Genomic DNA, 41,663 nt, shown 5'->3' with positions numbered 1-41,663 from the left:
AAGAGGGTCATGGCATTGTCCTTTCGTAGAGTTCGGTGTGTTCCGGACCGTTTGTCCGGAGATGCCAGATACTCTGCACAGGCCGTGCCAAACTGGAAAAGCTGAGAGATTACAGCGCCATAGCCGTTTTCCGCCCTAATCCGAACATGAACGGATGCTGACTGTTGGGAAAATTTCCCATTAATCGGGATCGGCTGTCGGAAAAATTCGCAGCGATGGTCAGCCCGCCTTGGGCACCAGCCCCGTGGCTTCGGCTTCAGCCTGCATGCGGCGGGCGAAGAATGGCGAGATGGTGAAGCGCGAGAGCACTTCGGCAGCGGGCGTCCCGGGCGGCACACCCACCAGCTTTTCAAGCGCCCGCCAATCCTTCTGGCCATCGGCCACCCGGCCATTCGCCGCCAGCGCCAGCGCGCGGCCCAGCAGGAAATTGGGCTGGGTCTGCAATTCGGGTACGTCGGCGCGCAGGGCCAGGGCCAGGGCTTGCGCGCGCTTGCCGTTGATCACCTGCGTGATCACCAGCGACGAGATCTGATAGCCGCCAGGCTGCTCGTTGAGGGCGCTGGCCCGCTCCAATATGGGCTCGGCGCCCGTATAGTCGCCACAGGCCATCAGCAGGCTGCCCGCCAGCCCCAGTGTATCCGGCTCGAGGGGATTGCTTTCGACAGCTCTTCGGGCAAAGGCGATGGCGCGCGGACAGTTGCCCCGCGCCCAGGCAGAGCGCGCCACCGCGATCTGCGCGAGCGCTGAGGTACCGTCATTGCGCAGCGCTGCCTCTGCCAGATCGCGGCCGCGCGCCGTGGGAACCAGCGGCACCATGCTGTTGGGCCGGGGCCTGGACAGTTCGAGGAAGGACAAAGCCTGCAGAAGCAGCGGCTCGTCCGGATACTGGTTCAGCGAGGCTTCGAGACATTTTTCCAGGCCGGGGCGCAACGCGGGATCGCGGGTCTGGCGGAAACTGTCATAGGCGATCAGGCAGGGATAGCCAGGCGACAGATCGTTGCCGATCAGCTTGCGCTGGTGCTGTGCAATGACCCCGCCCGAACGCGCCAGCACGGAAATGCCTTCGCCAATGTCCTGTTCGACATCGGGCGCGGCGACGCTGGTGCCGTCGTGGTTCACTTCATACGACCATAATGTCGTCCCGCTGGCCTTGTGCCGCAACGTCAGGAAGATCGGCGCCTTGGACTGATCGACCCCTTCTCCGCCACCGCGTACGACCAGTTGATAGGCTCGCGCCAGATCCGTCTTGGTGACATCGCGATGCGCACCGCTGGTGACCGCGAGCGTTTCGAACCGCTGCAGGTGCATTTCGGCAATCTGGGCTGCGGTATTGAGCTTGTCATTGCCTGCGGCTGGCTCGGTCACGATGGTCACATGGGCGATCTGGGCGCGCATGTCGCGCCGGGCGGCCTCTTCACTGGCCGACTCGGGCCTGACCAGAAACCAGATGATGTACAATACGCCCAGCAGCAGCAGGATCCGCACCACCCACAAAATCCAGCCACGATCGAACCGCGAGGGTGGCACCGGCGCCTTGTCCCCGGGACTGGTCCGGCTGGTGTCCGTGGCATCCGCTGCGGAACCCGCCGCGCCCGCTGCAGAGGCGGATTGCGAGAGCGCGCCGGGGCTGGCCGCACCCTCAGGCGCAGACGTCGCCATCGGCACGTTCGGCGGAACCAGATCGACATTGTAATGACCAACAGGAATGACGATCCGCTGGCGCAAGGCCGATTCCTGTGCCGACAAGCCGGCATAATGCAGTTCCAGCATCTTGCGCAGCCGGCCCACCTGGACGCGGGGGTAGCTGTCGCTCTGCGGATCGAAACTGTCGTCGCGCCCGAGCCCTTCGACCGCGATCTGATAGGCCTTGAGCCGCTCGCCATTGCCGGCCAGCGTCTGTTCCACGAGATATTCGAGCAGGCGACGCAATACGGGTGAGCGGACGAACTCTGGTGATCGCATCACCAGGCCTAGTTCATTCAGCAATGCGCCTCTATCGGGTTGCGCACTCACCTGGGTAAAATCCCCTTCAGGGCTGGCTGTTCGTCGATAGTACGGATGAAGCGCCCGGAACCGTTATCCTGTCCGCGTTTGTTGGTTCGAAGATATAGCGGCCGATGTAACTTTGCAATCTAACGTGACACGAAAATGGCTATACCCTCTGAAAAACTTGCATTTTACCGGTAACATCGCCCGAATTTGGGGCGAGGGTTTTTCCACAGCCCTTGGATAAAAAGGGCATCGCCCCTATCGAAGGCTCAGCATGCCGCCGCAAACCCCCTCATCAGCCGCCCGGACGCCCCCACCCGCCATGCGCGAGACTCTGGGTCGGTTCCTGCCCTATCTCTGGCCCGCCGATCGGCCGGACCTGAAGCTGCGCATCTGCGGCGCGATGCTGATGGTGCTGCTTGGCAAGGCGGCAGTTCTGTCCATGCCCTTCGCCTACAAGGCCGCGGTCGACAGGATGACGATCGACGGTACCAGCATGGCCATGGCGGCGATCATTGCGGTTATTGCCTATGGCGCGGCACGGCTGGGTTCGGTGCTGTTCGACAACCTGCGCAACGTGGTGTTCGAGCGCGTCGGCCAGGAGGCGACCCGGACGCTCGCGGAAAACGTGTTCGTCCAGCTGCACCGCCTGTCGCTGCGCTTCCATCTCGCCCGCCGCACCGGCGAGGTCACCAAGGTCATCGAGCGCGGCACCAAGAGCATCGACGTGATGCTCTATTTCCTGCTGTTCAACATCGCGCCGACCGTTCTGGAGCTGATCGCAGTGCTCGTGATCTTCTGGATCAACTTCGGCTTCGGCCTGGTGCTGGCGACCGTGGCGATGGTGGTGGTCTATATCGTCTTCACCCGCAGGATCACCGACTGGCGCAATCACCTGCGCGAGGCGATGAACACGTTGGACGGAAAGCAGCTCGCGCGCGCCGTCGATTCGCTGCTGAATTACGAAACGGTCAAATATTTCACCGCCGAGGAACGCGAGGCCAAGCGCTATGGCGATGCCGCACGCACCTATGCCAATGCCGCGGTGAAGTCCGAAAACTCGCTGGCGCTGCTGAATGTCGGTCAGTCGCTGATCACCAACCTGATGATGGCGGGCGCCATGGCCTATACCATCTGGGGCTGGAGCCGGGGCCAGTTCACCGTTGGCGATCTGGTGCTGGTCAACACGCTGCTGATGCAGCTGTTCCGCCCTCTCGACCTGCTCGGCATGGTCTATCGCACGATCCGCCAGGGTCTGGTCGACATGGCCGCGATGTTCGACCTGATCGATACGCCAGCGGAGATTGTCGATGTGCCGAATGCGCCTGCGCTCGACATCCGCCAGCCCTCGGTCGAGTTCCGCGATGTCGATTTCGGCTATGATCCGGACCGGCAGATCCTGCACAAGCTCAGCTTTCGGGTCGAACCTGGACAGACGCTCGCGCTTGTCGGCCCCTCGGGCGCGGGCAAGTCGACGATCGCGCGCCTGCTGTTCCGATTCTACGATCCGCAAGGCGGGCAGATCCTGATCGGCGGGCAGGACATTGCCAAGGTCCGCCAGGCCTCGCTGCGCGCATCGCTCGGCATCGTGCCGCAGGACACGGTGCTGTTCAACGACACGATCGGCTACAATATCGGCTATGGTCGCGAGGGCGCGAGCCAGGAAGAGATTGCGCGCGCGGCACATGGCGCGGCGATCGGCACGTTCATCGAATCGTTGCCGAGGGGCTATGACACCGAGGTCGGCGAGCGCGGACTGAAACTGTCTGGCGGCGAGAAGCAGCGCGTCGCGATCGCCCGCACGCTGCTCAAGAACCCGCCGCTGACGATCTTCGACGAGGCGACCAGCGCGCTCGACAGCGCCACCGAAGCCGAGATTCTCGATACGCTGCGCTCGCTCGCCGAAGGACGCACCACGCTGATCATCGCGCACCGCCTGTCCACCGTGACCCATGCAGACAGCATCCTGGTGCTCGACAAGGGGCAGGTCGCGGAGCAGGGATCGCATCGCGACCTGCTGCAGCGGGGCGGGCTCTATGCAGCGATGTGGGAACGCCAGGCGCAGGAACGCGCCAAGCAGGAGGTGGCGGCATGATCGGCATGGCAGCTTTTGCGCTGGCTCTCGCGCTTCAGGATATGGCGAATGAATCGCCGGTACAGGCCGAGGCCGCGCAGACCCTGCAGCCGACCCGCTCTGGTGCCTGGACCGACATGCATGGCGAAGCGCAGCACGCCGGGGCGACCTATCGCGTGCGGCTGTTCGTGCATGCCGCACAGGCCTGTCTTCATTTTGCCGGCGAAGAGCCCTATGATGCAGAGCGCGCCGAATTCCTCAATGCGATGATGGATGAAAGTTGCGCCGGGCTGAAGGAGCGCTATGCAGCGATCCTGGCTGATCCGTTAACCGACGCGCCTTCGCGCGCACTGGTCGATAAAGCATGGGAGCCGTTTCGTGAGTGACATGCGCCGCAAGACTTTCCGCACCCCCGCCGTGCTGGCCCTCGCGCTGCTGGCGCTGGCGGGCTGCAAGGACCGCAGCCAGTCCGACCGTTCTCCGGTGCAGATGCCGCCGATCCTGGCGTCCGCAACTGCCGCCCCTTCAGCGATGAAAGAAACAACGATGTTCACCCCGCTCACCGACACCGTCCAGGTTTCCCCGCAGATCACGCTCGATCAGGTCGCGGCGGCCAAGGCCGAGGGCGTGACGATGATCATCAACAACCGCCCCGATGGCGAGGATCCTGGCGCGCCGCAGAGCGCGGAGATCGAAGCTGCCGCCAGGGCAGCAGGCATCGATTACGTCTCGATCCCCGTCACCCATGCCGGATTTTCCGCTCCCCAGGTCGAGGCCATGATCGCCGCTCTGGACAAGGCCGAGGCAGGCGGGGGCAAGGTGCTCGCCTATTGCCGCTCCGGCACGCGCTCGACCTTGCTCTGGTCGCTTGCCCAGGCCAAGCAGGGGCAGAACCCGGCAGAGCTGACGCGCATCGCCGCGCAGGCCGGCTATGACCTGAACCCGATCCGCCCGATGCTCGACGCACTCTCGGGTCAGGCCGACTGATCTGTAATTCCTCCCCCTTGGGGGAGGGGGACCGCCCGCGCAGCGGGTGGTGGAGGGGCAGCGATTTCGTGCCCCGCCTCAATATGGTGCAATCCCGCTTCCCCTCCACCACCGATCTTCGATCGGCGGTCCCCCTCCCCGTGCCGGGGAGGATTGGATCACCCCGCCCATGGTTAACCCGATGATAACCATCTTGTGACCATCCTTGCACGTTCCGCCACGAAGACTCCGTGGTGGCGATGCAAGGAGAATGGGGCATGGCCAGCCATCCCGGCGCGGCATCCGGCAATTCCGCAGCGGCACTGACGCTCGCCGAGCTGCGCGAGTTCGCGAGCTTCTCACCCGGCGCGCAGCGCTATATCAAGCGCGCGCTCGATATCGGCCTCGCCCGCGAGGACGCGTTCAAGCGCTGGGCGCGCAATGCCGAAGAGACCGCCTCGATCCGCATGCATTATCTGGTCTATCAGGATTTGAAGCTGCTGCGCGGCAACGTGCCCGATGCGCCGCACGAGGACGGCTTCGAGCATTTCATGGCACTGCTGGTGCGTCTGGCAGCCTTCGATCTCGCCCAGGGCCGGATCGAGAGCTTCTCCGCCTTCCGCTTTCTCTACGAACGCCTGCTTGGCGCGGATGTGCGCCCCTGGCTGCCGTCCGCCTATTGCGCCGCCGCCGCGCTGCCGCAGATCCAGCCCGAACGGCGCAAGATGCTGCTCCAGTCGATCAGCGAAGCCGCCGCGACCGCTCCCGGCTGGTCGCTGCGCGCACCGGTCTTCTTCCCCGAATGGGTCGAATGGGTGAGCGGCGACGCCGCGCATTGAGGGGTTCACCCATCGCCGATTTCACCGTCACCCCCGCGAAGGCGGGGGTCCCGCTTCTGCGCAATGGCCGCAAGGATTGCGCGATTCCCGCGTTCGCGGGAATGACGGGCCAAGATCAGCCGTTTTTTGATAACGTCCCTCGACTTCGCTCGAGGGACGCTGCAGAGCGACGCTCGCCGAATCAGCTCGTCCCCACCAAGGCCGCGAGCGTCACCCTCCGGTAAATCCGCGCAAGAACCTCAAGGTCCGCAACCGCCACCGCCTCGTCGAGCTTGTGCATCGTCGCGTTGCACAGCCCGAATTCTACCACTGGGCAGATCCGCGATAGGAAGCGTGCGTCAGACGTGCCGCCGGTGGTCGACAGCTCGGTTTCCACGCCCGTTTCCGCCCGGATCGCCTCGGCGATGATGCCTGAAAGCTCGCCGGGCGGGGTGAGGAACGCCTCGCCCGAAATCTTCGCCTCGACGCTGCCGCCCAGCGGCTCGGCAATGCCCCGAATCAGCGCGATCAGAGATTCTCCGCTGTGCCGATCGTTGAACCGGATGCTGATCCGCGCTTCGGCGGCGGCCGGGATGACATTGTGCGCCGGGTTGCCGACATGCAGGTCGGTCACCTCGATATTGCTCGGCTGGAACCAGTCGGTGCCCTCGTCCAGCACCACCGCCTCAATCGCCGAGAGGATCGCCACGAGCTTCGGGATCGGATTGTCGGCCAGATGCGGATAGGCAACATGACCCTGCTGGCCCGCGACACGAATCCACATGTTGACCGAGCCGCGCCGCCCGATCTTCACCATGTCGCCCAGCCGGCCCACCGAAGTCGGCTCGCCCACAAGGCACAGATCGGGGACCGTGCCGTCGCGCTGCATCAGGTCGATCAGCGCGCGCGTGCCATAGACCGCCGGGCCTTCCTCGTCGCCGGTGATGATGAAGCTGAGCGTGCCCGCCTCGCGCGGGATATCGGCAGCGGCGGCGACAAAGCTCGCGATCGATCCCTTCATGTCGACCGCACCGCGCCCGTGAAGCAGGTCGCCCCGCACCTCCGGCACGAACGGATCGCTCGCCCAGCCCTTGCCCGGCGGTACGACATCGAGATGCCCGGCAAAGGCGAAATGCCGCCCCGGATCGCCCAGCGGCCGCCGGATCGCGAACAGGTTTTCGACCGGGCCGTCGGGTGCTTCGCCGCAGACGAAGCGCGTGACCGCAAAGCCGAGGGGTTCGAGCATCGCCTCAAGGCAATCGAATACCGCGCCGGTCGCGGGCGTCACGCTTTCGCAGGCGATCAGGCGGCTGGCAAGGTCGAGCGGGGCGGCGGCAATCGTTGCAGTATCGGTCATGGGGGCTTTCTCGTTGATCCATCGCGCATTAGCATCGCGCCATGCCCAAAGTCGACCTGGAAGCCATTGCGCAAAGCAACGCCACCGGATACCCGCCGCACCTTGCCGATATCGTGCAGGAACGCTGGTATCGGCGCCTGTCGCCCGCGCTGGGCCTGACCGATTTCGGAGCAAGCCATGTCGTGCTGAAGCCCGGCGCATGGTCGGCGCAGCGGCACTGGCACGAAAACGAAGACGAGCTGCTCGTCATCCTGTCCGGCCAGGCGGTGCTCGTGGACGATTCGGGCCGCACCTTGCTCGAACCGGGCGATATTGCGGCCTTTCCCAAGAATGACGGCAACGCCCATTGCGTGATCAACGAAGGCGATGCCGATTGCGTCTTCCTGGTCGTCGGACAAAGCGTCAACGGACCGTGCCATTATCCCGATGTCGACATGCACGAGAACGGCGCGGGCGACAAATGCCGCAAGGACGGATCGGCGTTCTGACCGCCGGACCGGACTGAGATCCCGGCCTCTCGGCATACCTCTATCACCATCCTCAGGGCCTTGGGGCCGGGTCCGCGCGCGTCTGCGGGCGGGATCCCGCACGCGGCCGGTTGACCCGAAAGGCAAAATCCCTATTAGGCTAATGCGAATCGCTTGCATTATCACTTGGGGGATTATCCATGAACCGCTGGTTGAACTCTGCTGCCGTGATCGGCCTCGCAGCCGCACAGATACAGGGCGCCGCCGCCGACACGGTGCGTGCCGAGACCGAAGCACTGGACAGTGCCGAGGCTGGCGACGGCCGCACCATCGTGGTTTCCGCAACGCGCACACCCATCACCATCGACGAGGCTCCCGCCACCATCTCGGCCAAGACCGACGAGGAAATCGCCGACGAGCTGGCGACCGATATCAAGGACCTGGTGCGCTTCGAACCCGGGGTCAGCGTCCGCCGCCAGCCCGCCCGTTTCGGCGCGGCGCTGGGCAGCACCGGCCGCGCGGGTAACGAGGATTTCACCATCCGCGGCATCGGCGGCAACCGCGTGCTGATCCAGGTCGATGGTGTGCGCATGCCCATGGGCTTCAACTTCGGCGCCCAGAGCGTGGGCCGGGGGGATTCGGTCGACATCGGCCTCGTCAAGTCGGTCGAAATCCTGCGCGGTCCGGCTTCTGCGCTCTATGGCAGCGACGGCCTGGCTGGCGCTGTCAGCTTCACGCTCAGCGATCCCGAGGACATTCTGAAGGGCAAGTCGGTCGCGGGCATGGTGCGCGGCCAATATGCCAGCGCCGACAATGAATTTGCGGAGACCGCGATCCTCGCCGGGCGGAGCGGCGATGTTTCGGCGATGATCGCCTATACCCGGCGCGATTTCGAGGAGCTGGAAAACCGCGGCACCAATGACGTGCTCGGGCCGAACCGCACCACGCCCAATCCGCAGGACGGCCAGAGCAACGCTGCCACCGCGCGGCTGGTCTGGGACCCTGCCGGCGGGCACAAGGTCCGGCTGACCGGCGAGTATCTCGACAACCGGATGGTCACCGATCTGCTCTCGGGCCGATCAGCGAGCGTCGATAATCTGGTCGCGCGGGATAGCGGCAAGCGCTGGCGCCTAGCAGGCGACTGGAGCTGGGAAGGCACCGGTACCATCGAACTGGCGCGGGCCAGCGTCTATTGGCAATCTGCCAAGGACCGCCAGTTCACGCAGGAAGACCGCACCCCGCTGGCCGACCGTACCCGGCTCAACACCTTTGACAACCGGGTCTACGGGCTTTCGGCTGAAGCACGCGCCGGATTCTCGACTGGTCCCCTTAGCCACAAGCTGATTTTCGGCGGTGATGCCAGCTGGACCCGGCAGCAAGGGGTGCGTGACGGCACCGTTCCGCCCTTTGGCGAGACCTTCCCGCTGCCCGCCTTTCCGGTCACCGATTATGCGCTGGCGGGATTCTTCCTGGGCGACGAGATCAGCGTCGGGCCACTGACGCTGTTCCCCGCGCTGCGCTTCGACCATTACAAGCTCACGCCACAGGCCGATGCACGGCTGCCGGCAAGCTTCGTCACCACCGGCCAGTCGGGCCAGCGCCTCAGCCCCAAAATGGGCGCGGTGCTCAAGCTCAATGAAGAGGTGCGGCTCTTTGCCAATTATGCCCAGGGCTTCCGCGCCCCCGAACCCAGCCAGATCAACCAGTTCTTCGAAAATCTGGCCCAGGGCTATACGTCGCGCCCCAATGGCGATCTGGGGCCGGAGCGCAGCGAGAGCATCGAGGGCGGCATTCGCTTCACCAGCGACGCGGTGAGCCTGAGCGCCACGGCCTTCAGCGCGCGCTACAAGGATTTCATCAGTCAGGAGGTCGTGGGCGGCGGTTTCACGCCTGCCAATCCGGCGATCTTCCAGTTCATCAATCTCGATCGGGTCAAGGTCGAGGGGGCCGAAGCCCGGCTGGAGCTGCGCGACACGAGCGGACTGAACGGCCAGGTTGCGCTGTCCTATGCCAAGGGCGATGTCATCGATCCGCAGGCCGGCACCCGCCTGCCACTGGCGACCGTCGATCCGCTGAAGCTGGTCGCCGGGATCGGCTGGCGCGATCCGAAGGGACGGTTCGGCGGGCAGCTGATCGCAACCCATAGCGCCCAGAAGTCAGAGGAACGCAGCACCGGTGTTTGCACGCCCAGCTGTTTCCGCCCCGATGCTTTCACGATCCTCGATGCCACCGCTTTCGTGAATCTCGGTCCGGTGACGCTGCGCGCCGGCCTGTTCAACCTGACCAACGCCAAATACGCCTGGTGGCAGGACGTGCGCGGGCTCGCCAGCACCACGACCATCGCCGATGCCTTCACCCAGCCCGGTCGCAACGGCAGTGTCTCGTTGACTTATCGCTTCTGATTCGCAATACCTTTATCATTCAACCAGGGGTCTTGATCATGCACAGGAAGATCATCTCGTTTGCCGCTGCCAGCCTGTTTGCGCTGGCCTCCACTCCCTCTTTTGCCCATCCGCCGATCGCCGAACGGCCCGCGCAGGAAGAAGCTGCCGCCTTCGAGGCGGACCGCGCCGACATCTTGGCCATGGCAGGCAATTTCAAGGTGCGCTTCGACATGCAGGAAGCGACGCCCTGGGCGAGTGGCTATACCCCGCTGGACCGCAAGATCTCGGGCGGGCACGAGGTCGTGCGCGTGATCGAGGATACCGGCCGCCGCATCGTGCTGCAGCACCTGCTGGTCGCCGAGCATGACGGCAAGTCGCACATCATCAAGCACTGGCGGCAGGACTGGGAATATGAGCCCGCCAAGCTGCTGGTCTATTCGGACCGCAACGCCTGGACCTGGGAAGACGTGTCGGAAAAGATGCGCCGCGGTCGCTGGTCGCAGACCGTCTGGCAGGTCGACGACAGCCCGCGCTATGCCGGCTGGGGCCAGTTCGAGGAACAGGGCGGTGTTCGCCGCTGGCGCTCCAACTGGACCTGGCGTCCGCTCGCCCGGCGCGACGCGGTGCGCAATCCCGTCTACGACCGCTATTACGCGATCAACCGCCACCAGCCGACGCCCGATGGCTGGGTGCACTGGCAGGACAATATCAAGATGGGGCTGAAGGACGGCAAGCTGCAGCCGATCGTTCAGGAATATGTGCTGAACACCTACACGAAATTCGACGGCTATAACGTCAAGGCGGCCGATGATTACTGGGCCGCGACCAAGGGCTATTGGGCAGCCGTGCGCGCCGAATGGGACAAGGTCGCCAGCACCAAGGGCGGCATCGCCATTCAGGAAGAGGCCCAGACCGGGACGGTAATCAGCGGACGCCTGCTGACCATGGCTGACGAGATCATCGAGGGCAAGCTGAGCGAGGCCAAGGCCATTGCAGAGGCGCAGAAGCTGATCGGCGAGAACACCCGGGCGATCGACACGAGGCAGATCGCCAGCCTCCAGCGCTGAGGTCCGGCGCTCCGCCCCCTGTTGGAGCGCCGTCCGTCCCCTGCCCTGCCGCCTGGACACGGCGGGGCGGGGGACATTCCGTTCAATGGTCGTGCTGCGCCAGCGCCTCCAGCACATCCTCCAGCCGCGCAGGATCGCCCATTGCGACGACGCGCCCGTCGCTCCCCTTGTGCAGCGGATCGCCGTTCCAGTCGCACATATGCCCGCCAGCGCCCTCGACCACGGGGACGAGCGCGGCAAAATCGTGCAGCTTCAGCCCGCTTTCGCAGACCAGATCGACCGAGCCTTGCGCCACCAGCGCGTAATTGTAGCAATCCCCGCCCCAGATCAGCCGCCGCGTGTCGCATTGCTTGGCGAGCGCCATGAAATGCATCGCATCATGGTCGCTGAACAGATGCGGACTGGTGGTCGCGAGCACCGCATCGCCGATCTCGGGACAGAGCCGCGCCTTGACCGGCCTGCCGTTGAACGTGGTGCCACGCCCGGTCGCCCCGACCCAGCGTTCGCGCCCGATCGGCTGGTCGATCACGCCGAGCACCGGCCATTCCTCGGAAATCAGCGCGATCAGCGTGCCGAAGATCGGGCGTCCGGCGATGAAGCTGGTGGTACCGTCGATCGGATCGAGCACCCAGACCCGCCCCGTCGTGCCAGGCTTCTCGCCATATTCCTCGCCGATCACGCCGTCGCGCGGGGCTTCTGCATCCAGGATCGCGCGCATCGCCGCCTCGGCGGCGCGGTCCGCCTCGGTCACCGGCGAGGCATCGGCCTTGCGATCGGTAGCGAAATCGGCGCGATAAAAGGGCCGGATTGCTTCCCCGGCGGCGTCGGCGAGCCGCTGGGCGAGCTCGATATCCTTGCTGTGAATCATGCCAGACTAGCTAGGGCCTGTCGGCACGCTTGGCCAGAGGCGATGGCGTCAGAACAGGCCGAGCGCCTGCACCTCGTCGTCGGACAGCACGATGCCGAACTCGCGTTGCAGCAGCGCGCGCATCGCAACGCCATCCTCGATCACCGTCCGCCGGGTCTCCGCGCCATCCTGCACGCTGAACTGATCGTTGGTGATCGACTTGAGCCCGGTGCGCGTCACCTGGCTGACCAGGACGTTGCGGATGAAGCGCGATTCGGGCGATGTGGCGGTCCAGTGGTTCGACATCGCGATATCCGCAGGCTGGGCCAGTTCATCGGTAAAGCTGTATTGCGGCCGCACCTGGCCTTCGAAATGCCTCTCGAGCATCCAGCCGAACGCATCGTCGCGGCGCAGGCGGTGGACCGACCCGTCATTGCCCGCCGCCTCTGCCCCCTCGGCCAGCCGCATCGCGGGGACATGCCCGCCGCCGAACCCGGCATCGGCAAGCCAGCGCTCACCCCCCAGCCGTACCGCCAGCACGATATGGGTGCGCGGCGGCACCGGATCGTCCGGCTGCTGCCGGAACCAGACGCGCGCCAGCAGCGGCTCGACGACAAAGCCCAGCGCCTCGAGCGCACGAGCGAACAGCGGGTTGAGCTCGAAGCAGTAACCACCCCGCGTGCCCGACAGCAGCTTGTCCGCAATCGCATCCGGATCGATGCTCACCCCGCGCCGCAGCCGGGCATCAAGCGCATCATAGGGAATGGCAAGCCGCTGCGCCCAGAGCAATGCGTCCAGTCCGGCCAGATCGACCCTGGGCCTTTCTGCCAGTCCCAGCCTCGCCAGATAGCGATCGAGAAAATCGCTCATGGCAGTGTGCCTTGCTGATCCGGAACCGGGACGCGGAGCGGCTGGCCATCGGGCACGATCCAGGTGGAGACCGCCCGCAAGCCCTTCGGCCCTGCCCTGCCCCAGTGCACCGTGCCCGGGGCGATGCGGATGGCCTGGCCGGGCTGCAGTTCCTCCTCGCCCATATCGGCGCGGACGATCACCGTGCTGCCGCCCAGTATGTAGAGAAACTCCTCGCCATGATGATAGTGGCGGGGAATCGGCGCGCCGGCTGGGATGTTGAGGTCACCCATCACCAGATGGTGGCCGGGCGCCGCCTCGATCGCGCCGGAAATCCGCTCGCTGATGCCGGGAGCAGGGACATGCACGGCTGGGCCTTGTACCGCACCAGTCGCACAACCAGTCAGCGCGGCAATCAGGCCCAGGGCCGCCGCCCGACATCGGAGCCAGCCCGGCACCTGGCCCGCTCCGATCAGTCGAACAGGCTGGAAACCGAGCTTTCATCGGCAATGCGGCGGATCGCCTCGCCGATCATCGATGCCATGGACAGGCTGCGGATACGGTCTGAACTGGCCACCGCTTCGGTCGCCTGGATCGAATCGGTGATCACCAGTTCCTTGAGCGCGCTGTTGTTGACCCGCGCGACCGCGCCGCCCGACAGCACGCCGTGCGTCACATAGCTGACGACATCGACCGCGCCGGCATTCTTCAGCGCCTGCGCCGCGTTGCACAAGGTACCGCCCGAATCGACGATATCGTCGATCAGGATGCAGAACCGGCCCTCGACATTGCCGATGATGTTCATCACTTCCGATTCGCCGGGGCGCTCACGCCGCTTGTCGACGATCGCGAGCGGAGCATTGTCGAGCCGCTTGGCCAGCGCACGCGCGCGCACCACCCCGCCCACGTCGGGCGAGACGACCATCAGCTGATGCTCGCCGAACCGCGCCTGGATATCCGCTGCCATGACCGGCGCGGCATAGAGATTGTCGGTGGGAATGTCGAAAAAGCCCTGGATCTGCCCTGCGTGCAGATCGACCGAAAGAACACGGTCGGCACCGGCGACGGTGATCAGATTGGCGACCAGCTTGGCCGAAATCGGCGTGCGGGGTCCGGGCTTGCGGTCCTGCCGGGCATAGCCGAAATAGGGGATTACCGCCGTGATCCGCCGCGCCGAAGCACGCTTGAGCGCATCGATGCAGATCAGCAGCTCCATGAGATTGTCGTTGGCGGGATAGCCGGTCGACTGGATCACGAAAACGTCCTCGCCGCGGACATTTTCATGGATCTCGACGAACACTTCCTCGTCGGCGAAACGGCGGACGCTGGCTTCGGTCAGCGGCATTTCCAGATAGGCGGCGATAGCGCGCGCCAGCGGCAGATTGCTGTTGCCTGACAGGATTTTCATGTGGCTTCCCCGTTGCCGTGTTCAATGCGCGCTGCCTTAGCCAGATGGCCTGCAAACCGGAAGATGAAAGTTTGATGAAATGAAGGTCCACGGCTCCGGGCACCAGCAAAAGCTGTTGCCGCTCCACAAGCCAGCCCCTATCCCGCAGCGATGACTGACCGGCTTATCATCACGCTTGTCCAGTGCGGGCAGACCATCGGCGATCTTGTCGGCAATGCCGATGCCATGTTGAAGGCGCGCGCAGAGGCTGAACCCTGCGACCTGATTGTCTTTCCCGAGCTGCAGCTGATCGGCTATCCGCCCGAGGACCTGGTGCTGAAACCGGCGCTGATCGCGCGCGCCGCGGCCGAACTCGACCGGCTTGCCGCCGCGACGGCTGATGGCGGCCCGGCGATGCTGGTGGGCAGCGTCTTTCAGCGCGAGAACGCCCTCTACAATGGCATTGCCCTGCTGGACGGAGGACAGGTCCGCGCGATCCGGCTGAAGCACGAGCTGCCCAATTACGGCACGTTCGACGAGAAGCGCCTGTTCGCTTCCGCGCCGCTGCAATCGCCCGTGCCTTTCCGGGGCGTAATGCTGGGCCTGCCCCTGTGCGAGGATATCTGGTTCCCGACCGTATGCGGTCATCTCAAGGCCATGGGTGCCGAGCTGCTGATCGCCCCGCACGGCAGCCCATACGAGATTGAGAAGGACGACCGCCGCCTGCACGCTGTCGCACGCGCCCGCGTCGCCGAAACCGGATTGCCGCTGGTCTTCCTGAACCGCATCGGCGGGCAGGACGAACTGGTGTTCGACGGGGCATCGTTCGTGGTCAATGCAGACGGAACGCTGAGCCATCAGCTGCCCGACTGGGAGCCGGCGACAGTGCGCACCGAATGGAAGCGCAGCGAAACCGGCGGCTGGCACTGCGCCCCCGGCGAGATTCACTCGCTCGATCCGTTCCCGCAGGATGTCTATCACGCTATGATCGTGGGGCTTCGCGATTATGTGAACGCCAACGGCTTTCCCGGCGTGGTGCTGGGCCTGTCGGGCGGGATCGACAGCGCACTGTCTGCCGCCGTGGCGGTCGATGCGCTGGGGGCGGACCGGGTGTGGTGCGTGATGCTGCCGAGCCGCTATACCAGCCAGGAAAGCCTGGACGATGCCGCCGAATGCGCGCGCCTTCTGGGATGCCGACTCGACAGCATCCCGATCGCGCCAGCGGTCGATGCCTTCGATGCGATGCTTAGCCAGAGTTTCGAGGGCCGTGCGCCCGATCTGGCCGAAGAGAACATCCAGTCGCGCATCCGTGCGGTCACGCTGATGGGGCTGAGCAACAAGTTCGGCCCGATGCTGCTGACCACCGGCAACAAGAGCGAGATGAGCGTCGGCTATGCCACCATCTATGGCGACATGTCGGGCGGCTATAATGTGCTGAAAGACGCCTACAAGCTGACGGTGTTCGATCTGTCGCGCTGGCGCAATGCCAACAAGCCGCCGCTGGGTCTTGGTCCCGATGGCCCGGTCATGCCCGAAAGCGTGATCACCAAGCCGCCCAGCGCCGAGCTGCGCCCCGACCAGCGCGACGATGACAGCCTGCCGCCCTATGAGATCCTCGATCCGATCCTGCACGGCCTGGTCGAGGAGGAACTGAGCGTTGCCGAAATCGTCGCGCGCGGCTTCGACCTGGCCACCGTCACCCGGATCGAGCGCCTGCTGTACCTCGCCGAATACAAGCGCCGCCAGGCCCCGCCGGGCGTGAAGCTGGGCATCCGCAATTTCGGCCGCGATCGGCGCTATCCGATCACCAACCGGTTCCGGACGGGATAGACGGTAGAGCAATTTTCGGCTAGAATTCTGGCCGAAAGGGATTTTATGCGCCACGTGCCCGTCGCCACCTTCAAGGACAAGGTGTCCGAATTCATCGCTGCTGCCGAGCAAGGCGATGAAATCGTCATAACGCGTCATGGCAAGGCGGCTGCGAAGCTGGTGCCAATCATCGATCAGGATGATGTCGAAGAGCGCGGGCGCAAGGCCTGGGAAGCTCTGGCCCAATTGCGCGAAGAGTTGCGTGCCGAGGGCAAAACGGCGACGATCGAAGAGATGATCGCATGGAAGAACGAGGGCCGACGTTGAAGCTGTGCGTCATCGACGCAAGCGTCATCGGCCTGATGATCCTGCCGGACGAAGCTCCGGACATTCCGCCACAGCTTATGCCTGTCATGGTCGAGGGCCGGGCGCTGGTTCCGCAACATTGGCGGCTTGAGGTGCTGAACCTCGGCAGGACCGCCATGCGGCAGAAGCGGATTGATGCCCAAAGGCTCGAAAGAGCGCTGACCATCCTCTCCGAATATCGCATCCATCTGGACGACGGCACGAACCGACATGCATGGGGGGCGTGCATGGAACTGGCGGCACGTCATGATCTGACCGCCTATGATGCGGCCTATCTGGAACTTGCCATAAGGACAGAAGCGCCGTTGATGACTCTCGACAAGGCGCTGGCTAAGGCAGCGCGCCATGAAAAGCTGGAACTAATTGCATAATGACCATCACCCGTTTCGCCCCGTCCCCCACAGGGCACCTGCATATCGGCAATATCCGCACCGCGCTGCACAACTGGATGTGGGCCAGGAAGACCGGCGGGCGCTTCATCCTGCGCATCGACGATACCGATGCCGAGCGCAGCCGCGAGGAATATGTCACCGGCATCCGCGCCGATCTCGCCTGGCTGGGCCTCCATCCCGATGCCGAATATCGCCAGTCGGAGCGCAGCGCGCTGTACGAGGCCGCGTTCGAGCGGTTGCGCGCGGCGGGCCGGGTCTATCCCTGCTACGAGACCGCGCAGGAGCTCGATCTCAAGCGCAAGATCGCATTGGGGCGCGGCCTTCCGCCGGTCTATGATCGCGCCGCGCTGAACCTTAGCGACGCAGAACGCGCCGATCTGGAAGCGCAGGGCCTGCGTCCGCACTGGCGCTTCAAGCTCGATCGGGACGAGCCGATCGCCTGGGACGACCTGATCCGTGGCCCGCAGAAATTCGACGCGGCGAGCCTGTCCGACCCCGTCATCCGCCGCGCCGATGGCAGCTGGCTCTACATGCTGCCCTCCGCCATCGACGATGTCGATATGGGCATCACCCATGTCGTACGCGGCGAGGACCATGTCTCGAACACGGCCGTGCAGCTGCAGATGTTCACGGCGCTGGGTAGCACGCCGCCGCAATTCGCGCACGAGGCGCTGCTGACGGGTGCCGAGGGCAAGCTTTCCAAGCGGCTAGGCTCGCTGGGCGTCAACGAACTGCGCGAGAAGCATGTCCTGCCCCAGGCGATCGTCGCGCTGCTCGCGCGGCTGGGCACGTCGGACCCGGTCGAGGCCCTGCACGACCGTGCGGCACTGCTAAACAGCTTCGACTTCGCGCGCTTTGGCCGCGCGCCGGCGCGCTTTGCCGAGGAGGACCTGGAGCGGATCAACCGCCAGCTCGTCCACACCGCCGATCATGCACTGGTAGCGGACCAGTTGCCGCCGGAGATCGACGAGGCGATCTGGCACGCCATACGCCCCAATATCGCGCATCTGGGCGAGGTGGGTGACTACTGGCGCATTATCGCAGGACCTGTCACCGCGCCTGCGCCCGAGGCAGACGATAGCGCTTATCTGGCCGAAGCACGCACCGTGCTCGAGGGGCTGGAATTCGGCCCTGCCGTCTGGAAGGACTGGACCGAGGCACTCAAGGCCAGCACCGGGCGCAAGGGCAAGGCCCTGTTCCTGCCGCTGCGCCGTGCGCTGACTGGCATGGACCATGGCCCTGACATGGGCGAATTGCTGCCGCTGATCGGCAGGGACCGCGCACTCGATCGGCTGCAGGCCTAGGTTCCCGCGCACATGAGCCATATGTTCATCTTCGGCATGGGCTATTCCGCATCGCGGCTGGCGCAAAGGCTGCGGGCGGATGGCTGGCAGGTGCGCGGCACCGGCCGGGCCGGCGATGTCGATTTTGCCGATACCGCCACCGTCCACGCTGCCCTGGCCGACGCAACGCACGTGCTCTCGAGCGTCCCGCCCGATCGCACCACCGGGCTCGATCCGGTGCTCACCCAATATGCCGACATCCTGCGCACGGCGCCTGCCCGCTGGATCGGCTATCTGTCCTCGACCGGGGTCTATGGCGATGCCGGAGGGGCGTGGGTGGACGAAGCCTCGGTGGTCGGCACGGGCAGGCGCAATGCGCGGACCGAAGCGGATCTCGTCTGGCAGGCGCTCGACAGCCGGGTACGGGTGTTGCGGCTGCCGGGGATCTACGGCCCGGGCCGCAGCGCGCTCGACCGGGTGCGCGATGGCACCGCGAAACGTATCGCGATGCCGGACCAGGTGTTCAGCCGGGTGCACGTCGATGATATTACAGGCGGCGTCATCGCCTCGTTCGACGGCCCGGCGGGCGTCTACAATCTGGGCGACGACCTGCCCTGCTCGCAAAACCGGGTGATCGAGGCGGCGTCCCGGCTATTGGGCGCGCCGATACCGCCACTACAGTCGCTGGAGGAGGCAAATCTCTCGCCAATGGCGCTGGGCTTCTATGCCGAGAACCGGCGCGTTTCGAACGGCAAAGCCAAGCGGCTGCTCGGCTGGCAGCTTGCCTATCCGGATTACGAGGCTGGCCTCGCCGCGATCCTGCGCGGCGGCGGCAAAGCATGATGACAAAAAGTGGGAACCGGTTTTTGTCAGAAAATCATGCGACAACAAATATCTAGAGCATTTTCAAGTTGACCGTTTACGGTCAACGGCTCGGAAAATGCGGCATCCAAAAAACTAGAGCGTTTTCGCTCAATTTGAAAACGCTCTAGACTAGGCTCAGCGCTCGAACCGCTCGATGACCCAGGGTTCGGCTTTCGCCGCTTCCGCCCAGTCGACCATCCATTCGTGCCCCAGGATCGCCTCGCTATAGGCCTGCGCGAAGCCGGGCAGCGTGATGCCATAGGTCTGGAAGCGGGTGATGACCGGCGCGAACATGATGTCTGCCGCGCTGAAGCTGCCGAACAGGAACGGCCCGCCGCGCCCGAAGCGCGCGCGCGCCTCCGCCCAGAGCGACAATATGCGCATCACGTCCTGATGCACTTCGGGGCTGACGCTGAAATCATCGTACCGCTGGCGCATGTTCATGCCGCATTCGCGGCGCAGGGGAAGAAAACCGGCGTGCATTTCCGCCGCCATCGACCGGGCGAGCGCAGCGGCGACCGGGTCCTTCGGCCAGAAGCGGTCGCGGTGCGTCCTGTCGGCCAGCCAGTCGATGATGGCGAGCGAATCCCATACCACCGCCTCGCCATCCCACAGCACCGGTACCTTGCCGGCGGAAGGCTGGAATTCGGGCGCCTGCCGCCGCTCGGGCCATGCCTCGTCGTACAGCGGCACGACCACTTCCTCGAACGGCAGCCCCGATTGCTTGCACGCCAGCCAGCCGCGCAGCGACCAGCTCGAATAGTTCTTGTTGCCGATATAAAGCTTCATCGCTGCCCCCTGAAACTCTCGTCTGTCCGTTCGCCAGCGTAAGCCGAAGCCCAGGAGTCAGACTGCACAATCCCGCTACCGGATTCCGGCATCTGCCGGAAAAGGGGACTGGCGGGAAAAGGTTACTCGCTGATCGAATCCATCACAAAGCCGCGCAGATCGTCAATCCCCATGCGCTTTTCCGACGAGGTGATGATGACATCGGGGAAGGCTGCGGCATGCTTGCGCGCCTCGGCGCGGGTCAGGTCGGCGACCCGCTCCAGCTCGCTCGCCTTGATCTTGTCGGCCTTGGTCAGGACGAGGCGATAGCTGACCGCCGCCTCGTCGAGCATCTTCATGACGTCGAGATCGACCGGCTTCACGCCATGGCGGCTGTCGATCAGCACCAGGGTCCGCTTCAGGACCACGCGGCCGCGCAGATAGTCGTTGATCAGGAAGCGCCATTTCTTGACGACATCCTTGGGCGCCTTGGCAAAGCCATAGCCGGGCATGTCGACCACGCGAAAGCGCGGCGGATCGCCCACGTCGAAGAAATTGAGCTCCTGCGTGCGTCCCGGCGTCACCGAGGTGCGCGCGATCGCGCGCCTGCCGACCAGCGCGTTGAGCAGCGAGGACTTGCCGACATTCGAGCGGCCGGCAAAGGCGATTTCCGGCACGGTCGGCGGCGGCAGGAATTCGAGCGAGGGCGCGGACTTGAGGAAGGTGACCGAACCGGAAAACAGCCGGTTCGCTTCCTGAAGCAGCGGGTGGATGATGGGTTCATCCATGGGCGCTGCACCCCTTCCTGTCATTCCCGCGAACGCGGGAATCCCGCTTCTGCGAGAAGGCTGTGAAGGATAGCGGGACCCCCGCCTGCGCGGGAGTGACGAAGGGAGAGAAGGCGATGCTCACGCCTTGCCCTTGCCGTCGGCCTTGGCCGCCTTCTCTGCTGCCTCTTTTGCCGCCAGCTCCTTCAACTGCGGATGGCGGCTGTAGAGCCATTTCTGCTGCGCGATCGTCAGCACGTTCGACATCGCCCAGTAGAGCTGAAGCCCGGCGGCAAACGGCGCCATCACGAACATCAGCACCCAGGGCATGATCGAGAAGACCTGCTGCTGGACCGGGTCCATCGGCGCGGGATTGAGCTTGAACTGTAGCCACATGGTAACGCCCAGGATGATCGGCAGCACGCCGATGGCAATCATGCTCGGCGGATCGAAGGGCAGCAGGCCGAACAGGTTGACCGGAGTCAGCGGGTCGGGTGCCGAGAGGTCCTTGATCCACAGCGCGAACGGCTGGTGACGCATTTCGATCGCCAGCAGCAGCACCTTGTAGAGCGCGAAGAAGACCGGGATCTGCAGGAACATCGGCAGGCATCCGGCGAGCGGATTGACCTTTTCCTTGCGGTACAGCTCCATCATCTCCTGCTGGAGCTTCTGCTTGTCGTCCTTGTAGCGTTCCTGCAGCGCCTTCATCTTGGGCTGCACCGCGCGCATCTGCGCCATCGAGGCGAACTGCTTCTGCGCAATCGGGAACATCAGGCCGCGGATGATGATGGTGAGCAGGATGATCGCCACGCCGAAATTGCCGACCTGCTCGAACAGCCAGTTGAGCAGCTTGAAGATCGGCTTTTCGAACCAGATGAACCAGCCCCAGTCGACCGCGCGGTCGAGCAGCTTGATATTCTTGGCGTCGACATAATCGTCGAGCAGCTCGGTTTCCTTGGCACCGGCAAACAGCATCGATTTCGTCTCGATCTGTCGGCCGGGGGCCACCACGGTCGTGTCGAACAGCAGCTCGGACTGGTAGAGCTTGCCGCCCAGCGCGCGGAAATTGCCTGCCATCTGGCCCTTGGTGTCGGGCGCGGGAATCAGCGCCGAGAGCCAGTAATGGTCGGTAAAGCCGAGCCAGTCGATATTGCCGGTATATTCGACCAGCTTTTTCGGGTTTTCGTCGAGATCGTCATAATGCACGTCGAAATCGGCGACATCGTCGAACACGCCCAAAGGCCCGTTGCGCACCGTCCAGGTGCTGGGATCGGCATTGGCGCTGGTGCGGTTGATCAGCCCCAGCGGACGCACGATCGCGGGCGCAGGGCCGGTGTTCACGAAGCGCTGGGTGACGGTGATCAGATAATTGGCATCGATCGCATAAGTGATCTCGAAGCGCTGGCCCGCCGGGTTCGTCCAGCTCAGGGTCACTGGCGTCTTCTGCGTCAGCTTGCTGCCATTCGCGGTCCAGACGGTCTGGCTCGTGGGGACGGTGACCCCCTCCCCGATCCAGCCGAACTGCGCGAAATACTGGTCCCCGGTGCCCGCGGGCGAGAACAGGTGGACCAGGTCCGAATTCTTGTCGAGCTTCTCGCGATAATCCTTGAGCACCAGATCGTCGAGCCGCGCGCCGGTGAGGTTGATCGATCCGGCGACGCGCGGCGCATCGATCGGAACGCGCGCGGAGCCGGCGATCACCGCCTTGCGCTCACGGATCACCTTGGGCGCGGTGCCGGTATCGGGTACGGCATTGCTGTTCTTGAGGCCGGGGCGCGGGGCTTCGACCGCATCCTCGATCGTCGCCGGGCGCGCGGGATAGAAGAACTCCAGCGCATAAGGCCATCCGAACAGGACCAGAGCCATCAAACCGATGGCCAGGATGACGTTACGCTGATTCTCCACGCTTCAAACCTTCTTCCGGCAATTCATAAGGGGGCGCATTTGTGCATCAGGGCACCGGATCATCGCCGTGCCCGCCCCATGGGTGACAGCGCAATAGCCGCTTCATCGCCAGCCAGCCACCCTTAATCGCACCGTATTTCGTCAGCGCTTCGATGGCATATTGCGAGCAACTGGGGCTGTAGCGGCAGCTGGGCGGCAGCACCCGCGAGGGGCCGAGCTGCCAGGCGCGGGCGATGAGGATCAGGATCTGGCGCATTTATGCTCCATGCCCCCTGCCCTCGACCAGAACGCACCCGATGTGCCAGCGCCGTTAGACAGGTGCATGCGGGCGAACGACCGGCGACGCGGCATCAGCGCCTGCGCGGCTTGCCATGCTGCGGGCGGCGGTCCGAACTCGCCTTGCCTTCGCGCACCCGGGCGAGCGCGCGCTCGAGATCAGCCTTCATCGCGGCAAAGTCGCGGGTCAGTGCGTCGGTGCGCCCGATCAGCACATGATCTGCGCCCGCGATTCCGTGTTCGGGCAGCAACGCGCGCGCCAGCTCGCGAAAGCGCCGCTTGATGCGGTTGCGCACGACGGCATTGCCGGTCTTCTTGGTGACGGTATAGCCGATCCGCGCCTGCGCATTCTGGTCCGCGCGCGATTTCACCAGCAGCACGAAGCCCGGCGTGCCGACGCGCAGGCCCCCGTTGGCGGCGAGGAAATCGGAGCGTTGCCGCATGACAACGGGCGCCCCGGAGCCTTCCGGAGCGCCCGCATTGTCCGTGTCCAGATTACCGTGCGCGCCCGCAACCACGGGCGGCGGCCCGATCAGGCGCTCAGGCGCTTGCGGCCACGGGCACGGCGTGCACGCAGCACGGCGCGGCCACCCGGGGTCGCCATGCGCGAACGGAAACCATGGCGACGCGCGCGCACGAGATTGCTGGGCTGAAATGTGCGCTTCATGCGGCACTCCTGAAAAACGGTTGTGAATGATTCGCTGCGGAAACCGGCCGAGCCGTCCCCGCGAAAGTTGGGCGCATAAGGGGAGGGGTGTGGAAAGTCAAGCGCGCGCCGACCTTTCAGGCGGTTTGCGTTTCCGTGGCCACCCGCTCCTTGGCCAGCCATTGCCGCATCGACGCAGGCGGCGGCGAAGGATTCATCGTCCGTTCGTCGAGTGCCGCAAGCGCCCTTGCCCGGTCCGAATCGCTGAACGTGCCGGTGGTAAGGCAGAATTCGACCATATTGCCATTGGGATCGCGGGTGTAGATTGACCGGCACCAGTTGTGATCGATCTCGAGCACGTCGAGCCCCGCCGCGTTCCACTGGTCGCGCCGCGCGTCGAGCTCCTCGGCGCTGTGTACGGCAAAGGCGAAATGGTTGGTCCCCGGCGGCATGTGCGCCGCCTTGTTGAGGTTGAACTCGTGTGCCTCGGCCCCCGGCACCTCGTTCAGCTCCCAGAAGGCGATGAAGCTGCTGTCGTCACCGTCCATGCGGTAGAAGAAATGCTTGCCCCAGCCGCCACCCATCATCGGCGCAATCTCGACCTTGACCAGCTCGAAGCCGGTGATCCGCTCGTAGAAATCGTGGATCGCGGCCATGTCGCGCGCCGCCATGGCGAGATGATGATAGCTCATGTCAGTCCCGTTTCCGCCGATCGACCATGCCCATGACATCGGCGGTCGCGCCTTCGGATGCGGGCACCTCGGTCACCGGATCGTCGACATCGTCATATTCCAGCCGCAGCGCGCGGCTCATAACACCGTGCATCATATAGGTCGCGGTGACATAGGTCAGTTCGAGAATCTCTTCGTCCGAAAGCTCCGCCTTGAGCGCGGCGAACACGCCATCGGACACGCGGCCATGCTGCAGCACCAGCGCATCGGCATAGGCAAGCACGGCGCGCTGGATCGGGGTGAAGCAATCCGCCACGTGCCAGTGCGCGATCGCCTCGACCTGTTCCTCGCTGAGCCCGGCAAAGCGCGCCGCCTTCATGTGCTGCGAATAGACGAAGCGCGAACCCACGGCATAGCCCGCGCGGGTCTGGCCGAGCTCGCGCAAGGCGGGGTCGAGCATACGCTTGTCGGAGCGATAGAAGCCGAAGCCCTCTGTGGTATGGCGGAACGCATCGGGGACGAGCGCGAAGACCGTCCACCAGTTGCCCGGCGTGCCGGTCGCGGTACCCGGCTGCTCGACCGGATCGCGATCCCCGAACAAAGCGGTATAGAGCTTGCGCGCATAATCGTCCGCCTCGTCGCGCGGAACCTGGCGCAGGCGCGGCATCTAGCGGCTCCTCTGCTTCTCGGCCGGAGGAGCCGCGCCGGTCAATTCACCGCCTCGCAGGCTTCCAGCACCTTCATCGGATTGCCGAGCGGGCTGATGTCACGCAGCGCGAGCGAGAATTGCCGGATCATCGCGGCTTCGTCCGCAATCCCCGCCGCCTTCGCGCGCTCTTCGCTCAGTCCGGCGGCGAGCCTGTCCGCCAGCGCAGCGACGCGCTTGCCGAACGGGCTTTCGCCTGAGTCTTCCAGCTCGCTCTCGGCCATGCCGGCTAGATAACTGGTGAGGGCAAAGCACTGCATGTCGCGGGCAAAGGCATCGGACGGCAGGGTAACGACGCGTTTAGAGCTGATCAGCGGATAGCGGCTGGCGCATTGCGGCAGCAGCGCCGGCGCATCGGCGGCGAGCGTATCGAGATTGGGCGGGGGCAGACTGGCCGTGGCCTCGAGCTTCTCGGCGAATGTTTCGGGCGCGCCTTCCGTCTGCTGGCGGGTCAGGTCGAACAGGAACCAGCTCGCCTCGGCCAGAGCTTCGGTCTTGCCGCCGCCGGTCACCACGGCCGCGTAGAAACAGGTGAGACCGGCCTCTTGCGGATCCGCAGCCAGCCTTGCCGCGCGGGCCGGGGCCTGCTGCGCCGCCGCCATCGGGGACGCGCCAAGGGCCATCGCGGCGCCGAACAGCGCAACGATGGCCCGAGACACGATTGTCATCATGCAGCGAGCTTGCGCAGCACGTAGTGCAGGATGCCGCCGTTCATGAAATATTCGAGCTCATTGGCGGTATCGATGCGGCACAGCGCCTCGAAGCTGAAGGTCGAGCCATCGGCGCGCGTCACTTCGACCGTCACCTGCTGGCGCGGCTTGAGATCGGCAATGCCCCGAATCGTGAACGTGTCGTCACCGGTCAGGCCGAGGGTTTCACGCGTATCGCCATTCTGGAACTGCAGCGGAAGCACGCCCATGCCGACCAGGTTGGAGCGGTGGATACGCTCGAAGCTCTCGACGATCACCGCCTTGACGCCCAGGAGGTTGGTGCCCTTGGCCGCCCAGTCGCGCGACGATCCGGTGCCATATTCCTTGCCCGCGATCACGACCAGCGGCGTGCCATCAGCCTTGTGGCGCATGGCAGCGTCGTAGATCGGCATCACTTCCTGGCCGTAACGGCTCATGCCGCCCTCGATGCCCGGCACCATCTCGTTCTTGATGCGGATATTGGCGAAGGTGCCGCGCATCATCACCTCGTGATGGCCGCGGCGCGCGCCATAGCTGTTGAAATCGGCCTTGGCGACCTGATGCTCCATCAGCCACTTGCCAGCAGGGCTGTCCGCCTTGATCGACCCGGCAGGCGAGATGTGGTCGGTGGTGATCGAATCGCCCAGAATCGCGAGCGGCTTGGCCTCGACAATGTCGCCCACCGGCGCGGGGGTCATGCTCATGCCCTCGAAATACGGCGGGTTGGCAACATAGGTCGAGCCGGCGCGCCAGCTATAGGTTTCAGAGCCCTCGACATTGATCGCCTGCCAGTGCTCGTCACCCTTGTAGACATTGGCATAGCGCGCCTGGAACATCGAACGGTCCATGCACGATGCCATGGTGTCGGCGACTTCGAGATTGGTCGGCCAGATGTCCTTGAGGAACACGTCCTGGCCATTCTTGCCGGTGCCGATCGGGGTGGTGGTGAAATCCTCGATTACCGTGCCCTTGAGCGCATAGGCGACGACCAGCGGCGGCGAGGCCAGGAAGTTCGCGCGCACGTCGGGCGAGACGCGGCCTTCGAAATTGCGGTTGCCCGAGATCACGGCCGCAGCGACCAGGCCATTGTCGTTGATCGCCTTGCTGATCGGCTCTGCGAGCGGGCCCGAGTTGCCGATACAGGTGGTGCAGCCATAGCCGACCAGGTTGAAGCCGACCGCGTCGAGATGCGGCTGCAGCCCTGCCTTTTCGAAATAATCGGTGACCACCTGCGATCCCGGAGCGAGCGAGGTCTTGACCCAGGGCTTGGGACGCAAGCCCAGCTCGTTCGCCTTCTTGGCAACGAGGCCTGCGGCGACCATCACGCCGGGGTTCGAGGTGTTGGTGCAGCTGGTGATCGCGGCGATCATCACGTCGCCATCGCCGATGTCGAAATCCTTGCCCTCGACCGCGACGCGCTGGTTCGCCTTCTTGTAGGTCTCGGCCATGTCCTTGGCGAAGACATCGTCCACTTCCGTGAGGTCGACGCGGTCCTGCGGGCGCTTGGGACCGGCAAGCGAGGGGACGACGGTCGACATGTCGAGTTCGAGCGTGCTGGTGAACACCGGGTCCACCGCATCGGGTTCGATCCAGAAGCCCTGCTCCTTGGCATAGGCCTCGACCAGCGCCAGCGCGTCTTCATCGCGGCCCGTGAGGCGCATGTAATCGAGCGTCTTGTCGTCGATGCCGAAAAAGCCGCAGGTCGCGCCATATTCGGGGGCCATATTGGCCAGCGTCGCGCGGTCGGCAAGGCTCAGCGAGGCGAGGCCAGGGCCATAATATTCGACGAAGCGGCCGACCACGCCATGCTTGCGCAGCATGTTGGTGCAGGTGAGCACGAGGTCGGTTGCCGTCACGCCTTCGCGCAGCTGTCCGGTCAGCTTGAAGCCGACGACTTCGGGGATCAGCATCGAGACCGGCTGGCCGAGCATCGCGGCTTCCGCCTCGATCCCGCCGACGCCCCAGCCGAGCACGCCCAGGCCGTTGATCATCGTGGTGTGGCTGTCGGTGCCGACACAGGTATCGGGATAGGCGACGATCGCGCCGCTCTCATCGGTGCTGGTCCACACGGCCTGCGCGATGTTTTCCAGGTTCACCTGGTGGCAGATGCCGGTGCCCGGAGGAACCGCCTTGAAATTGTCGAGGCTCTTCGATCCCCATTTCAGGAAGTCGTAGCGCTCGCCATTGCGGTAATATTCGATTTCCACATTCTGCTCGAACGCCTTGGGATGGCCGAATTCGTCGACCATCACCGAATGGTCGATGACAAGGTGCACCGGGACCAGCGGGTTGATCTTGCTGGTATCGCCGCCCAGCTTGGCGATGGCATCGCGCATCGCGGCAAGATCGACGACGCAGGGCACGCCGGTGAAATCCTGCAGCAGCACGCGCGCGGGGCGATACTGGATTTCGGCATCGGACGAGGGGTTCTTCTGCCAGTCGACGATAGCCTGCGCGTCAGCGGTCGAAACGGTGAAGCCGCCATCCTCGAAGCGCAGCATGTTTTCCAGCAGCACCTTCATGCTGAACGGCAGGCGCGAGATGTCGCCCAGCTTTTCCGCCGCCTTGGTCAGCGAATAATAGGCGATGGTGCGTCCGCCCACTTCCATCGTCGCCCGGGTGCCGAGCGTGTCCAGTCCAACAGCGGTCATGTGGAGTCCCTTCCAGTTATGTGTCCCACGGCACCGAAGCGGTGCCCGATCTCAGGCGGTTCGTCACCGACAGGCCGGATGGGGACGCGCGCGACCATTTTTTGTGCGCGAAAGCCGGCGGGCCGATGCATCAACCGATAAGTCGGCCAAGCCCTTAGCGCAAGGTTCTGCGGCGGGGAAGGGGGGAGTGGGAAGCAACGGAATATGTGCGCCTGGTCGCTGCTGGACTTCGGGCGGCAACAACGCGAAGGGTGTAGCATCGCGTCCGCAGAATCGATTTTCCAAAGCAAAATGTTGGGCGGGGGTGCGAGAAGTGGAGTGTCGAATGTCTGCGGTGCTTAGCCCCTGCGAAAATTACCGCTACCGGTTGGAGCGCAATGTCAGCATGTTCGGACCCGTTGCGGCGGTCATTATGGTTAACCCGTCCACGGCCGACGCGGAAGTTGACGATGCCACGATCCGCCGGGTGGTCGGTTTCGGAAAACGGCTGGGTTGGTCGAAGGTCATCGTCGGCAATGTGTTTGCTTACAGGGCAACCGACATTCGGCATCTGGCTCGCGCAAGCGATCCTGTCGGTCCAGATAATGCTATGCATCTAAGGGAGATTCTGGAAGCAGCGGAAGTGACAATCGTCGCGTGGGGAACCCTCTCGAAATTGCCCGTTGGCCTCCGAGAGCAATGGCGTATCGTCTCCGAAACTGCAGAATCGCTGACGGTGCCGCTGAAATGTTTTGGGGTGACGAAAGATGGCCACCCTCGCCATCCTTTAATGATCAGTTACCAGACGGCTTTGGAGGATTGGTGCGGAGTTTAGGTTGAGCATCGGAGCTGGGAGTATGTTGAGGGACAGCAATGGCCGGGATGGGTTGCTCGATCCGTACTTCGTATTTGTCAGTTTTGACTCCTGGCCAAAGAGCCGCATAAGCAGCAAAAATACCCAGAATAGTGGCGAGCGCCGTAGCAACCGCTGTTGCAATATTGACTTGAGTAGTCAGTTTTTCGACTCGTAGAGAGAGTGATTGAAGTGAATGATTCTCACGCTTGATCTGATTTACTAAATCATTAGGAATTTCAGCATAACCGACGCTCGTTTTAATGTGCTGTTTACGACCATCAGCCTTCACCCCTTTGAACGAAAGATCAGCAATCCATAAGAGAAACAGGTGTTCGCCTCTAGCGAAATGTAAAGCCGTCGGTCCTGCATTAAAAACCGAAAAAATAAGCTTACCTTTAAAGCCAGGATCGACGTGAAAGCCCGAAACGTTGATCAGGCCGCCAAATTTCGGCTTCGACTTCAAAGAAATAAAGCCCATTGCATCAGGTGGAATTGATACCGTTTCTTCTGTGAGGAGAAATGCGAATTGTCCTGGTGGGATTACAACCTGGCCACCACCTTGAGTTCTCTGAACTCCCCGGATATCCACCAATTCAGGCTTTGCAAGTTGCTGCTTTCCTCCCTCGCGCAAGTTGTCTCCGAAATGTGGGGTGACGTAAGCCTCTGCGCCTAAGGTTAGGGTGTAGGCAGAGCAATCAATCCTATCCTGTTGGAAAGGATCCACAATCTGTTGAGTCACGCCGTCTGTTGAAAGACGCTGACCACTCCAGAAAGTCATCGTAATCGGTACCTATATCTTTCCGTGGAAGATGGATTTGGCCTTGACCGGCGCCAGTCGTTTCTCCCTTTCCTGCGCCAGCAACCAGCCTTCTGCGTCAAACAAATCGATGCAGGCTCTTAAGATTGAGAGAACTTCAGCAGTTATGGCCGCTCTAAACGGAAAATCCTCTAGGTGATCGAGCCGCTCACACGCGCCGGCCATGCGTCCAGCGGCGATGGCAAGGCGCTTCGCAAAACCTTCCCTAGCGCTATCCGAACTTGCGCAATCGAGTCCTTCTGTCGTCAGATCGATATTGAGAATGTTAGCACTGGAGATGGCAATGATCAGCGAGTCTGTCGCCACCTTCTTGAACGTCAAATTGCTAGAATCTTCCTGCAAACGCCCTGCGTATTTTGCGAAATGCAAAGCCATGTGCCGCAAACGATCCTGAACCGAAAGACGGCTAATTTCGCGATGATACTTTTCATCGTGCTCGAACTGAGCGAGTTGCACCTCCGCCCAATCGACGGCTGCGCACTTTCGTGGTGAGCCAACGTTCACAACTGACAGCGCCATATCAAACACCTAACCCCAACATCACGCCTTGATCTGCCTGACGGCACAACCCAAACGCCTTATTGTCCCACTTTCACCTGTGGGAATCAATCTTGATTCCCATCAAACAGCGACTTTTCCAGCCATTTCTCCGACAGCTCAGCCTGAAAGAGAATCCAGGCAGCCTCATCTGACCCCATGCCAAATTTGCTAATGTGTACCGCAAAAGAATCTTTGAGCGACATCGTGCTCAGGCGCGCCGTCACCCGTTCACGTCCTTTTTTCAAGGCGGCGTACCTGTGCTTGGTTCGAAGCCAGGCAAGCCTGTGACAGTTTAGTTCCCGCAATACGAGCAAGGATACGAGGACTGAACGCTTCACACCCAGATTTTCTGCATACGAGGACAAATTGGTCGCTTCCTCAGCGGACATATAGCAACCAATCTGTGGCTTGGCCGAAGGGCTATCTCGATCTTGTGGCACAACTCTCTCGACTCAGGGGTTCGACGTTAGCAGGTTTTGCGCTGTCTGCAGCATGCCAACTTTGCTCATCGCAGGAATGATCCTGAGTGCCTTGGCGGCCTTGGATCAAATTCGAGTCCAGCCAGCACCCCCACAACTTCGCGCCGAAATTTCGATGGCATTTGAGGACAGCACTATCCCCCAGTCCCACCCACCGTCAGCCCGCTGACCAGCAAGCTGGGCTGGCCCACGCCTGCGGGCACGCCCTGGCCCCCCTTGCCGCAGACGCCGACGCCTTCATCGAGGGCGAAGTCGTTGCCGATGCCGGTGACCTTGGTGAGCACCGTCGGGCCGTCGCCGATCAGCGTTGCGCCCTTGATCGGTGCGCCGAGCTTGCCGTTCTCGACGCGGTACGCCTCGGTGCAGGTGAAGACGAACTTGCCCGAGACGATATCGACCTGGCCGCCGCCGAAGCTCCTGGCGTAGATGCCGTTCTTGACGCGGCTCAGAAGCTCTGCCGGATCGTCGTTCCCTGCGCGCATGAAGGTGTTGGTCATGCGCGGCATCGGGGCGTGGGCATAGGATTGGCGGCGGCCGTTGCCGGTCGGGGCGACGCCCATCAGGCGGGCGTTGAGGCGGTCCTGCATGTATCCGCGCAATATGCCGTTTTCGATCAGCACATTCTCCTGCGTGGGCGTTCCCTCGTCGTCAATGCTGAGCGAGCCGCGCCGGTCCTGGATCGAGCCATCGTCGACCACGGTGACGCCATCGGCGGCGACGCGCTGGCCGATGCGGCCCGAAAAGGCGCTGGTACCCTTGCGATTGAAATCGCCTTCCAGCCCGTGCCCGATCGCCTCGTGCAGGATGATGCCGGGCCAGCCGGGGCCGAGCAGCACGGTCATCTCGCCCGCAGGTGCTGCCACGCTCTCGAGATTGGTCAGCGCCTGCGCCAGCGCCTCGTCGATGGCGCGGTTCCACGCGGCGTCCTCGAACATCGTATCGTAAAGGTAACGCCCGCCCATGCCGAAGCTGCCGACCTCGCGCCGCTCGCCGCTCTGCGCGACGATCGACACGTTGAGCCGCACCAGCGGGCGGACATCGGTGGCGACAAAGCCATCGGCGCGCACCACCTCGACGACCGACCAGCTGCCGACCAGGCTCGCGGTGACCTGCGCGACGCGCGGGTCGCGCGCGCGCGCGGCGGCATCAATCTTTTCGAGCAGCGCGATCTTGGCCTCGAACGGGATCGATTCGAGCGGGTTGCCATCGGTGTACAGGTGCCGGTTGTTCTTGCGCGGCGGCGGGGCGGCTTCGCCCTTGGCGGGATCGAGCAGCTTCAAGGTTTCGGCGGCGCGGCGGATGCCCGCAGCGCTGACATCATTGGCATGGGCAAAGCCGGTCATCTCGCCCGAAACGCCGCGCAGGCCGAAGCCTGAATCGGTCGAATAATCGGCGGTCTTGAGCCGGCCGTCATCGAAGACAAAGCTCTCGCTGGCCGCATATTGCAGGTAGAGCTCGCCGTCGTCGCAGGCTTTCAGCGCATCGAGGGTGATCGCCTGCGCGGTATCGGGGTCGAGCGCATCGGCGCGGTAGAGGAACGAGCGAGGGTCTGTCTGGGTCATGCCCGACATATGCGCCCTCACCTGCGATTAGGGAAGAGGGGCACAGGTCCTGTCCCTCCCGTAAGCCAGTCGCGCCATCGGGACACTGGCCGATTGTGCATTCCCGGCCCGCGCACTAGAGTTCGCCCATGGCCGATATCCAGACCGCAACCGCCCATCCCGCGATGCAGGACCCCCCGGTAATCTACCGGGCCGATTATCAGCCGCCCGACTGGCGGGTGGAAACGGTGGCGCTGGAGTTCGATCTGGACCTCTCGGCGGCCGAGGTTCACGCGACGCTCGCCCTGGTCCGCAATGGCGCGCACGATCGCCCGGTACGGCTCGATTGCGATGGCCCGCTGCCGCAGACGCTTGATCTCGATGGCCAGCCGGTCAACTGGCGCAGCGAAGGCCATGGCATCGCTTTCGACGTGCCCACCGATCGCGCGACAGTGACGCTCACCACCCGCATCGCGCCCGATACCAACACTCAGCTCATGGGCCTGTTCGCCTCGAACGGCATGCTGTGCACCCAGTGCGAGGCCGAAGGCTTTCGCCGCATCATCCCGTTCATCGACCGTCCCGACAATATGGCGGTCTATGAGGTGCTGCTGCGCGCCGACAAGCGCCGGTTCCCGGTACTGCTGAGCAACGGCGCGCTGGTCGAATCGGGCGATCTGGAGGACGGCCGCCATTATGCCCGCTGGCACGATCCGCATCCCAAGCCGAGCTATCTGTTCGCGCTGGTGGCGGGCGATCTTATGGCAACGCGCGACAGTTTCACGACCAAGAGCGGGCAGACGGTCGATCTCGCCATCTTCGTGCGCGCAGGCGACGAGGGGCGCACCGCGCATGCGATGCAGGCGCTGAAAGCCTCGATGGCCTGGGATGAGCGCGTCTATGGTCTGGAATATGACCTGCCGGTGTTCAACATCGTCGCGGTCAGCGATTTCAACATGGGGGCGATGGAGAACAAGGGCCTCAACATCTTCAATTCGCGTTACATCCTCGCCGATCCCGATACCGCGACCGATTATGACTATGACGCGATCGAGGGCGTGGTCGCGCACGAATATTTCCACAACTGGTCGGGCAACCGCGTTACCTGCCGCGACTGGTTCCAGCTGAGCCTCAAGGAAGGCTTCACCGTCTATCGCGACCAGTGCTTTTCTGCCGACATGGGGTCGGAGGCGGTCAAGCGGATCGAGGATGTGCGGATGCTGCGCGCCAGCCAGTTTCCGGAGGACGCCGGCCCGCTCGCCCATCCGATCCGGCCCGACAGCTATATGGAGATCAGCAACTTCTACACCTCCACCGTCTATAACAAGGGGGCGGAGGTCATCCGCATGATGGCAACCATGGCGGGCCCCGAGCGGTTTCGCGCCGGTTGCGACCTCTATTTCCGGCGGCATGACGGGGAGGCTGCGACTTGCGAAGATTTCGTCCGCGCGATGGAGGAGGGGGCTTCGCTCGACCTCACGCAATTCCGCCGCTGGTACGAACAGGCGGGCACGCCGCAGGTCCAGGCGCGGCTCGAACATGATGCCGCCACCGGCACCGCGACGCTGCACCTCAGGCAGAATTTTGCGGCCACGCCGGGCCAGCCGGTCAAGCCGCTGATGCCGATCCCGCTGCGCACCGCCTTGATCGACCGCGACATGAAGGCGCATCGCGGCGAGACGCTGGTGATGCTGACCGAGGCCGAACAGAGCTTGCAGTTCGAAGGTTATGCGCGCGCGCCGGTGCTCTCGATCAACCGCGGCTTTTCCGCGCCGGTGAATCTGGATGTCGCCAGGGCAAGCGGCGACCTGGCGTTTCTGGTGCGCCACGATGACGATCCGTTCGCGCGCTACGAAGCGTTGCAGCAACTGGTCATCGACCGGCTGATCGCAGACATTGCCGCCCTGGACGGCCCCGGCGGGGCAGAGGACCATGCGGTCTCCCTGGACGAGATCATCGCGGTGTTCGGCGATCTGGTGAGCGACCAGCGCATCGACGATTCGATGCGCGCGGAGATTTTGAGCCTGCCGACCGAAGCATTTCTGGGCGAACAGATGCTCGTCGTCCGGCCCGAGGCGATCCATGCCGCGCGGCGCGCTCTGCGCAAGGCGATCGGATTGCGGCTGCTCGATCCGTGGCGCATCGTGCACGAACGCGCGTCGGCTGTGCCCTATTCGCTCAGCCGCGAGGCGCGCGGTGCGCGCAAGGTGAAGTCGCTCGCGCTCGGCTATATCGCGTCTGCCGAAGCGAGCGATGCGGCGGCTATCGCGTTCGATCAGTTCGCGCGCGCCGACAACATGACCGACCGCCAGGGTGCGCTCGCCATACTCGCCAGCATGCAGGCCGACGAGCGCGAGACCGCGCTCGACAGCTTCTACAACCGCTATCAGGGCAATGCCCTGGTCATCGACAAATGGTTCTCGCTGCAGACCGGTTCGGCGCATCCGCGGGTGCACGAACAGATGCTCGAGCTCATCCGGCACAAGGATTTCACGCTGACCAACCCCAACCGGGTACGCGCGCTCTACTGGCCGTTCGTTTCGAACCAGGCGGTGTTTCACGAGGCGAGCGGGCGCGGCTATGAGCTGCTGACCGATCTGGTGCTCAAGCTCGATCCGCTCAATCCGCAAACGACCGCGCGCTTCATCGCGCCTCTGGGCCGCTGGCGGCGGTTCGACGAAGCGCGCGCTGGCATGATGCGCGGGTGCCTGGAGCGAATCCTGGCCCAGCCTGGATTGTCCAAGGACGTGACCGAACAGGTGGTGAAGAGCCTTGAGTAAAGCCAAGATTCCGAACCGTCACCACGCAATGGGACAATTGTCTCAGCAAACTCGGTCGTCATTCCCGCGAAAGCGGGAATCCCGCTTGTTATCGCCAACTCATGCCATAAGCGGGACCCCCGCGTTCGCGGGGGTGACGAGACAGGTATTCAGGACAACAGCGCCATGAGCGTCCCCCTCCTCACCTCGCCTGCTCTCGGTGCAATAGCGCATGGCTTTACCGGTCGGCGTGGCGGGGTTTCGACCGGGCTTGTCGCTGGGCTCAATGTCGGGCTGGGATCGGATGATGACCCGCAAGCGGTGCAGGAGAACCGGCGGCGCGCGGCCGAGGCGATCCTGCCCGGTTCGACGCTGGTGACGCTGCACCAGGTGCACAGCGCCGATGTGGTGCGGGTCAATGCCGCGATCGGGGTCGACGAACGGCCGAAAGCGGACGCGATGGTCACCGACCGGCCGGGTATTCTGCTCGGCGTGCTGGGCGCCGACTGCCCGCCGATCCTGTTTGCCGACACGCACGCGCAGATCATCGGTGCGGCGCATTCGGGCTGGAAGGGCGCGTTTGCCGGTGTTGGCGAGGCGACAGTGGCCGCGATGGAGCGCATGGGCGCGCATCGCGAGGCCATCGTTGCGGCGATCGGCCCATGCATCCAGCAGAAAAGCTATGAGGTCGATCCAGGCTTCCTGCGCCGATTCTGCGAGGCCGATCCGGAAAATGAACGCTTTTTCCGCGAAGGCCGCAGCGACCATTACCAGTTCGACCTTGAGGGCTATATCGCGGCACGGCTTGCCGCCTGCGGCATCGGTACGGTGCACATGAGCGGGGTCGATACCTATTCGGACGAGCAGGGCTATTACAGCTTCCGCCGCGCCACCCATCGCGGCGAGCCCGATTACGGACGCCAGATGGGGGCGATCGGCTTGCGGGGATGACGGTGCGTTGACCAATATCTGGGGGCTTGTCACCGGCATCATCGGATTCGCGCTGACGCTCATCCTGCCCGCGCCTGCAGGCATGGACGCGGCCGCCTGGAGCACGGCGGGCCTGGTCTTCTGGATGGCGGCGTGGTGGATGACCCAGGCCGTGCCGCTGACCGTCACCGCGCTGCTGCCGTTCATCGTGCTGCCGCTGACCGGGGTGATGAGCGCCAACGACATCGCCGCCGAATATTATTCACCCATCCTCTTCCTGATCCTGGGCGGAGCATTCCTGGCGCTGGCGATCGAGCGGGTGGGGCTGCACAAACGGCTCGCGCTTGCCATCGTCAACCGGTCGGGCAACACCTCGGCGCACCTGCTGTTCGCCTTCATGATCGCCACCGCGACGCTGTCGCTGCTCATCTCCAACACCTCGACCACGCTGATCATGGTGCCGATTGCGAGCGCAGTGCTGGTCGCGGGCGGGGTGGAGGAGGGGGAGAGCGAGGGCCTGCCGGGCGCGCTGATGATGGGCATCGCCTTCGCCGCTTCGATCGGCGGACTGGGCACCTTGGTCGGATCGCCTACCAATGCGATTGCCGCCGGACTGCTCGAAAAGACCACCGGGCTGCAGATCGGCTTTGCCGAATGGGCGGCCTATGGCATGCCGATCGTCATCCTCTCGGTCCCGATCGCCGCGTTCATCCTAGCCCGCGTGCAGAAGCTCTCCGCAAATCCTTTCGATGTCGATGCAGCACGCACCGCGATCGCGCGCCAGGCCGACTGGAGCGTTCCCGAAAGGCGTCTGGTCCCGGTGATCGTTCTCGTCGTGCTCGCGTGGATCGTCCAGCCCTGGCTCAGCGATATGCTGCCGGCCGGTGCGCTGACTGATGGCAGCATTGCGGTCATCGCGGGCATCGCGCTGTTCATCCTTCCCGATGGCACCGGCCGGCCGATGCTGGTGTGGAAGGAGGCGAACCGCGCGCCCTGGGATGTCATCATGCTGTTCGGCGGCGGGCTGGCACTGGCTGCGGGGATAGGCGAATCCGGGCTGGATCGCTGGATCGGCAGCGCGCTCGAACCGCTGGCAGGCGTGCCGCTGATCGTCATCGCGCTGGCGCTGACCGGGCTGGTCGTTCTGGTGACCGAATTTGCCAGCAATGTCGCCACGGCGAGCGGGGTGATGCCCGTCGTCGCCAGCCTGATCGTCACCCTGGGCGTCGATCCTGTGCTGCTGGCGATGCCGGTGGCGATGGCGGCGAGCTGGGGCTTCATGCTGCCCTCGGGCACAGGACCCAATGCCATCGCCTGGGCCAGCGGCAACATAGCGCTGCCGCGCCAGCTCAAGGCCGGGTTCTGGCTAGATCTTGCGGGCGTTCCCCTGATGGTCGGCACGATCTGGTTGGTTTCCTTTGTAATCAGTTGAGCGCTCGGGCATAGTTGCGGGCATGACAAGGGACGGGGAAAAGCTCCGCCCAGACCGCAGGAACCCATTCATGACCGACACCCCGATCAAGCCGATCGCCACCCCCACGCCGCGCCGCAAGCCCAAGCCCGAAGTGGGCAAGCTCGGCGGTCGCAAGCTCAAGCCCTCGACGCTGATGATGGGCCATGGCTTCGACCCCGTGCTGTCCGAAGGCTCGCTGAAGGCGCCGATCTTTCTTACAAGCACCTTCGCGTTCGAGAATGCAGCGGCGGGCAAGCGCCATTTCGAAGGGCTGACCGGCAAGCGCCCCGGCGGCGCGGAGGGCCTGGTCTATTCGCGCTTCAACGGCCCCAATCAGGAAATTCTGGAAGACCGGCTGAGCATCTGGGACGATGCCGAGGACGCGCTTGTCTTTTCGAGCGGCATGTCCGCGATCGCCACCCTGCTGCTCGCCTATTGCAGCAACAGTGACGTGATCGTGCATTCCGGCCCGCTTTATGCGGCGACCGAGACGATGATCGCGCGCATCCTCTCGCGCTTCGGCATCACCTATCTCGACTTCCCCGCCGGCGCGACCCGCGAGGAAATCGATGCGGTGCTCGAACAGGCGAAGGACATGGCGGCGAAGCAGGGCGGCCGCGTCGCGATGATCTATCTCGAAAGCCCCGCCAACCCGACCAATGCGCTGGTCGATATCGAAGCGGTGGCGGCATCGCGCGATGCGGTGCTGGGCGAGGCCCAGATCCCGACGCCGATCGCGATCGACAACACGTTCCTCGGGCCCTTGTGGCAGCAGCCGCTGCACCATGGCGCGGACATCGTGGTCTACAGCCTCACCAAATATGTCGGAGGGCACAGCGATCTGGTGGCAGGCGGCCTGTCGGGCGCGAAGCGCTGGATGGATCCGGTGCGCGCGCTCAGGAACACCATCGGCACGATCTGCGATCCCAATACCGCCTGGATGCTGATGCGCTCGTTGGAGACGGTCGAGCTGCGCATGACCCGCGCGGGCGAGAATGCGGCCAAGGTCTGCGCATTCCTGGCGCAGCATCCCAAGGTCGAGGGGCTGGGTTATCTCGGCATGATCCAGGATGCCCGCCAGCAGGACATTTTCGACCGCCATTGTTCGGGAGCGGGATCGACCTTCTCGCTGTTCATCAAGGGTGGTGAGGCGGAGAGCTTCCGGTTTCTCGATTCGCTTCGCCTCGCGAAGCTGGCGGTGAGCCTGGGCGGCACCGAGACGCTGGCGAGCCATCCGGCGGCAATGACGCACCTTTCCGTCCCCGATGCGCGCAAGGCGGCGCTCGGCATTACCGACAATCTGGTACGCATCTCGATCGGCGTGGAGGATCCCGACGATCTGATCGCCGATTTCGAACAGGCGCTCGAAACAGTCTGATCGCGAATGCGGTCCCCGGTGCGTCCGGGGACCGTTTCTTAGCGGATGGCGCGATAGGGCACGCCGCCACTACCCGCCTGACGCTGGCGGATCAGACGGATATAGGTCTCCGCCAGCCCCCGGTTGATCCGATCCCAGCTGTATTTCTCGCTGCGCTTGAGGCCCGCCTGACCATGGGCAAGGCGAAGCTCCGGATTGCCGCAATAGGCCTGCAGCGCATCGGCGAACTCCACGGTCGCGCCGGGGCGGACGAGCTGGCCGGTGACATTGTGCTCGACCAGGCTCTCGCTGCCGGTTGCACGCGCAGCGACCACCGGCACGCCGCTGGCCATGGCCTCGAGCGTGACATTGCCGAAGGTTTCGGTGATCGAAGGATTGAAGAACAGGTCCATGCTGGCGACCGCACGGCCCAGATCCGTGCCACCCTGAAAGCCTGCGAACACCGCCCTGGGCAGCCGCGATTCGAACCAGCTGCGCGCGGGCCCTTCGCCCACCACCAGCACCTGATGCGGCACCTGGCGGCGCACCAGCCGGTCGATCGTGTCGGAAAAGACGTCGAGCCCCTTTTCCATCACCAGCCGGCCGAGAAAGCCGATCACCGGCACGTCGTCCTGAAGCCCGAGCGACCGGCGCCAGTCCATGTCGCGCATGTCCGGATTGAAGATGTGCTTGTCGACGCCGCGCGACCAGATGCCGACATCATAGCTCATCCGCTGTTCGCGCAGCACCTGGGCCATCGAATCGGATGGCGCAACGATTGCGTCGCACTTGCGGTACAGGCGGCGCAGGATCGCCTCCAGCACCGGCTCAAGAAACGCCATGTTGTAATAGCGCGGATAGGTCTCGAAACGCGTGTGCACCGATCCCAGCACCGGGACCTTGTGCCGCTGTGCCCAGCGCACGGCGCTGTGCCCGGCGCTGTCGGGGCTGGAAACGTGCACGATATTGGGCGCAAACCGGTTCAGGTCCTTCTTGATCCGGGGCGGCAGGATTGTCGTCACGCGATATTCGCTGCGTCCGGGTATCGGCAGCGAGGGCAGGCTGACCAGATCGCCCGCCGGTTCGAACGCAGGCGTCTTCGTCGTCGGCGAATAGACGCGCACCCGCGCGCCATTTTCCAGCAGCCAGCCGACCAGCCGGTTGAGCGCCTGGTTCGCACCGTCGCGGACGTAGTTGTAGTTGCCGCTGAACAGCGCAATGCGGAGATCGGAAATGTCCATGATCGGCTCGCCTTAGGCCCGGTTTGATCCAAAAGCCAGCATTTGCGGGCCAATGGAACGATCAGACCTCTGCCTCGACCGGTTGCGGTGGCGGCAGCAGGCGGATGCGGGTGACGCGGCGTTCGTCGCCATCGACGATTTCCAGCCGCCAGCCGCTCTGATGTTCGAGCATGCGGCCCGGAGCCGGCACCTCGCCCGCCAGCATGAAGGCGAGCCCCCCCAGAGTATCGACCTCGTCGTCGATCTCGCCCAGCGCCGGATCGACCAGCTTGGCAACATCGTCGAGCTCGGCACGGGCATCGGCTTCCCACGCGCCGTTCTCGCCCGGGGTCACCAGCGTTTCGGGCTCGTCGTCATGCTCGTCCTCGATATCGCCGACAATCTCCTCGACCAGATCCTCGATCGTCACCAGCCCTTCGGTGCCCGAATATTCGTCGATGACAATGGCAAGGTGCGTGCGCGTCTGGCGCATTTCGGCCAGCAGGTCGAGCACCCCCATGGTTTCCGGCACGAAGCGCGGCTGGCGGATCAGATTGTCCCAGCTTGTCGGCCGCGGTCCGTTGGCGGCGATGATCGGGAAGACGTCCTTGATATGGACCATGCCGACGATGTGATCGAGCGAGCCCTCATAGACCGGCACCCGGCTATGGCCGTGTTCCGCGAAGATTTCCACCAGGGCGTCGAAACTCGCATCCTTGTCGATCGCGATGATGTCGCTGCGCGGCACCGCGACATCATCGACATCATGCTCGCTGAAATGCAGCAGGTTGCGCAGCATCTCCCGCTCTATGCGGGACAGGTCGCCGCGCGACGATGCACTGTCGGCATCGTCATCCTCCTCATGCTCGTCAATGGCCTCTTCGAGCTGGGCACGGAGCGACTGATCATGATGTTCTCCGAACAGCAGGGCCTTCAAGCCCCGCCATATTCGCCCCGAACCTTCGTCCTGTGCGGCGGATTTCCCCCCGCCGTTACTGTCTCCGTCTGCCATGACTGGCTGTTTCTTAACCCCGCTCTTGGTTGTACTGGGAAGGCAGCATGCAATTACGCCTGCTTAATATGGCCAGTTCAATATGGCCAAATCAATATGGATTGTCGATGCCCAGATTGGCAAGCGCTTTCACTTCCAGCGCCTCCATGATCCCGGCATCGGCCTCCTCGATATGGTCATGCCCCAGCAGGTGCAGCATGCCGTGCGCGACCAGATGGGTCGCATGGGCGAGGAGCGCAATGCCCTTTTCCTCCGCCTCGCGCGCGCAGGTTTCGAAGGCGAGCATGATGTCGCCGAGCAGCACTTCACCGTCATCGGTATTGGCAAGCGCCGCAAAATCATCGGGATCGATCATCGGGAAGGACAGGACGTTGGTCGGCTTGTCCTTGTCCCGGTAATCGCGGTTGAGTGCCTGGATTTCATCGTCGCTGCCGAAATGCACGCTGATCGAGACGGTGAACCGGGCCTGCGCCAGCGACCCTTGCGCGCTGACCGCGAGAGCGGCCGAGACAGCGCGCGCGGCCAGCCCTTCCCAGTCGGTATCGCCGGGCCAGATAGGGTCGACAGAGGTTTCGGTCTCGATCATGGGGCTATCCCGATCCCTTCGTCATTCCCGCGAGAGCGGGAATCCCGCTATTCTTTCAATCAAGCGTAAGAAGCGGGACCCCCGCCTGCGCGGGGGTGACGGATAGAAAGCAGCCGAGGTACGCCTCACGCATCCT

At 64.0% G+C, this 41,663-nt stretch carries 41 protein-coding genes (1 of these 41 running past the window's edge); 17 read left to right on the top strand and 24 right to left on the bottom strand.

Annotation, left to right across the window (positions count from 1 at the left end; translation table 11 throughout):
• Window positions 1-219: 219 nt before the first annotated feature.
• Window positions 220-1,965 (bottom strand): tetratricopeptide repeat protein, encoded by a 1,746-nt coding sequence (locus tag C7451_RS08440; RefSeq protein WP_146215318.1) that lies wholly within the window; start codon window positions 1,963-1,965, stop codon window positions 220-222.
• 298 nt (window positions 1,966-2,263) lie between these two features.
• Between C7451_RS08440 and C7451_RS08435 the strand changes: the two genes are divergently transcribed.
• The 4 genes from C7451_RS08435 (at window position 2,264) to C7451_RS08420 (ending at window position 5,868) form a co-directional block, all read left to right on the top strand.
• On the top strand, window positions 2,264-4,084 hold the full coding sequence (locus C7451_RS08435; RefSeq protein ID WP_110298508.1) for an ABCB family ABC transporter ATP-binding protein/permease: 1,821 nt from the start codon (window positions 2,264-2,266) through the stop codon (window positions 4,082-4,084).
• Window positions 4,081-4,449: a hypothetical protein gene (locus tag C7451_RS08430; protein WP_110298507.1), complete on the top strand. Its 369-nt coding sequence runs from the start codon at window positions 4,081-4,083 to the stop codon at window positions 4,447-4,449. The genes C7451_RS08435 and C7451_RS08430 overlap by 4 nt, the downstream gene beginning before the upstream one ends.
• A 160-nt stretch (window positions 4,450-4,609) precedes the next feature.
• Window positions 4,610-5,050: a protein tyrosine phosphatase family protein gene (locus C7451_RS08425; RefSeq protein ID WP_110298545.1), complete on the top strand. Its 441-nt coding sequence runs from the start codon at window positions 4,610-4,612 to the stop codon at window positions 5,048-5,050.
• Between the two features lie 257 nt (window positions 5,051-5,307).
• Window positions 5,308-5,868: a hypothetical protein gene (locus C7451_RS08420; RefSeq protein ID WP_031318473.1), complete on the top strand. Its 561-nt coding sequence runs from the start codon at window positions 5,308-5,310 to the stop codon at window positions 5,866-5,868.
• Between the two features lie 181 nt (window positions 5,869-6,049).
• Here C7451_RS08420 and dapE read toward each other — a convergent pair whose 3' ends face one another.
• Window positions 6,050-7,204, bottom strand: coding sequence for a succinyl-diaminopimelate desuccinylase (dapE, locus tag C7451_RS08415; RefSeq protein WP_110298506.1), 1,155 nt, complete (start codon window positions 7,202-7,204; stop codon window positions 6,050-6,052).
• A gap of 41 nt (window positions 7,205-7,245) precedes the next feature.
• Here dapE and C7451_RS08410 point away from each other — a divergent pair, with 41 nt between their 5' ends.
• The 3 genes from C7451_RS08410 to C7451_RS08400 all read left to right on the top strand — a co-directional run bounded on the left by C7451_RS08410 (window position 7,246) and on the right by C7451_RS08400 (window position 11,122).
• On the top strand, window positions 7,246-7,692 hold the full coding sequence (locus tag C7451_RS08410) for a cupin domain-containing protein (RefSeq protein WP_110298505.1): 447 nt from the start codon (window positions 7,246-7,248) through the stop codon (window positions 7,690-7,692).
• 179 nt (window positions 7,693-7,871) lie between these two features.
• The gene (locus C7451_RS08405; protein WP_167398480.1) at window positions 7,872-10,073 is read left to right on the top strand and encodes a TonB-dependent hemoglobin/transferrin/lactoferrin family receptor; all 2,202 of its coding nucleotides are present in this window, start codon (window positions 7,872-7,874) and stop codon (window positions 10,071-10,073) included.
• 38 nt (window positions 10,074-10,111) lie between these two features.
• On the top strand, window positions 10,112-11,122 hold the full coding sequence (locus tag C7451_RS08400; RefSeq protein WP_110298504.1) for a DUF6607 family protein: 1,011 nt from the start codon (window positions 10,112-10,114) through the stop codon (window positions 11,120-11,122).
• Between the two features lie 82 nt (window positions 11,123-11,204).
• Here C7451_RS08400 and hisN read toward each other — a convergent pair whose 3' ends face one another.
• From hisN to C7451_RS08380, 4 genes are all read right to left on the bottom strand, one after another.
• Window positions 11,205-11,990 carry a histidinol-phosphatase gene (gene hisN, locus C7451_RS08395; RefSeq protein WP_110298503.1) on the bottom strand — a complete coding sequence of 262 codons (786 nt, stop codon included), beginning with the start codon at window positions 11,988-11,990 and terminating at the stop codon, window positions 11,205-11,207.
• Between the two features lie 48 nt (window positions 11,991-12,038).
• A complete protein-coding gene (locus C7451_RS08390) occupies window positions 12,039-12,839 on the bottom strand; it encodes an arylamine N-acetyltransferase family protein (RefSeq protein ID WP_110298502.1) in 801 nt (266 codons plus the stop codon).
• The gene (locus C7451_RS08385; protein WP_110298501.1) at window positions 12,836-13,186 is read right to left on the bottom strand and encodes a cupin domain-containing protein; all 351 of its coding nucleotides are present in this window, start codon (window positions 13,184-13,186) and stop codon (window positions 12,836-12,838) included. Before C7451_RS08385 ends, C7451_RS08390 begins: the two co-directional genes overlap by 4 nt.
• 104 nt (window positions 13,187-13,290) lie before the next feature.
• The gene (locus tag C7451_RS08380) at window positions 13,291-14,226 is read right to left on the bottom strand and encodes a ribose-phosphate pyrophosphokinase (RefSeq protein WP_110298500.1); all 936 of its coding nucleotides are present in this window, start codon (window positions 14,224-14,226) and stop codon (window positions 13,291-13,293) included.
• 150 nt (window positions 14,227-14,376) lie between these two features.
• On the opposite strand from C7451_RS08380, the gene C7451_RS08375 reads away from it, so the two are divergent.
• Genes C7451_RS08375 through C7451_RS08355 form a run of 5 tightly spaced genes read left to right on the top strand, consistent with a single transcriptional unit; the run spans window position 14,377 to window position 18,898 of the window.
• The gene (locus C7451_RS08375) at window positions 14,377-16,035 is read left to right on the top strand and encodes an NAD+ synthase (protein ID WP_110298499.1); all 1,659 of its coding nucleotides are present in this window, start codon (window positions 14,377-14,379) and stop codon (window positions 16,033-16,035) included.
• A 45-nt stretch (window positions 16,036-16,080) separates the two neighbouring features.
• Complete coding sequence (locus C7451_RS08370) at window positions 16,081-16,341, top strand: type II toxin-antitoxin system Phd/YefM family antitoxin (RefSeq protein WP_110298498.1); 261 nt, start codon at window positions 16,081-16,083, stop codon at window positions 16,339-16,341.
• Window positions 16,317-16,751 carry a type II toxin-antitoxin system VapC family toxin gene (locus C7451_RS08365; protein WP_110298497.1) on the top strand — a complete coding sequence of 145 codons (435 nt, stop codon included), beginning with the start codon at window positions 16,317-16,319 and terminating at the stop codon, window positions 16,749-16,751. Before C7451_RS08370 ends, C7451_RS08365 begins: the two co-directional genes overlap by 25 nt.
• Window positions 16,751-18,076: a glutamate--tRNA ligase gene (gltX, locus tag C7451_RS08360; protein ID WP_208625167.1), complete on the top strand. Its 1,326-nt coding sequence runs from the start codon at window positions 16,751-16,753 to the stop codon at window positions 18,074-18,076. Before C7451_RS08365 ends, gltX begins: the two co-directional genes overlap by 1 nt.
• Before the next feature lie 12 nt (window positions 18,077-18,088).
• Complete coding sequence (locus C7451_RS08355) at window positions 18,089-18,898, top strand: Rossmann-fold NAD(P)-binding domain-containing protein (protein WP_110298495.1); 810 nt, start codon at window positions 18,089-18,091, stop codon at window positions 18,896-18,898.
• A 156-nt stretch (window positions 18,899-19,054) separates the two neighbouring features.
• On the opposite strand, the gene C7451_RS08350 is transcribed toward C7451_RS08355, so the two are convergent.
• The 10 genes from C7451_RS08350 to acnA form a co-directional block, all read right to left on the bottom strand.
• Window positions 19,055-19,708, bottom strand: coding sequence for a glutathione S-transferase family protein (locus C7451_RS08350; protein ID WP_110298494.1), 654 nt, complete (start codon window positions 19,706-19,708; stop codon window positions 19,055-19,057).
• Between the two features lie 122 nt (window positions 19,709-19,830).
• Complete coding sequence (yihA, locus tag C7451_RS08345) at window positions 19,831-20,475, bottom strand: ribosome biogenesis GTP-binding protein YihA/YsxC (RefSeq protein WP_110298493.1); 645 nt, start codon at window positions 20,473-20,475, stop codon at window positions 19,831-19,833.
• A gap of 120 nt (window positions 20,476-20,595) precedes the next feature.
• Entirely contained in the window at window positions 20,596-22,359 is a 1,764-nt protein-coding gene (gene yidC / locus C7451_RS08340) for a membrane protein insertase YidC (protein WP_110298492.1), read from the bottom strand.
• Between the two features lie 46 nt (window positions 22,360-22,405).
• Window positions 22,406-22,615 (bottom strand): membrane protein insertion efficiency factor YidD, encoded by a 210-nt coding sequence (gene yidD / locus C7451_RS08335; protein WP_110298491.1) that lies wholly within the window; start codon window positions 22,613-22,615, stop codon window positions 22,406-22,408.
• A gap of 94 nt (window positions 22,616-22,709) precedes the next feature.
• The gene (gene rnpA / locus C7451_RS08330) at window positions 22,710-23,078 is read right to left on the bottom strand and encodes a ribonuclease P protein component (protein ID WP_110298490.1); all 369 of its coding nucleotides are present in this window, start codon (window positions 23,076-23,078) and stop codon (window positions 22,710-22,712) included.
• Between the two features lie 89 nt (window positions 23,079-23,167).
• Entirely contained in the window at window positions 23,168-23,302 is a 135-nt protein-coding gene (gene rpmH, locus C7451_RS08325; RefSeq protein WP_060977424.1) for a 50S ribosomal protein L34, read from the bottom strand.
• Between the two features lie 116 nt (window positions 23,303-23,418).
• The gene (locus C7451_RS08320; RefSeq protein WP_110298489.1) at window positions 23,419-23,973 is read right to left on the bottom strand and encodes a VOC family protein; all 555 of its coding nucleotides are present in this window, start codon (window positions 23,971-23,973) and stop codon (window positions 23,419-23,421) included.
• 1 nt (window position 23,974) lies between these two features.
• Window positions 23,975-24,619: a carboxymuconolactone decarboxylase family protein gene (locus C7451_RS08315; RefSeq protein WP_110298488.1), complete on the bottom strand. Its 645-nt coding sequence runs from the start codon at window positions 24,617-24,619 to the stop codon at window positions 23,975-23,977.
• Window positions 24,620-24,660: 41 nt separating this feature from the next.
• Entirely contained in the window at window positions 24,661-25,317 is a 657-nt protein-coding gene (locus tag C7451_RS08310) for a hypothetical protein (protein WP_167398479.1), read from the bottom strand.
• 8 nt (window positions 25,318-25,325) lie between these two features.
• Entirely contained in the window at window positions 25,326-27,998 is a 2,673-nt protein-coding gene (acnA, locus tag C7451_RS08305) for an aconitate hydratase AcnA (RefSeq protein ID WP_110298486.1), read from the bottom strand.
• Between the two features lie 325 nt (window positions 27,999-28,323).
• Between acnA and C7451_RS08300 the strand changes: the two genes are divergently transcribed.
• The gene (locus C7451_RS08300; protein ID WP_110298485.1) at window positions 28,324-28,812 is read left to right on the top strand and encodes a DUF1643 domain-containing protein; all 489 of its coding nucleotides are present in this window, start codon (window positions 28,324-28,326) and stop codon (window positions 28,810-28,812) included.
• On the opposite strand, the gene C7451_RS19750 is transcribed toward C7451_RS08300, so the two are convergent.
• The 4 genes from C7451_RS19750 to tldD form a co-directional block, all read right to left on the bottom strand.
• Window positions 28,772-29,611 carry a dCTP deaminase domain-containing protein gene (locus C7451_RS19750; RefSeq protein ID WP_146215315.1) on the bottom strand — a complete coding sequence of 280 codons (840 nt, stop codon included), beginning with the start codon at window positions 29,609-29,611 and terminating at the stop codon, window positions 28,772-28,774. The two genes, C7451_RS08300 and C7451_RS19750, sit on opposite strands and share 41 nt — an antisense overlap.
• A 12-nt stretch (window positions 29,612-29,623) precedes the next feature.
• Window positions 29,624-30,169, bottom strand: coding sequence for a hypothetical protein (locus C7451_RS08295; RefSeq protein WP_110298484.1), 546 nt, complete (start codon window positions 30,167-30,169; stop codon window positions 29,624-29,626).
• Window positions 30,170-30,255: 86 nt separating this feature from the next.
• A complete protein-coding gene (locus C7451_RS08290; protein WP_110298483.1) occupies window positions 30,256-30,579 on the bottom strand; it encodes a hypothetical protein in 324 nt (107 codons plus the stop codon).
• A gap of 224 nt (window positions 30,580-30,803) precedes the next feature.
• The gene (gene tldD / locus C7451_RS08285; RefSeq protein WP_110298543.1) at window positions 30,804-32,231 is read right to left on the bottom strand and encodes a metalloprotease TldD; all 1,428 of its coding nucleotides are present in this window, start codon (window positions 32,229-32,231) and stop codon (window positions 30,804-30,806) included.
• Window positions 32,232-32,359: 128 nt separating this feature from the next.
• On the opposite strand from tldD, the gene pepN reads away from it, so the two are divergent.
• The 4 genes from pepN to C7451_RS08265 all read left to right on the top strand — a co-directional run bounded on the left by pepN (window position 32,360) and on the right by C7451_RS08265 (window position 38,730).
• Window positions 32,360-34,990 (top strand): aminopeptidase N, encoded by a 2,631-nt coding sequence (pepN, locus tag C7451_RS08280; protein WP_110298482.1) that lies wholly within the window; start codon window positions 32,360-32,362, stop codon window positions 34,988-34,990.
• Between the two features lie 165 nt (window positions 34,991-35,155).
• The gene (gene pgeF, locus C7451_RS08275; protein WP_110298481.1) at window positions 35,156-35,920 is read left to right on the top strand and encodes a peptidoglycan editing factor PgeF; all 765 of its coding nucleotides are present in this window, start codon (window positions 35,156-35,158) and stop codon (window positions 35,918-35,920) included.
• 7 nt (window positions 35,921-35,927) lie between these two features.
• Window positions 35,928-37,331: an SLC13 family permease gene (locus C7451_RS08270; RefSeq protein ID WP_110298480.1), complete on the top strand. Its 1,404-nt coding sequence runs from the start codon at window positions 35,928-35,930 to the stop codon at window positions 37,329-37,331.
• Between the two features lie 70 nt (window positions 37,332-37,401).
• Window positions 37,402-38,730, top strand: a complete 1,329-nt coding sequence (locus C7451_RS08265; protein ID WP_110298479.1) for a cystathionine gamma-synthase family protein — start codon at window positions 37,402-37,404, stop codon at window positions 38,728-38,730.
• A gap of 38 nt (window positions 38,731-38,768) precedes the next feature.
• Here C7451_RS08265 and C7451_RS08260 read toward each other — a convergent pair whose 3' ends face one another.
• The 4 genes from C7451_RS08260 to C7451_RS08245 form a co-directional block, all read right to left on the bottom strand.
• Entirely contained in the window at window positions 38,769-39,950 is a 1,182-nt protein-coding gene (locus tag C7451_RS08260) for a glycosyltransferase family 4 protein (RefSeq protein ID WP_110298478.1), read from the bottom strand.
• A gap of 61 nt (window positions 39,951-40,011) precedes the next feature.
• On the bottom strand, window positions 40,012-40,941 hold the full coding sequence (locus C7451_RS08255; RefSeq protein WP_110298477.1) for a hemolysin family protein: 930 nt from the start codon (window positions 40,939-40,941) through the stop codon (window positions 40,012-40,014).
• A gap of 91 nt (window positions 40,942-41,032) precedes the next feature.
• Window positions 41,033-41,527 carry an rRNA maturation RNase YbeY gene (gene ybeY, locus C7451_RS08250; protein WP_110298476.1) on the bottom strand — a complete coding sequence of 165 codons (495 nt, stop codon included), beginning with the start codon at window positions 41,525-41,527 and terminating at the stop codon, window positions 41,033-41,035.
• Between the two features lie 125 nt (window positions 41,528-41,652).
• A protein-coding gene (locus C7451_RS08245) for a PhoH family protein (RefSeq protein ID WP_244181738.1) crosses the window boundary here: on the bottom strand, window positions 41,653-41,663 show its final stretch. It continues 1,090 nt past the right edge of the window; the window shows 11 of its 1,101 coding nt (coding positions 1,091-1,101); its start codon lies off the right edge, out of view; it ends in the stop codon at window positions 41,653-41,655.

It is taken from the genome of Blastomonas natatoria, assembly GCF_003201955.1.
GTDB classification, from domain to species: domain Bacteria; phylum Pseudomonadota; class Alphaproteobacteria; order Sphingomonadales; family Sphingomonadaceae; genus Blastomonas; species Blastomonas natatoria.
Note: the sequence above shows the minus strand (reverse complement) of the source record. Positions and strands in the feature narration are given on the sequence as shown.

Bases quoted from the DNA above. Each gene is read 5' to 3' on its own strand.
- C7451_RS08435 (WP_110298508.1), top strand. From the start codon at position 2,264: ATGCCGCCGCAAACCCCCTCATCAGCCGCCCGGACGCCCCCACCCGCC.
- C7451_RS08430 (WP_110298507.1), top strand. From the start codon at position 4,081: ATGATCGGCATGGCAGCTTTTGCGCTGGCTCTCGCGCTTCAGGATATG.
- C7451_RS08425 (WP_110298545.1), top strand. From the start codon at position 4,610: ATGTTCACCCCGCTCACCGACACCGTCCAGGTTTCCCCGCAGATCACG.
- C7451_RS08420 (WP_031318473.1), top strand. From the start codon at position 5,308: ATGGCCAGCCATCCCGGCGCGGCATCCGGCAATTCCGCAGCGGCACTG.
- dapE (WP_110298506.1), bottom strand. From the start codon at position 7,204: ATGACCGATACTGCAACGATTGCCGCCGCCCCGCTCGACCTTGCCAGC.
- C7451_RS08410 (WP_110298505.1), top strand. From the start codon at position 7,246: ATGCCCAAAGTCGACCTGGAAGCCATTGCGCAAAGCAACGCCACCGGA.
- C7451_RS08405 (WP_167398480.1), top strand. From the start codon at position 7,872: ATGAACCGCTGGTTGAACTCTGCTGCCGTGATCGGCCTCGCAGCCGCA.
- C7451_RS08400 (WP_110298504.1), top strand. From the start codon at position 10,112: ATGCACAGGAAGATCATCTCGTTTGCCGCTGCCAGCCTGTTTGCGCTG.
- hisN (WP_110298503.1), bottom strand. From the start codon at position 11,990: ATGATTCACAGCAAGGATATCGAGCTCGCCCAGCGGCTCGCCGACGCC.
- C7451_RS08390 (WP_110298502.1), bottom strand. From the start codon at position 12,839: ATGAGCGATTTTCTCGATCGCTATCTGGCGAGGCTGGGACTGGCAGAA.
- C7451_RS08380 (WP_110298500.1), bottom strand. From the start codon at position 14,226: ATGAAAATCCTGTCAGGCAACAGCAATCTGCCGCTGGCGCGCGCTATC.
- C7451_RS08375 (WP_110298499.1), top strand. From the start codon at position 14,377: ATGACTGACCGGCTTATCATCACGCTTGTCCAGTGCGGGCAGACCATC.
- C7451_RS08370 (WP_110298498.1), top strand. From the start codon at position 16,081: ATGCGCCACGTGCCCGTCGCCACCTTCAAGGACAAGGTGTCCGAATTC.
- C7451_RS08365 (WP_110298497.1), top strand. From the start codon at position 16,317: ATGGAAGAACGAGGGCCGACGTTGAAGCTGTGCGTCATCGACGCAAGC.
- gltX (WP_208625167.1), top strand. From the start codon at position 16,751: ATGACCATCACCCGTTTCGCCCCGTCCCCCACAGGGCACCTGCATATC.
- C7451_RS08355 (WP_110298495.1), top strand. From the start codon at position 18,089: ATGAGCCATATGTTCATCTTCGGCATGGGCTATTCCGCATCGCGGCTG.
- C7451_RS08350 (WP_110298494.1), bottom strand. From the start codon at position 19,708: ATGAAGCTTTATATCGGCAACAAGAACTATTCGAGCTGGTCGCTGCGC.
- yihA (WP_110298493.1), bottom strand. From the start codon at position 20,475: ATGGATGAACCCATCATCCACCCGCTGCTTCAGGAAGCGAACCGGCTG.
- yidD (WP_110298491.1), bottom strand. From the start codon at position 22,615: ATGCGCCAGATCCTGATCCTCATCGCCCGCGCCTGGCAGCTCGGCCCC.
- rnpA (WP_110298490.1), bottom strand. From the start codon at position 23,078: ATGCGGCAACGCTCCGATTTCCTCGCCGCCAACGGGGGCCTGCGCGTC.
- rpmH (WP_060977424.1), bottom strand. From the start codon at position 23,302: ATGAAGCGCACATTTCAGCCCAGCAATCTCGTGCGCGCGCGTCGCCAT.
- C7451_RS08320 (WP_110298489.1), bottom strand. From the start codon at position 23,973: ATGAGCTATCATCATCTCGCCATGGCGGCGCGCGACATGGCCGCGATC.
- C7451_RS08315 (WP_110298488.1), bottom strand. From the start codon at position 24,619: ATGCCGCGCCTGCGCCAGGTTCCGCGCGACGAGGCGGACGATTATGCG.
- acnA (WP_110298486.1), bottom strand. From the start codon at position 27,998: ATGACCGCTGTTGGACTGGACACGCTCGGCACCCGGGCGACGATGGAA.
- C7451_RS08300 (WP_110298485.1), top strand. From the start codon at position 28,324: ATGTCTGCGGTGCTTAGCCCCTGCGAAAATTACCGCTACCGGTTGGAG.
- C7451_RS19750 (WP_146215315.1), bottom strand. From the start codon at position 29,611: ATGACTTTCTGGAGTGGTCAGCGTCTTTCAACAGACGGCGTGACTCAA.
- C7451_RS08295 (WP_110298484.1), bottom strand. From the start codon at position 30,169: ATGGCGCTGTCAGTTGTGAACGTTGGCTCACCACGAAAGTGCGCAGCC.
- C7451_RS08290 (WP_110298483.1), bottom strand. From the start codon at position 30,579: ATGTCCGCTGAGGAAGCGACCAATTTGTCCTCGTATGCAGAAAATCTG.
- tldD (WP_110298543.1), bottom strand. From the start codon at position 32,231: ATGACCCAGACAGACCCTCGCTCGTTCCTCTACCGCGCCGATGCGCTC.
- pepN (WP_110298482.1), top strand. From the start codon at position 32,360: ATGGCCGATATCCAGACCGCAACCGCCCATCCCGCGATGCAGGACCCC.
- pgeF (WP_110298481.1), top strand. From the start codon at position 35,156: ATGAGCGTCCCCCTCCTCACCTCGCCTGCTCTCGGTGCAATAGCGCAT.
- C7451_RS08265 (WP_110298479.1), top strand. From the start codon at position 37,402: ATGACCGACACCCCGATCAAGCCGATCGCCACCCCCACGCCGCGCCGC.
- C7451_RS08260 (WP_110298478.1), bottom strand. From the start codon at position 39,950: ATGGACATTTCCGATCTCCGCATTGCGCTGTTCAGCGGCAACTACAAC.
- C7451_RS08255 (WP_110298477.1), bottom strand. From the start codon at position 40,941: ATGGCAGACGGAGACAGTAACGGCGGGGGGAAATCCGCCGCACAGGAC.
- ybeY (WP_110298476.1), bottom strand. From the start codon at position 41,527: ATGATCGAGACCGAAACCTCTGTCGACCCTATCTGGCCCGGCGATACC.